General features: G+C 62.5%; 52 protein-coding genes and 1 tRNA gene (2 of these 53 running past the window's edge). 29 read left to right on the top strand and 24 right to left on the bottom strand.

What is annotated here, in order from left to right; all coding sequences use genetic code 11:
- Together ACYVGC_RS08085 and ACYVGC_RS08090 are read right to left on the bottom strand one after the other, a co-directional pair.
- Window positions 1-623, bottom strand: the beginning of a protein-coding gene (locus ACYVGC_RS08085; protein WP_460583302.1) for an MFS transporter. Its footprint begins 700 nt before the window's first position; only the first 623 of its 1,323 coding nucleotides appear in the window; the start codon lies at window positions 621-623; its stop codon lies off the left edge, out of view.
- Between the two features lie 201 nt (window positions 624-824).
- Window positions 825-3,608 (bottom strand): substrate-binding domain-containing protein, encoded by a 2,784-nt coding sequence (locus ACYVGC_RS08090; RefSeq protein WP_460583303.1) that lies wholly within the window; start codon window positions 3,606-3,608, stop codon window positions 825-827.
- 325 nt (window positions 3,609-3,933) lie between these two features.
- On the opposite strand from ACYVGC_RS08090, the gene ACYVGC_RS08095 reads away from it, so the two are divergent.
- Window positions 3,934-4,596 carry an alpha/beta fold hydrolase gene (locus ACYVGC_RS08095; protein ID WP_460583304.1) on the top strand — a complete coding sequence of 221 codons (663 nt, stop codon included), beginning with the start codon at window positions 3,934-3,936 and terminating at the stop codon, window positions 4,594-4,596.
- Window positions 4,597-4,662: 66 nt separating this feature from the next.
- Here the strand turns inward: ACYVGC_RS08095 and ACYVGC_RS08100 are convergent, their stop codons facing one another.
- Together ACYVGC_RS08100 and ACYVGC_RS08105 are read right to left on the bottom strand one after the other, a co-directional pair.
- A complete protein-coding gene (locus ACYVGC_RS08100; RefSeq protein ID WP_460583305.1) occupies window positions 4,663-5,040 on the bottom strand; it encodes a hypothetical protein in 378 nt (125 codons plus the stop codon).
- 57 nt (window positions 5,041-5,097) lie between these two features.
- Window positions 5,098-5,241 carry a hypothetical protein gene (locus ACYVGC_RS08105; RefSeq protein WP_460583306.1) on the bottom strand — a complete coding sequence of 48 codons (144 nt, stop codon included), beginning with the start codon at window positions 5,239-5,241 and terminating at the stop codon, window positions 5,098-5,100.
- Between the two features lie 409 nt (window positions 5,242-5,650).
- Here ACYVGC_RS08105 and hisG point away from each other — a divergent pair, with 409 nt between their 5' ends.
- From hisG to hisIE, 11 genes are all read left to right on the top strand, one after another.
- A complete protein-coding gene (gene hisG / locus ACYVGC_RS08110; RefSeq protein ID WP_460583307.1) occupies window positions 5,651-6,502 on the top strand; it encodes an ATP phosphoribosyltransferase in 852 nt (283 codons plus the stop codon).
- A gap of 136 nt (window positions 6,503-6,638) precedes the next feature.
- Entirely contained in the window at window positions 6,639-7,946 is a 1,308-nt protein-coding gene (hisD, locus tag ACYVGC_RS08115) for a histidinol dehydrogenase (protein ID WP_460583308.1), read from the top strand.
- Window positions 7,947-8,020: 74 nt separating this feature from the next.
- On the top strand, window positions 8,021-9,082 hold the full coding sequence (hisC, locus tag ACYVGC_RS08120; RefSeq protein WP_460583309.1) for a histidinol-phosphate transaminase: 1,062 nt from the start codon (window positions 8,021-8,023) through the stop codon (window positions 9,080-9,082).
- The gene (locus tag ACYVGC_RS08125; protein ID WP_460583310.1) at window positions 9,079-9,474 is read left to right on the top strand and encodes a hypothetical protein; all 396 of its coding nucleotides are present in this window, start codon (window positions 9,079-9,081) and stop codon (window positions 9,472-9,474) included. The genes hisC and ACYVGC_RS08125 overlap by 4 nt, the downstream gene beginning before the upstream one ends.
- Before the next feature lie 8 nt (window positions 9,475-9,482).
- The gene (hisB, locus tag ACYVGC_RS08130) at window positions 9,483-10,586 is read left to right on the top strand and encodes a bifunctional histidinol-phosphatase/imidazoleglycerol-phosphate dehydratase HisB (protein WP_460583311.1); all 1,104 of its coding nucleotides are present in this window, start codon (window positions 9,483-9,485) and stop codon (window positions 10,584-10,586) included.
- 59 nt (window positions 10,587-10,645) lie between these two features.
- Window positions 10,646-11,326 (top strand): imidazole glycerol phosphate synthase subunit HisH, encoded by a 681-nt coding sequence (gene hisH, locus ACYVGC_RS08135; RefSeq protein WP_460583312.1) that lies wholly within the window; start codon window positions 10,646-10,648, stop codon window positions 11,324-11,326.
- A 59-nt stretch (window positions 11,327-11,385) separates the two neighbouring features.
- Window positions 11,386-12,108 (top strand): 1-(5-phosphoribosyl)-5-[(5-phosphoribosylamino)methylideneamino]imidazole-4-carboxamide isomerase, encoded by a 723-nt coding sequence (locus ACYVGC_RS08140; protein WP_460583313.1) that lies wholly within the window; start codon window positions 11,386-11,388, stop codon window positions 12,106-12,108.
- A gap of 9 nt (window positions 12,109-12,117) precedes the next feature.
- The gene (locus tag ACYVGC_RS08145; RefSeq protein ID WP_460583314.1) at window positions 12,118-12,768 is read left to right on the top strand and encodes a hypothetical protein; all 651 of its coding nucleotides are present in this window, start codon (window positions 12,118-12,120) and stop codon (window positions 12,766-12,768) included.
- Window positions 12,769-12,786: 18 nt separating this feature from the next.
- Window positions 12,787-13,572 carry an imidazole glycerol phosphate synthase subunit HisF gene (gene hisF, locus ACYVGC_RS08150; RefSeq protein ID WP_460583315.1) on the top strand — a complete coding sequence of 262 codons (786 nt, stop codon included), beginning with the start codon at window positions 12,787-12,789 and terminating at the stop codon, window positions 13,570-13,572.
- A gap of 45 nt (window positions 13,573-13,617) precedes the next feature.
- The gene (locus ACYVGC_RS08155; RefSeq protein ID WP_460583316.1) at window positions 13,618-14,019 is read left to right on the top strand and encodes a VOC family protein; all 402 of its coding nucleotides are present in this window, start codon (window positions 13,618-13,620) and stop codon (window positions 14,017-14,019) included.
- 44 nt (window positions 14,020-14,063) lie between these two features.
- The gene (hisIE, locus tag ACYVGC_RS08160) at window positions 14,064-14,735 is read left to right on the top strand and encodes a bifunctional phosphoribosyl-AMP cyclohydrolase/phosphoribosyl-ATP diphosphatase (RefSeq protein ID WP_460583317.1); all 672 of its coding nucleotides are present in this window, start codon (window positions 14,064-14,066) and stop codon (window positions 14,733-14,735) included.
- A gap of 141 nt (window positions 14,736-14,876) precedes the next feature.
- On the opposite strand, the gene ACYVGC_RS08165 is transcribed toward hisIE, so the two are convergent.
- The 5 genes from ACYVGC_RS08165 to ACYVGC_RS08185 all read right to left on the bottom strand — a co-directional run bounded on the left by ACYVGC_RS08165 (window position 14,877) and on the right by ACYVGC_RS08185 (window position 22,423).
- Window positions 14,877-15,935, bottom strand: coding sequence for a hypothetical protein (locus ACYVGC_RS08165; protein WP_460583318.1), 1,059 nt, complete (start codon window positions 15,933-15,935; stop codon window positions 14,877-14,879).
- A gap of 893 nt (window positions 15,936-16,828) precedes the next feature.
- Window positions 16,829-18,031 carry a tetratricopeptide repeat protein gene (locus ACYVGC_RS08170; RefSeq protein ID WP_460583319.1) on the bottom strand — a complete coding sequence of 401 codons (1,203 nt, stop codon included), beginning with the start codon at window positions 18,029-18,031 and terminating at the stop codon, window positions 16,829-16,831.
- Window positions 18,032-18,211: 180 nt separating this feature from the next.
- Window positions 18,212-20,818, bottom strand: coding sequence for a DNA gyrase subunit A (gene gyrA, locus ACYVGC_RS08175; protein WP_460583320.1), 2,607 nt, complete (start codon window positions 20,816-20,818; stop codon window positions 18,212-18,214).
- A 271-nt stretch (window positions 20,819-21,089) separates the two neighbouring features.
- Window positions 21,090-21,359 (bottom strand): hypothetical protein, encoded by a 270-nt coding sequence (locus ACYVGC_RS08180; protein WP_460583321.1) that lies wholly within the window; start codon window positions 21,357-21,359, stop codon window positions 21,090-21,092.
- 404 nt (window positions 21,360-21,763) lie between these two features.
- The gene (locus ACYVGC_RS08185; RefSeq protein ID WP_460583322.1) at window positions 21,764-22,423 is read right to left on the bottom strand and encodes an HD domain-containing protein; all 660 of its coding nucleotides are present in this window, start codon (window positions 22,421-22,423) and stop codon (window positions 21,764-21,766) included.
- Between the two features lie 102 nt (window positions 22,424-22,525).
- Between ACYVGC_RS08185 and ACYVGC_RS08190 the strand changes: the two genes are divergently transcribed.
- Complete coding sequence (locus ACYVGC_RS08190) at window positions 22,526-23,521, top strand: NAD(P)H-dependent glycerol-3-phosphate dehydrogenase (protein WP_460583323.1); 996 nt, start codon at window positions 22,526-22,528, stop codon at window positions 23,519-23,521.
- 94 nt (window positions 23,522-23,615) lie between these two features.
- Here ACYVGC_RS08190 and ACYVGC_RS08195 read toward each other — a convergent pair whose 3' ends face one another.
- The gene (locus tag ACYVGC_RS08195; RefSeq protein ID WP_460583415.1) at window positions 23,616-23,759 is read right to left on the bottom strand and encodes a DUF3592 domain-containing protein; all 144 of its coding nucleotides are present in this window, start codon (window positions 23,757-23,759) and stop codon (window positions 23,616-23,618) included.
- A 520-nt stretch (window positions 23,760-24,279) separates the two neighbouring features.
- Entirely contained in the window at window positions 24,280-24,693 is a 414-nt protein-coding gene (locus ACYVGC_RS08200) for a DUF3592 domain-containing protein (protein WP_460583324.1), read from the bottom strand.
- A gap of 29 nt (window positions 24,694-24,722) precedes the next feature.
- Here ACYVGC_RS08200 and ACYVGC_RS08205 point away from each other — a divergent pair, with 29 nt between their 5' ends.
- Complete coding sequence (locus tag ACYVGC_RS08205) at window positions 24,723-25,151, top strand: EamA family transporter (protein ID WP_460583325.1); 429 nt, start codon at window positions 24,723-24,725, stop codon at window positions 25,149-25,151.
- Window positions 25,152-25,182: 31 nt separating this feature from the next.
- On the opposite strand, the gene ACYVGC_RS08210 is transcribed toward ACYVGC_RS08205, so the two are convergent.
- The 7 genes from ACYVGC_RS08210 to pdxH all read right to left on the bottom strand — a co-directional run bounded on the left by ACYVGC_RS08210 (window position 25,183) and on the right by pdxH (window position 34,022).
- On the bottom strand, window positions 25,183-26,988 hold the full coding sequence (locus ACYVGC_RS08210) for a hypothetical protein (protein WP_460583326.1): 1,806 nt from the start codon (window positions 26,986-26,988) through the stop codon (window positions 25,183-25,185).
- Between the two features lie 46 nt (window positions 26,989-27,034).
- Window positions 27,035-28,741 (bottom strand): hypothetical protein, encoded by a 1,707-nt coding sequence (locus ACYVGC_RS08215; protein WP_460583327.1) that lies wholly within the window; start codon window positions 28,739-28,741, stop codon window positions 27,035-27,037.
- Window positions 28,742-28,850: 109 nt separating this feature from the next.
- Window positions 28,851-29,429, bottom strand: a complete 579-nt coding sequence (locus ACYVGC_RS08220; RefSeq protein ID WP_460583328.1) for a Maf family protein — start codon at window positions 29,427-29,429, stop codon at window positions 28,851-28,853.
- Window positions 29,430-29,465: 36 nt separating this feature from the next.
- Window positions 29,466-31,271 (bottom strand): hypothetical protein, encoded by a 1,806-nt coding sequence (locus ACYVGC_RS08225; protein ID WP_460583329.1) that lies wholly within the window; start codon window positions 31,269-31,271, stop codon window positions 29,466-29,468.
- 38 nt (window positions 31,272-31,309) lie between these two features.
- Window positions 31,310-32,635 carry a DUF1015 domain-containing protein gene (locus ACYVGC_RS08230; protein ID WP_460583330.1) on the bottom strand — a complete coding sequence of 442 codons (1,326 nt, stop codon included), beginning with the start codon at window positions 32,633-32,635 and terminating at the stop codon, window positions 31,310-31,312.
- 44 nt (window positions 32,636-32,679) lie between these two features.
- Window positions 32,680-33,390 carry a hypothetical protein gene (locus ACYVGC_RS08235; protein ID WP_460583331.1) on the bottom strand — a complete coding sequence of 237 codons (711 nt, stop codon included), beginning with the start codon at window positions 33,388-33,390 and terminating at the stop codon, window positions 32,680-32,682.
- Complete coding sequence (gene pdxH / locus ACYVGC_RS08240) at window positions 33,363-34,022, bottom strand: pyridoxine/pyridoxamine 5'-phosphate oxidase (RefSeq protein WP_460583332.1); 660 nt, start codon at window positions 34,020-34,022, stop codon at window positions 33,363-33,365. Before pdxH ends, ACYVGC_RS08235 begins: the two co-directional genes overlap by 28 nt.
- Window positions 34,023-34,344: 322 nt before the next feature.
- On the opposite strand from pdxH, the gene ACYVGC_RS08245 reads away from it, so the two are divergent.
- From ACYVGC_RS08245 to ACYVGC_RS08285, 9 genes are all read left to right on the top strand, one after another.
- Window positions 34,345-34,893: a YqgE/AlgH family protein gene (locus ACYVGC_RS08245; RefSeq protein WP_460583333.1), complete on the top strand. Its 549-nt coding sequence runs from the start codon at window positions 34,345-34,347 to the stop codon at window positions 34,891-34,893.
- Between the two features lie 93 nt (window positions 34,894-34,986).
- The gene (locus ACYVGC_RS08250) at window positions 34,987-37,341 is read left to right on the top strand and encodes a DUF349 domain-containing protein (RefSeq protein ID WP_460583334.1); all 2,355 of its coding nucleotides are present in this window, start codon (window positions 34,987-34,989) and stop codon (window positions 37,339-37,341) included.
- Window positions 37,342-37,450: 109 nt separating this feature from the next.
- Window positions 37,451-37,523, top strand: a tRNA-Thr gene (locus ACYVGC_RS08255).
- 505 nt (window positions 37,524-38,028) lie between these two features.
- On the top strand, window positions 38,029-38,850 hold the full coding sequence (locus ACYVGC_RS08260) for a CdiA family toxin C-terminal domain-containing protein (protein WP_460583335.1): 822 nt from the start codon (window positions 38,029-38,031) through the stop codon (window positions 38,848-38,850).
- 2 nt (window positions 38,851-38,852) lie between these two features.
- The gene (locus tag ACYVGC_RS08265) at window positions 38,853-39,293 is read left to right on the top strand and encodes a hypothetical protein (protein WP_460583336.1); all 441 of its coding nucleotides are present in this window, start codon (window positions 38,853-38,855) and stop codon (window positions 39,291-39,293) included.
- Between the two features lie 218 nt (window positions 39,294-39,511).
- Window positions 39,512-39,946: a hypothetical protein gene (locus ACYVGC_RS08270; protein ID WP_460583337.1), complete on the top strand. Its 435-nt coding sequence runs from the start codon at window positions 39,512-39,514 to the stop codon at window positions 39,944-39,946.
- Window positions 39,924-40,304, top strand: coding sequence for a nucleic acid/nucleotide deaminase domain-containing protein (locus tag ACYVGC_RS08275; RefSeq protein ID WP_460583338.1), 381 nt, complete (start codon window positions 39,924-39,926; stop codon window positions 40,302-40,304). The genes ACYVGC_RS08270 and ACYVGC_RS08275 overlap by 23 nt, the downstream gene beginning before the upstream one ends.
- A gap of 757 nt (window positions 40,305-41,061) precedes the next feature.
- A complete protein-coding gene (locus ACYVGC_RS08280; RefSeq protein ID WP_460583339.1) occupies window positions 41,062-41,364 on the top strand; it encodes a hypothetical protein in 303 nt (100 codons plus the stop codon).
- A 100-nt stretch (window positions 41,365-41,464) separates the two neighbouring features.
- Window positions 41,465-41,944 (top strand): hypothetical protein, encoded by a 480-nt coding sequence (locus ACYVGC_RS08285; RefSeq protein WP_460583340.1) that lies wholly within the window; start codon window positions 41,465-41,467, stop codon window positions 41,942-41,944.
- A gap of 148 nt (window positions 41,945-42,092) precedes the next feature.
- Here ACYVGC_RS08285 and ACYVGC_RS08290 read toward each other — a convergent pair whose 3' ends face one another.
- The 6 genes from ACYVGC_RS08290 to alaS all read right to left on the bottom strand — a co-directional run bounded on the left by ACYVGC_RS08290 (window position 42,093) and on the right by alaS (window position 51,466).
- A complete protein-coding gene (locus ACYVGC_RS08290) occupies window positions 42,093-43,118 on the bottom strand; it encodes an EthD domain-containing protein (RefSeq protein ID WP_460583341.1) in 1,026 nt (341 codons plus the stop codon).
- A gap of 239 nt (window positions 43,119-43,357) precedes the next feature.
- Window positions 43,358-44,425: an SDR family oxidoreductase gene (locus tag ACYVGC_RS08295; protein WP_460583342.1), complete on the bottom strand. Its 1,068-nt coding sequence runs from the start codon at window positions 44,423-44,425 to the stop codon at window positions 43,358-43,360.
- 126 nt (window positions 44,426-44,551) lie between these two features.
- The gene (locus ACYVGC_RS08300) at window positions 44,552-45,445 is read right to left on the bottom strand and encodes an AraC family transcriptional regulator (RefSeq protein WP_460583343.1); all 894 of its coding nucleotides are present in this window, start codon (window positions 45,443-45,445) and stop codon (window positions 44,552-44,554) included.
- 229 nt (window positions 45,446-45,674) lie between these two features.
- Entirely contained in the window at window positions 45,675-47,831 is a 2,157-nt protein-coding gene (locus ACYVGC_RS08305; RefSeq protein ID WP_460583344.1) for an HAD family hydrolase, read from the bottom strand.
- Window positions 47,832-48,006: 175 nt separating this feature from the next.
- Window positions 48,007-48,768: an energy transducer TonB gene (locus ACYVGC_RS08310; RefSeq protein WP_460583345.1), complete on the bottom strand. Its 762-nt coding sequence runs from the start codon at window positions 48,766-48,768 to the stop codon at window positions 48,007-48,009.
- Window positions 48,769-48,784: 16 nt separating this feature from the next.
- The gene (alaS, locus tag ACYVGC_RS08315) at window positions 48,785-51,466 is read right to left on the bottom strand and encodes an alanine--tRNA ligase (protein ID WP_460583346.1); all 2,682 of its coding nucleotides are present in this window, start codon (window positions 51,464-51,466) and stop codon (window positions 48,785-48,787) included.
- A gap of 153 nt (window positions 51,467-51,619) precedes the next feature.
- Here alaS and ACYVGC_RS08320 point away from each other — a divergent pair, with 153 nt between their 5' ends.
- From ACYVGC_RS08320 to ACYVGC_RS08345, 6 genes are all read left to right on the top strand, one after another.
- Window positions 51,620-52,687: a glycoside hydrolase family 53 protein gene (locus tag ACYVGC_RS08320; protein ID WP_460583347.1), complete on the top strand. Its 1,068-nt coding sequence runs from the start codon at window positions 51,620-51,622 to the stop codon at window positions 52,685-52,687.
- A gap of 26 nt (window positions 52,688-52,713) precedes the next feature.
- Entirely contained in the window at window positions 52,714-53,070 is a 357-nt protein-coding gene (locus ACYVGC_RS08325) for a MerR family transcriptional regulator (protein ID WP_460583348.1), read from the top strand.
- A 139-nt stretch (window positions 53,071-53,209) separates the two neighbouring features.
- A complete protein-coding gene (gene dprA, locus ACYVGC_RS08330; protein WP_460583349.1) occupies window positions 53,210-54,334 on the top strand; it encodes a DNA-processing protein DprA in 1,125 nt (374 codons plus the stop codon).
- A 164-nt stretch (window positions 54,335-54,498) separates the two neighbouring features.
- Entirely contained in the window at window positions 54,499-55,281 is a 783-nt protein-coding gene (locus tag ACYVGC_RS08335; protein WP_460583350.1) for a hypothetical protein, read from the top strand.
- A complete protein-coding gene (locus ACYVGC_RS08340; RefSeq protein ID WP_460583351.1) occupies window positions 55,278-56,177 on the top strand; it encodes a hypothetical protein in 900 nt (299 codons plus the stop codon). Before ACYVGC_RS08335 ends, ACYVGC_RS08340 begins: the two co-directional genes overlap by 4 nt.
- Window positions 56,178-56,186: 9 nt before the next feature.
- A protein-coding gene (locus ACYVGC_RS08345) for an aminotransferase class IV (RefSeq protein WP_460583352.1) crosses the window boundary here: on the top strand, window positions 56,187-56,757 show its 5' portion. The gene runs 239 nt beyond the window's last position; only the first 571 of its 810 coding nucleotides appear in the window; the start codon lies at window positions 56,187-56,189; the stop codon falls past the right edge of the window.

Genomic DNA, 56,757 nt, shown 5'->3' on the forward strand with positions numbered 1-56,757 from the left:
CTGATGAGGGCCAGCACCTCGCGGCCGGCGGCCAGGCGGCCGTGCAGCAGCAGCCAGCGCGGGCTTTCGGGCACCCGAAACAAAAACAGCAGGAACGCCACCGCCGGCACGGCCTGCACGCCCAGCATCAGGCGCCACGAGTGGGAGCCCACGTTGGCCAGCAGGTAGTTGGAAAGGTAGGCGGCCAGAATGCCGAACACGATGTTGAACTGAAACAAGCCCACAAGCTTGCCCCGCGAATCGGGCGGCGAAATCTCGGAGATGTAGAGCGGGGCCGTAACCGACGACGCGCCCACGCCCAGCCCGCCCAGGAACCGAAACACCAGAAACGGCACCCAGGCTGGGGCCAGCGCCGCGCCCAGCGCCGACACCAGGTAGAGCACCGCAATCCAGCGCAGCGTCTGGCGCCGGCCGAGCTTGTCGCTCGGGATGCCGCCAAACATGGCCCCCAGCACCGTGCCGATGAGGGCAATGGAAATGGTGAACCCGTGCTCCACCGCACTCAGCTGCCAGAGCTGCTGAATGGCTTTCTCGGCCCCCGAAATCACGGCCGTGTCGAAGCCGAACAGGAAGCCCCCGAGCGCCGTAACGATAGACCAGAAGAGTACTTTGCGTTGAACCATGAGAAAGCGGGGCAGGAACGTTTCCTCAAAAGTCCACTTTTATCCCCGCAAAGGCCTGCTACTTTCTTTCAAATACTTGCAGGATTCTTACACAGCGCTAATTTTTTACTAACTTATTGCTAGTAAATAAGTTAGTAAAAAATTAGCGCTGGCTGACTGCAAGGATATCATCAGTTTTCCGACACTACTTGCAGGATTTCATCACGAATGATGGGGCGCGTGCAGGGCTTTGTACTCGGAGGGCGACACTTGGTACTTGCCTTTGAAGAGGGTGGCGAAGTAGGAGGGCGAGGAGAAGCCCGTTTGGTAGGCCACCTGGGCAATGGAGCTGCCTTCGTGCAGCAACAACTGCCGGGCCTTGGTGAGGCGCAGGCTCTGGATGTAGTCCGTAACGCCGGTGCCGAGCAGGGCCTTCACCTTGCGGTAGAGTTGCATCTGCGACACGCCCAGGCTGCGGGCAATGTCGTCCACGCTCAGGCCGGGCCGGTCGAGGTTGGCCTCGATGATGGCCGTGAGGTCGGCCAGGAATTTCTGGTCCACCCGCTGCGGGGCTACGGTGGCAGTGTCCACGCTCAGCTCGCGGCGGAAGTGCTCGCGCTGCTGCTCGCGGTTGCGCAGCAGCGTGCGCAGGCTTTCCAGCAAAAAGGTGGGGTTGAAGGGCTTGGTGAGGTAGAGGTCGGCGCCGGCCTGCACGCCAGCCAGGCGGTGCTCGGGCGCATCCTGGGCCGTGAGCAGCACCAGCGGAATGTGGGAGGTGCGCCAGTCGCGCTTGAGGGCGGCGGCCACCTCCAGGCCGCTGAGCCCGGGCAGGTTCACGTCGCACACAATCACGTCGGGGATGGTGTCGCCGGCCAGGCGCAGGCCGGTGGCCCCGTCGGCGGCCGTGCTCACCTGGAAGTGCGGCTGCAGCTTCTGCACCACAAAGTCGCGCACCTCGGCGCTGTCCTCAATCACGAGCACGGTGGCCGTGGCGCGGGCCGGCGGGGCGGGGGTAGGCAGCTCGGGGGGCTCGTCGTCGAGCACGGTAACCAGGGTGGGAGCGTAAGGTGGAGCCGCCGGGCTGGCCTCCAGAAAGGTGTCTGGCTTAGCTAGCGGCAGGCTTACCTCAAAGGTGCTGCCGTGGCCCGGCTGGCTCCGAAACGAGAGGGTGCCCTCGTGCAGCCGGGTGAGGCCCTCGGCCAGGGCTAGGCCCAGCCCCGAGCCGCCCGCCGAGGGCTGGCTACCCTGGTAAAACCAGCCCATGATGCGCGGCTGGTCGATTTCGGCAATGCCGCGGCCGTTGTCTTCCACGCTCACCCGCACCGAATTAGTAGCTGGCTCGCGCTGGATGCTCACCGTAATCTGCCCGCCCCGGTCGGTGTACTTAAAGGCATTGGAGAGCAGGTTGGAAAACACCTTGTCCAGAATATCGCCGTCAAACCAGAGGCTGATAACCGGCTCGGCGGGCAAAAACCGGAAGGCGATGCCCTGGCGGTGGGCCGTTTTCTCAAACGCATCCATGAGCTCGCGCACGAAGGCCACCAGGTTGCCCTCGGTGGCGCGCACGGCCATGCGGCCCACGTCGATTTTGCGAAAATCGAGCAGCTGATTAACTAATTGCAGCAGGCGCTGGGTGTTGCGGTGCACCAGCTTGAGGTCGTGGCGCTGGGCGGACGTGAGGTCGGAGGGCGTGGTGAGCAGGTCCTCCACCGGCCCCAGAATGAGGGTGAGGGGGGTGCGCAGCTCGTGCGAAAAGTTGGTAAAGAAGCGCAATTTGGCCTCCGACGAGCGCCGGGCGTCCTCGGCCAGCTGCTCGATGCGGTTGCGCTGGGTGCGGATTTCGGCGTTCTGACCCTCCAGCACCCGCCGAATGCGGCGGTTGAGGCGCGACGAGCGCCAGGCCAGCGCCCCCAGCGCCAGGGCCACCAGCAGGCTGCCCACCAGCCCGTACACCGTGGTTTTCTGGCTGGCGTAGCGGCGCATCTGCTCGCGCAGGCGCATCTGCTGCTGCCGAATGGCTTCGCGCTGGCTGGCCAGCTGCTCGGTTTGGGTAAGCATGGTGCCCACGTTGGTCGAGTCTATTATCATGGTGCCCAGTACGTTGTCCTTCTGGTAGGGCTCGTGGTGCAAGATGCGCAGGGCCGTGCGAATGGCCTCCTCGCCCCCGGTGGGGTAAAGCAGCGTGGCCTTGAGGGCACCATCCTGTACCAGCTGCAGGCCGTTGCCGGGCCCCGCCAGCCCATCAACCCCAATAATGCGTACGCGCTGGGTGAGGCCCATTTGCTGCACCACCTGGTGGGCGGCCTGCGCCATGGGGTCGTTTTGGGCAAAAATGAGGTCGGTGCCGGGGTGGGCGCGCAACACGGCGGGCAGCAGTTGCAACACACTGTCAGCGTGCCAGTTGCCTTGCAGCTGCGCCACCAGCTGCAGCCGCGGGTAGCCGGCCAGGGCCTGCGCAAAGCCCAGGGTGCGGTCGGTGGCCGGGGAGGAGCCCGCGCGGCCCAGTATCTCGATTACCTGGCCGCGGCGGTGCAGCAGTTGGGCGGCGTAGTGGGCGGCCGTGCGGCCCACTTCCTGGTTGTTGCCGCCCACGTAGGCGGTGTAGAGGTGCGAGGTGGTTTGCCGGTCAAGGATAACCACCGGAATGCCCTGGTTGTACGCCGCTTCGGTGAGGGCGGTGAGCGGGCCCGACTGGTTGGGTGAAATCAGCAGCAAGTCCACGCGCTGGTGAATCAGCTCCCGCACCTGCTGCTGCTGCAAGTCGCTGTCGTCGCGCGCGTCGAACACCTGAAACTGCACGTTGGGGTGGAAGCTGAGTTCCTTCTCAATCTCGGCCAGCATGGCCCGCCGCCAGGCATCGGAGGTGGTGCACTGCGAAAAGCCAATGCGGTACACCGGCTCCTGGGCAATGGGCTCGCAGCCCGCTGCCAGCAACAGCAGGCCGAGCAGCAGCAGGCCCCGTAGCGGCCGGCCGGGCCAGGCAGTACGAAAGGTAGAGGTAGTCAAGGGGTGGGAAAGTTAGGGCGAGGAGGGGCTGGTCGCCGGGGGCTGCCAGTAAGCTACGTCGCCCGGGGCAGCACCGCCGCCGCCCCGGGCCGGGGGGTAGCTGTAAAGTAACTACGCTTAACCTGAACCGGACGCCCGACCCGGTCGCCAGCGCCGAGGCGCGCGTAAATAGGCTGCGTGCCGACTAAATTACGCTTCGAGCTGGATTTCAGTTCCGCCCCGCCCCGGGTAAGCTGGTCTGGACGGCTGCGGGCCAATTGTCCCGTTCTTGCGCTCCCTTACTTCCCGCTCTTGCCAGCGAAGCCTTCCGTATACTATAGTAGTAATGAAACGTATCCTGCTGCTGCACGGCTACACCGAAGCCGGCGCCATCTTCGACACCCTGCGCCCGCTGCTGCCCCCGGCCGCCGAGGTTCTGGTGCCCGAGCTGGAAGCTGAATTGGCCCGGTGGCCGGCCGGCACCCCGCTCACCGTGGCTACGGTGGCCCGCGAGTTGGCCGCCCGCTACCGCATTGGCCCGCACGACGTGCTTATCGGCCACTCGATGGGCGGCTGGCTGGCGGCCCATATCAAGGAGCAAACCGGGGCCACGGCCATTCTGCTGAGCGGCTTCACCGACCAGGCCAAGATTGTGGCCGCCGTGCGCCGGCCCTGGGTACTGGCCCTGGCCGCCCGCTCGGGCCTATTGCAAACCCGCCTGGCCGGCTGGCACTCGCGCCGCCGCTACCAGTTCGACGAGTCGCGGGGGCTGCACGCGCAGCTGGTGGGCCGCACGCCGCAGCTGGGCCGCCGCTACCTGCACCAGCAACTGCAACTGCTGTTTGCGCCGGTGCCCCCGCTCACCACCGCCCCCGAGCTGCGCCTGCACGCCCGGCGCGACCACATCATTCGCCCGCCCGACGAGCCGTATGTGGAATTGCCCGGCGACCACTTTGCCCACTATTTCTACCCCCAGCTGGTAGTCGATGCCATTCGGCCTTTTTTATAAAATGTTAACTAGCAAGTGGTTGATTGTTAAACCAACTTAACCGTAAGCCAATCAGGTACGCCCCCATTACCATGGGCGGCACCAGCGCTGCCAGCACCCGGTGACCCCGGCTGGCGGTGTTGGTGGCCCGTCCCAGCAGGCATAACAACAGTGCGTAGGCTGGTAGCAAGAGCCCATAAATAATAGGGCAGTAAGCACGCCATCTCCCTCCAAATCGTGGGCCCCGCCCCCATAGAAGCGCAGGCCGGCATCGTGCAGGTAAATGAGCAGGGCCGTGCTGGCGGCGCTGGCTACTACGCGGGGCTGCCGCCAGTTGAGCAGTCCGGTGATGGCAATAAATAGTATCGGGGTGGGCAAAATATTGTCAGGAGCGGCGACATGATTGCGCAGTACGTTGGCCACGCACAGTACGAGGGAGAGGAAAAAAGCAAGTGGTAGGGGCATATAACAAGAGAAAAAGGACCGTGCAAAGCTCCCCTGACTTCCGGCCGCCGTTCTTTATCAATAAGATACACCCGGCGTGCCACCTACCCTGGTTGCAGCAGCCGGCCGGTGCTGGGTGGGCGGGGCTTCGCGCCGTACGGCCGCCCGCAACGCGGGGGGCAGAGGCGCAATGGTTTCGAGGGCCGTGAGGAAGTCGCGCATGGCCCCGAAGGTAGCCGCGCGCGCCCTTTTTGCGTATAAGGCTTTGGATTTCGGCCGTCCGGCCTACCTTTGCCCCACGATGACCCCCGTTTGCCGCCGCCCGTCTGCCCTTAGCCCCGCGCTTCCGGCCCCCTTTTCGGGGTTGGCCGCGGCCTGGCGGGCTACGTCGCCGGTGGGGGCCGCGCCGCAGCACCACCATCACCATCTCTAGGGGACCGGGCAACCGGGCTGGCCGCTACCCCGTAGTTACTCGCCAGCCGCTCGCGTCTCCGCCACCATCCCGCCTTCGGGCCGGAAAACACCTTTTCCTCGTTTGGGTTTTACCAGGGTACCGCCGGCTTATTTGCCCCCGGGGTGCCTTTTAGTTACGCCGGCTGCCCCGTTGCGGGCGGCCCGCTTTATTCTTCTCATGCTGCGCATTGCCATTCAAAAGTCCGGCCGCCTCTCGGAGGACTCCCTCAAGCTCATCCGCGAGTGCGGTATCAGCTTCGTCTCGTCTTCCTATAAGCTGAAGGTCGAGGCCAGCAACTTTCCGCTCGAAATCCTCTACCTGCGCGACGATGATATTCCCGGCTATGTGCAGGACGGCGTGGCCGACCTGGGCATTGTGGGCCAAAACGTGCTGGTGGAAGCCGGTTGCGCCGCCCTCGAAGTCGAAGCCCTGGGCTTCAGCAAGTGCCGCCTGAGCCTGGCCGTGCCCCGCGGGGCCGATTACAACTCGGTAGCCGACTTGCAGGGCAAGAGCATCGCCACCTCGTACCCCAAGCTGCTCGGCGACTACCTGGCTGGCGAAGGCGTGCGGGCCAACCTGCACACTATTTCGGGCTCCGTAGAAATTGCGCCCAGCATCGGGCTGGCCGAGGCCATCTGCGACATCGTGAGCAGCGGCTCGACCTTGCTCGGCAACGGCCTGCGCGAAGTCGAAACCATCTTCCGCTCGGAGGCCGTGCTCATCGCCGCCCCCAACCTGAGCTCCGAAAAGCAGGAGCTGCTCGACCAGCTGCGCTTTCGCATGCAGGCCGTGCGCCGCGCCCAGCGCTCCAAGTATATCGTGCTGAATGCCCCCGTGGCGGCGCTCGACGCGGTGAAGGCGCTGCTGCCCGGCATCAAGTCGCCCACCGTCACGCCCCTGGCCGAAGAAGGCTGGGTGTCGGTGCAGTCGGTAGTAGAGGAAGATAAGTTCTGGCACATTGCCGGCGCGCTGCAGGCCATCGGTGCCGAAGGCATCCTGGTGCTTCCCATTGAGAAGCGGGTAGGATAGATTTTTTTTGGAGCTGTTAGCTTATAGCTAGTAACTAATAGCTTTTTCTTGTTCAGGAGAAAGCTATTAGCAGTAGGTAGCCTTTGCCCAGAAAAAAGCTAACAGCTAGTAGCCACCAGCTAACAGCTAAAAAAACATGCAGATTTTCCACAACCCCGCCCGCACCCAGTGGGCCGCGCTGCAGCAGCGCCCGCTGGCGGGCAGCAACGCCGCCATCCTAACCCGTGCCGGCGAGATTTTCGACGACGTAGCCCGGCGCGGCGATGAGGCCCTGCGCGACTACGCCGCCCAGTTCGATGGCGTGCCCGCGCTAGCCGACCTGCGCGTGAGTGCCGAGGAGCTGGCCGCCGGAGCCGCCCAGGTGCCGGCCGAATTGCAAGCCGCTATCCGTCAGGCAATTAAGAATATCACTACGTTCCACGCCGCCCAGCAGCCGCCCGCCGTGGAGGCGGAGGTCGAAACTATGCCCGGCGTGCACTGCTGGCGCCGCAGCGTGGCCGTGCCGCGGGTGGGCCTCTACGTGCCGGGCGGCTCGGCCCCGCTGTTCTCTACCTTGTTAATGCTGGGCATCCCGGCCAAGCTGGCGGGCTGCCGCGAGATTGTGTTGTGCACGCCGCCCGGCCGGGGCGATGGCCGCATTGCGCCGGCTATCCTCTTTGCCGCCCAGGAGCTAGGGCTGACCACGATTATTAAAGCCGGCGGGGCGCAGGCTGTGGCCGCGCTCACCGTGGGCACCGCCTCGGTGCCGGCCGTGGACAAGATTTTCGGTCCCGGCAACCGCTACGTGACGGCCGCCAAGCAGCTGGCGGCCCAGCGCGGGGTAGCCATCGACATGCCCGCCGGCCCGAGCGAAGTGTTGGTCATTGCCGATGCCAGCGCCAACCCCGCCTTTGTGGCGGCCGACCTGCTTTCGCAAGCCGAGCACGGTCCCGATTCGCAGGTAGTTTTGCTCACCGATTCGGAAGCCCTGTTAAATGATGTAGTAACGGAGCTGGAGCGCCAATTGCCGCGGTTACCCCGCGCCGAAATTGCCCGCCAGGCCCTTACCGAAAGTCGCGGTCTGCTGCTGCCGGATATGGCTGCCATGCTAGCCTTCAGCAACGAGTATGCTCCCGAGCACCTCATCCTGGCCGTGGCCGTCCCCGAGGAGCTAGCCGCCGACATCTACAACGCGGGCTCCGTATTCATGGGCCATCTCACACCCGAGGCCGTGGGCGACTACGCTTCCGGCACCAACCACACGCTGCCGACGGGTGGCTACGCCCGCGCCTACAGCGGCGTGTCGCTCGACTCGTTCTATAAAAAAATCACCTTTCAGCAACTCGCCCCCGCCGGCCTGCTCGCGCTGGCCCCCGTGGTAGAGCCGATGGCTGCCGCCGAGGGCCTGCACGCCCATGCCTACGCCGTAGCCCTGCGCCGGGAGCATTTACAGGCCACAAAATAGTCTGCTTAGCCCCGCGTAGTCAGCCCGCGAAGCGGGCGTATCTGCGAAATCCGTTAAATCCGTTTGAATCTGCGATGAATTTAGAATCTCTTATTCGCCCCAACATCCGGGCCATGAAGCCGTACTCGTCGGCCCGCGACGAGTTTCAGGGCGAGGCCCAGGTGATGCTCGACGCCAACGAGAACAGCCTCGGTAGCACCGGCCCCGCGCAGTTCAACCGCTACCCCGACCCGCAGCAGCGCGCCGTGAAGGCTGAATTAGCCCAGCTGAAAGGGGTGGAGCCGAGCCAGATTTTCCTGGGCAACGGCTCCGACGAGGCCATCGACCTGCTGGTGCGTCTCACCTGCACGCCCGGCGGCGACGACAGTATTTTACTGCTGCCGCCCACCTACGGCATGTACGAGGTGGCTGCCAACCTCAACGATGTGCGCATCGAGCGCTGGCCGCTCACCGCCGATTTCCAGCTCTCGCCCGCAATTGTGGCCGGCGTGCTGGCCTCCCCGGCCAAGCTGGTGTTCCTGTGCTCGCCCAACAACCCCACCGGCAACCTGCTCCATGCCGAGGCCATTGAGGAAATTCTGCGCGGCTTCCCCGGTCTGGTCGTGGTGGATGAGGCCTACGCCGACTTCGCCGCCGCCCCGAGCTGGACGACCCGCCTGGCCGAGTTTCCGAATCTGGTGGTGCTCCAGACCTTTTCCAAGGCCTGGGGCCTGGCGGGATTGCGCCTGGGCATGGCCTTCGCCTCGCCGGCCATCATCGGCTACCTCAACAAAATCAAGCCGCCCTACAACATTTCCGAAGCCACCCAACAGCACGCGCTGGCGGCCCTGGCGGCGGCCCCGCACTTCGAGGAGCTGCGCCAGCAGCTGCTCACCGGCCGTGACTGGCTGGCCGGGCGCCTGCCCGCGCTGCCCCTCGTGGCCGAGGTGTTTCCCTCGGATGCCAACTTCCTGCTGGTGCGCTTTCACCCCGATGCCACCGCCGTGTACGACTACCTGCTGAGTCGTGGCATCGTGGTGCGCAACCGCACCACCCAGCCCGGCTGCGCCGGCACGCTGCGTCTCACGGTGGGCTCGCCGGAGGAAAATGAACGGCTGCTGGCGGCGCTGGGGGAGTTTGATAAGGCTAGCTTATGAGCTTTCGAAGCGAGCAGGTTGGCGATGGTATTGTGCAGAAGCTAGAAGTGAATTTTAATGCTAAGCAGACTACTATTTATCTGGAACGATGGTCAGGAGAAGAAGTAGAACAAATTACGGTTCTGTTCATAGGTGTTGAACTACAGGATTTCAAGGAGTTCGGTGACTTTAACTTACTCCATGATATTGAAGAGGCCGCCGACCCAGTAGAATTTTGGCGCTGGTACAGCGAGTGGTTGGAGCGCCGAAGAAATTATATCTCAACTGGTGTACTGGAAAACATTGCAGCCGATGCCTCACTCCGGTATTTCTCAATAGAAGCAGGATATGGTTTTGATGGCTTTGTCATTTGCAAAGACCTTTTGATTTCGACGCACTTGCAGCATTCTTGATTATCCCCATGAAAAAAGTTCTCTTTATCGACCGCGACGGCACCATCCTTATCGAGCCGCCGACCGACTACCAGATTGATGCCTGGCATAAATTCGACTTCGTGCCCGGTGCCATTACGGCCCTGGCCCAACTAGCCCGCGATGGGGAGTACGAGTTGGTGCTGGTGACCAATCAGGACGGCCTCGGCACCGCCAGCTACCCCGAGGAGACCTTCTGGCCCTACCAGCAAAAGATGCTGGATATCCTGAAAGGGGAGGGGGTCGAGTTCAGCGAGATTCTGATTGACCGCAGCTTTGCCCACGACCCGGCCCCGACGCGCAAGCCCGGCACCGCGCTACTCACCCGCTACCTCGACCCGGCTAACGGCTACGACCTGGCGCACTCTTACGTTATCGGCGACCGCCTGACCGATGTGCAGCTGGCCGAGAACCTGGGTTGCCGCGCCATCCTGCTCCACGCCGAGGCCGATGAGCGCGCCACGCTCAGCACCACCGACTGGGCGGCTGTGTACGAGCACCTGCGCCGCCCGCCGCGCCGGGCCCACATCATGCGCAATACCAACGAGACGCGCATCGAAGTTATTCTCAACCTCGATGGCACCGGCCACACCGACTGCAAAACCGGCCTGGGTTTCTACGACCACATGCTTGACCAATTGGGTAAGCATAGCGGCTGCGACCTCTACGTGCGCACCCACGGCGACCTGCACATCGACGAGCACCACACCGTGGAAGACACGGCCATTGCCATTGGCGCGGCCTACGACGAGGCCATCGGCGACAAGCGTGGCGTGAACCGCTACGGCTTTTTGCTGCCCATGGACGATGCGCTGGCCCAGGCTGCCATCGACTTTTCGGGCCGGCCCTGGCTGGTGTGGGCCGCTGACTTCCGGCGTGAGCGGGTGGGTGATGTACCCACGGAGTTGTTTTACCATTTCTTTAAAAGCTTCTCCGACGCGGCCCGTTGCAACCTCAACATTAAGTGCGAGGGCGACAACGAGCACCACAAAATCGAGGCGATTTTCAAGGCCGTGGCCAAGTCCATTAAAATGGCGCTGGTACGCGACCCGGCCGGGCAGCACGTGATTCCCAGTACGAAAGGGATTCTGTAAACTGTATTTATCATTTGGGTAAAATTGGATAAAGTACCCGCTTAACCAAATGTTTTAACATGAACATCGCCGTTATCGATTACCAGGGCGGCAACGTGCAGTCGGTGCTCTTCGCCCTGGAGCGCCTGGGTATGAATGCCACGCTGACCTCCGACCCCGACGTAATCCGGGGGGCCGACCGGGTGCTGTTTCCGGGGGAGGGCGAGGCCAGCTCGGCCATGCGGGCGCTGCGCGCCGCCGGCCTCGACAAGGTGCTGCCCACGCTCACGCAGCCGTTCCTGGGTATCTGCCTGGGCATGCAGCTGCTGGGCCGCCACAGCCAGGAAGGCCCGGCCGGCGGCACCGAGCTGCTCGGCATGCTGCCCTTCGACGTGGTGCGTTTCACGCCGCCCGACGCGGTGTGCAAGGTGCCCCACATGGGTTGGAACAACCTGCACGACCTGAACACACCGTTGTTTGCGGGGCTGCACGAGCCCATTGAGGCGAGCCCCCAGTCGGACTCGAACCAGCCGCTGGCTCCCTCGCTGCTGCTCACGGCCGCCGACTACGTGTACTTTGTACACAGCTACTACGCGCCGGTGGGCGACTACACCATTGCCCAGGCCAGCTACCCGGCGGGCGTGCCGTTTAGCGCCGGGGTGCGCTACCGCAACTTTTACGGCGTGCAGTTTCACGTGGAGAAGAGCGGCCCGGTGGGTGAGCAGATTCTCCGTAATTTCCTAACGGCTGACCTCAGTTAAGTAGTTTACTCAAATGTTATAAAATGGGTGTTCCGCATGGTATCACTCGTGTTGCTCAAATGAATATAATTCCCGCCATCGACCTTATCAACGGCGCGTGCGTGCGCCTGACGGGCGGCGACTTTGCCCGCCAGACCACCTACGCTGCCGACCCGCTGGCTCAGGCGCAGTACTTCGAGCAGCTCGGGGCCACGCATTTGCATTTGGTAGACCTCGACGGGGCCCGCGCCCGCGAGCCGCGCCAGCTGCCCATCCTGGAGCGCATTGCCCGCCATACGAAGCTGCACATTGATTTTGGCGGGGGCATCCAGACCACGGCTTCGGCCGAGGCGGCATTTGCGGCCGGCGCGGCGCAGCTCACGGCTGGCAGTATCGCGGCTCGCGAGCCGGCGCTGGTAGGGGAGTGGCTGGCCCGGTTTGGGGCCGGCCGCATCATCATTGGGGCCGATTTTAAGGGGGAGCATATCGCCGTGAGCGCCTGGACTGAGCAGTCGGACCAAACCCTGACGGGCTTTATCGGCACTTACCTGGCGGCGGGGGCCACCACCTTTATTTGCACCGACGTGAGCCGCGACGGCCAGCTCCAAGGCCCTGCTACCGATACCTACACGGCGCTGCGGCAGCAGTTCCCGGCGGCGCAGTTCGTGGCCAGCGGTGGGGTTACCACCGTGGCTGATGTGACCGCGATGCGGGGGCTGGGTATGGCCGGGGCCATTATTGGTAAGGCTATTTACGAGGGTACCATTACGGAGGCAGAGCTGCGGGCGGAACTTACGCATTAGGTACAGGCTATGGCTGCTTCCTTAGTTAATCCAGGTTTGTCAGAAATGGAGCAGGCTCAGATTTCCGCGGCATTCCCAATGGTGGCAAGCCTCGACTTGACAGCGGTAATGCGGGTTTTGCCGACTACTAGGCAAGTGCAGGAACGTTATGGAAATAGTTACCCGGTGGTCACTTTACTTTCGTCTGATGCAGAAGAAGTCCGATTAAGCGGGCTAACCGTGCGGCTACCTGGCCGGGTCTATTTTGCCGAGCCCTTGGCTACTGATGAGAGTACGCTACCAGTCCGGCAGCAGGTTGTACGGCACTGTATTTATTTGCGTCACCACGATGGGTATGTGCGTCAGCGCCGGTTGGAGCAGTTGCTGGCCGCTCCGTATGAGTTATTCACGGTCCCCTTCACGTTTAGCTTAATTGGCGAGTATGTAAAGGAAATCCTGGAAGTGCTGGATACGGCTCTTCTGTCCGAACTGCTAGCCAGCTACGTGGGCTTCATCCAGGAAAACCCTCGATATTGGCAACGAACGCAGGGGCGGGTGACCAGCTATTGGGATGTTTATTACCGGGGCTACTACCGGGGTGGTACGCCCTTCCGTCATTACGTTGGGGCCCGGTTGTTAAAAAAACTAAAACATGCGCTTCAGCAAGCTATGTTAAGCTGATTCTTACTTTACGCCATTATGCTTACCAAACGCCTCATTGCCTGCCTCGACGTGCAGAACGGCCGCACCGTAAAAGGCACCAATTTCGTGAACCTGCGCGACGCCGGCGACCCCGTGGCCCTGGCCGCGCGCTACGCCCAGGAGGGCATCGACGAGCTGGTGTTGCTTGACATTACGGCCACCGTGGAAAAGCGCCGCACGCTCATCGAGTTGGTGCGCAACGTGGCCCGCGAGGTTAATATTCCCTTCACCGTGGGTGGGGGCATCGGGGCGGTGGCCGATGTGGAAGCCCTGCTGCTGAGCGGGGCCGACAAAGTCAGCCTCAACTCCTCAGTGCTGCGCGAGCCCGGCTTGATTGACGAGCTAGCCCGGCGCTTTGGCTCGCAGGCCATCGTGGTGGCCGTGGATGCCCGGCAGACCAACGAAGCCGCCCAGGGTGCCGCCGACGAGGCCTGGGAGGTGTTCACCCATGGCGGCCGCCACCCAGTTGGCCGCGAGGCCGTGGCCTGGTGCCGTGAGGCGGCCGAGCGCGGCGCGGGCGAAATCCTGCTCACCAGTATGAGCCACGACGGTACCCGCGACGGCTACGCCCTGGGCTTCACGCGGGCCGTATCGGCCGCCGTGGGGGTGCCCGTTATTGCCTCGGGGGGGGCGGGGGCGGCCCCGCATTTTCGCGACGTGCTGCTGCCCGGCGGGGCCGATGCGGCGCTCGCGGCCAGCGTCTTTCACTTTGGCGACCTCTCGGTGGCGGGTCTCAAAAACTATCTATTGGCCGAGGGCGTGGCCATGCGTCCGGCGGGGTAGGGTAGGGTTGAATAGATACTATAAATACTTGTTAATAAGTTAGTTATGTTGCAGCAAATAGCGCACGTCACGGTGCTGGTCACGGACTACGACGAGGCCATTGCCTTTTACACGGAGAAGATGGGCTTTCGGCTGCTCGCCGATACGCCGTTGGGCGATGGCAAGCGTTGGGTGCTGGTGGCCCCCGGTGGGGCCGCCGGCCCGGCGCTGCTGCTGGCTCAGGCCGCTGGCCCCGCCCAGCAAAGCCAGGTGGGCAACCAGACGGGTGGTCGGGTGTTCCTGTTTCTGACTACGGACGATTTCTGGACTGATTACCAGCGGCTGTCGGCCAACGGAGTTGCGTTTCAGGAAACGCCCCGCGAGGAAGCCTACGCTACGGTGGTCGTCTTTGCCGACCTCTACGGCAACCTCTGGGACCTGCTGCAACCTAAGCTTTCCCTCGCATAACCTTCTTTTGTACGCACGTCGCGGTTCCGGCCGCACTATTTTATATGGACTTAGATTTTCAAAAGATGCCTGACCAGCTCATCCCCGCCATTGTGCAGGATGCAGCTACCGGGCAGGTTCTCATGCTGGGCTACTTCAACGCCGAGGCGTGGGCCCGTACCCAGGCTGAAGGGCGGGTCACATTCTTTTCCCGTTCCAAGCAGCGCCTCTGGACCAAGGGCGAAACCAGCGGCAATTACCTGCGCGTAGTAAGCCTGCACGCCGACTGCGACCAGGATACCGTATTGGTAATGGCCCAGCCCGAGGGTCCCACCTGTCACCGGGGCACCACTAGCTGCTTTGAGTTGCTGGGTGGGCCCGCGACGGCCTCCCCTAGTTTAGTACCTGCGCCGGCCGTGGGGTTGCTGGCTGAGCTCGACCAACTCATTGAGCGTCGCCGCCAGTATCCTGAGGAAGAGCCCGGTTCGTACACCGTGCGTTTGTTTGAGAAAGGCTTGGCCCGCATTGCTCAAAAGGTGGGGGAGGAGGCCGTGGAAACCGTTATCGATGCCATGGCAGGTAACCGTGCCGGGGTAGCCGGCGAAGCGGCCGACCTAGTGTACCACTTGCTGGTATTGCTGCGTGCCACTGGTTCCTCGTTGGAAGAGATGCTCCTTGTGCTGCGCCAGCGCCACCAGACAATTAGCGCCGGTCAGCGCCGGCCATTACCCGAATAATAAGGCGCACGAAGACCTACTAAAAATGGGCGCCCGAGGCTATCGTTTTACTAACGACCTCCGGCACCCACTTTTTTATCGCCACTTAACGTTTAACATAATTATTATATTAAATTACAAGTGCTTGATAGCCAGCGCATGTTACTTTCGCAATTGCCGTTCTATCTTATCCAGCAGCGCTCTTACTAAAGCTAAGTCTTCTACATCGGCTACTTCTAGCTGTGTCTGCATACCGGGGCCTGCCAAGTGGATGGTAAAGGATTTTAAGGCCGTCTCCGCCTCCTTACCGGTGGTAGGCAAAGGCCGGGTCGTTGGGGTAGGTGAGGCTATGGGCGACTTGGTAGGTCGCACCACTGCTTCGGGCACGTTGCTAGTTGCCGCTGGCAGGGGCGTGGATTGCTCGCTGGCTAGGCCGAAGAGGTGGGCAATGGCATCGGCAGTAGCAGTTGGGGCCGGGCGGCTCGGCGGTAGGGTGCTGGCGCGCCCGGTTGGTATAGCTACCGGAGTCCTGGGAGTGTTGGAAGTACTGTTGGCAGCTGGTCTGGGTAACTCCGCGGCGGGTGTCTCCGAAGTATCTGAGGTGCTTGTATCCGATTCTTCCGGCTCCTCGTCACCTTCATCCAACAGTTCTTCGGGTGGAACCGCAGGGGTCGGGCTTTGCCGAAAGATATTAGGTGCCAGGGTTGGGCTGGCCAGTTCACGTCGGGGGGGCTGCTGCGCGGCCAACTGGTCGATATCAGCCAGGATATTATCCTCATTGAGTAGTCCAACCATTCGTGCCCCGTCCGTGAAGGCTTTTGCTACGTTCTGGGCATTGATTTCCTCCACGTCGAATTCCCGCATGAGGAGTACATCCAGCATGGCTACGGGTAACTCGCGGGAGCGAAACTTGCGGCACAGCTGCGTAAACAGGGGTGGGCTAAGAAATGCTTCCCGGTGGAAGACTAATTCTTCCTGTTTGTCATAGGCGTGCTTAATGCGGCGGAAAAGGGTCGTGGTCGTTAGCATTTCCCGCTTGCTGGTCAGAAGTCCAAACTTCACGGCCGACCCTACTATGGCTTTAAAAGAGCCACTTACCTTGCGGTTTAGCTTGCGAGCGCTGGTTTCGAGCGCGCATTTGCCACCAGTATCGTCAACAACTTCGGCTACTTCCCAAGCACCGGTGTAGCTCGTGCGGGGGTAGTCAATCAGCTTTGGCATAAAACAGAGGAGGAAGAGGTCGGTTAGGGAATACAAGTATAAAGGATAAAACTTAAAAAGTCATTAAAAGTACAAAAAAGTTCATAAAATATTTTAAACTTGTACTTTTTTGTACTTTTAATGACTTAGCACTAGTGATTTTCATTTTATGCTGTGGCCATTGATTAAGTTATCCGTTTCTAGTCTTGGTTACGACACCTTGAACACCAGCCAAATGAAACATTAGGGGAGTCCTTCTGCTTATTTATTATGTACCAAGCAAGTAGCATCACAAACCCAAAGTGAAGTTGGTGTTTCTCGTAGGTATCATCTTATCTAAGGGAGCTTAGAAACAACTGCACACCTAGCCTTATCCTACAACTAGTAAACTGTCACTAGCGTTATAGAGCAACCAAACCGTTTCAGAATAAAACTTGCTTACAAGTTCAGTGGAGAACGCCCACAGCAAATTATGCTTTCCAATACGTAGCACTGACTCATTGAAACTAAGTAAGCCTAAACAGACGGCGGGCAAACCGGCTAAGCTATAAGCATCCAACCGAAACAACTACGGAGAAATTAGTGAAACTGAGCAGCACAGCATCAGCCACTTCAGCTAGCCCGACAGTAACAGCAACCAGCATCCCGTATCTCGTATCTCTTATTCAATTCGTAGAACTAGGCCAGCAAGCTTACTGCGTGAAGCGGCTAACGTAGGATAATATGACGCAGAGTCAAACTAGATTAAGTTGTCTTATAATTTATATTATGTTAAACTAAACTTCAGTGAATATGCTCGCCGGCAGTTCTTGCCCTTCCCAGCTACCCTCTTCATACAATTTGGATAAAAAAATATCCCGACCTGACGGCCGGGATATTTTAAGCTTTCAACCAGAAGTGTATGGTGTGGTACGCTACTTTTTCAACGCTTGCAGGCGGTCTTCCATGCGCTTAGAGTCCGCATTGCGGCCCAACCGGAAATATGCTTTTTGCAGGGCGCTAATGCTACCGGCATCGTTAGGCTGAATTTCCAGGGCTTTCTCAAAATAAGGCACCGAAGCTTCAAAATACTTTTTGCCTTCCGCCTCAATGGCTTTGCCTTTAGCCTGGTAGGTCTTCAAGTCCATTTTGCTGGCTTTGGTGTAGAGTGTGGCCGCCTGGTTGAAATTATAGATGCCCATATTGAATTGCGCATCAAAGCTTTTCGGGTCCAGCGCGATAGCCTTCTTGTAATCCTCCTGCGCCAGGTCCGTCTTTTTTTGCTGGTCGTAGAGCGAGCCACGCACCGAATACAGATTCGCGTTAGTAGGGTCAGCGGCAATAGCCTTACTGATTTTGTCCAGAGCGGCGGCATTATTACCTCCCGACATCGACATGTTGAGGTCCTCAATCAGGAAGGTCTTATTGTTCGGATACGCCGCCAGTCCCTGTTGCAACACTTTTTTAGCTTCCGCCTCATTCTTCTCCTCCTTTGCAATGGATAGCAAGCGGGTGTAAACGTTCACCGGTGCCGGCTTGCTCTTATACACGTCGAGGCCCAACAGTTGGTTGTAGGTGGCCTTAGCGCCCGCATAGTCCTGTTTCGCATCCTGCGTATAGGCGCTATACAGCAGCGCCGTAGAATCCTGGGGGCTGATTTGCGAAGCTAACTTAAAGCCATCCAGTGCTTTATCATATTCTTTGGCTTGGTAGCCTGCCACGCCCGCGTTAAACGCCAAGCCATACAGGTTTTGCAGGCGGGCGGGTACTTGCTTGCCGTATTCGCCGGTGGGGCCGTCCAGCGCCAGCGCCTTGTTATACGATTCGACGGCTTTTTGGAGGGGCTCGCCCGGCTTCATATCCTTGGCGTATTTACCAAACAGCGCCTGGGTGCTGGGGTCCACTAGCTGGTAGTAGATATCGCCGCGGGTAAACCAGGCCTTGGGCTTGTCCTTATCCTTGGTTTTATCGCTGGCAATCGCCTGGTCGATGCTCACAATGGCTTTATCGAGCTGGCCGGCTTTCTGGCTGAGAATGGCATTGGTGATGGCCGAGCTTTGCGCGAGCGCGGGCGTTGCCGCGCCAATGGCGACTGTCAGGGCGGCGGAAGCGGCCAGCGTCAGAAAGGTTTTTTTCATTGGGAAGAGAAAGAAAGGTATTATTAGAGGGCAAAACTACACTCGCCGGACAAACTACGCCGGGCACCGCTCGCAAACTTCTACGGGCCGCGGCCCACCTGGTTTGTCTTTAGCCGGCATCAGCCACTAAAAAAGGGGCGGCCCGCTACCGGCCCGCCCCTCTCCTAGTCCGGCACCGGATTACTCCTGGTCCTCGGCTTCTTCTGCTTCACTCACCTCTTCCTCGCCTTCGAGGTCGTTCGGCTCCGCGTTAGTTGCAGCGAGGTCAGCTAGCTCAACGGCCGGAGAGAGCCCGTCAACCGTGCCGGCCAGGGCTTCTAGCGCCAGCGGGTCCAGCTCCGCTTCGGCGGCCGCTACTTTAGCCACCGACGAAATCTCGTCATTGGCCGCCACCTTAAACAGGCGCACACCTTGCGTAGCCCGACCAATAGTGCGCAACTCACTCATACTCAACCGAATAGCGAGGCCCGAACGATTAATAATCATCAGGTCATCGGCATCACTCACGGCCTGGATACTCACCAGCTTACCGGTTTTATCGGTCAGGTTCATGGCGCGCACGCCTTTGCCGCCGCGATTGGTGATGCGGTACTCGTCGAGCGAGGAGCGCTTGCCATAGCCGTTTTCACTCACCACCAGCAGTTCCTGGCTGGCATCGGCGATGCAGACCATGCCCACTACGCGGTCACCGGTTTCGTCGCCCAGCGTGATACCGCGCACCCCGGCCGCCGTGCGGCCCATCGGGCGCACCTTGGTTTCGGGGAAGCGCACCGCCCGCCCCGAGCGCAGGGCCAGGATAACTTCGGCGTTACCGGTGAGCAGCTGCACGTCGAGCAAACGGTCACCTTCGTTGATGGTAATGGCGTTGATGCCCGCCGCCCGGGGGCGCGAGTAGGCCACCAACGGCGTCTTTTTTACCGTGCCCTGCGCGGTGCAGAACATCAGGAAGGTGTTTTCCAGGTAGTCGGGCGAGCGCAGGTTGCGCACGTTGAGCACCGAGCGCACGGCATCTTCCTTGGGCTTGTCGATGAGGTTCTGAAGCGGAGTGCCCTTGCTGGTTTTCGCCGATTCGGGCACTTCGTAGGCGCGCAGCCAGAACATGCGACCCTGCTCGGTGAAGATGAGCAGGTACTCGTGGGTGGTAGCTACGAACAGGTGCTCCGTGAAGTCGTCCTGCTTGGAGCCGGCGCCGCGGGCTCCTACTCCACCACGGCCTTGCGTGCGGTACTCGTCGAGGCTCGTGCGCTTGATGTAGCCCTCGCGGCTCACGGTAATCACCATCGCCTCATCGGCAATCATGTCTTCCATGGAGAAATCGCCGCCGGCGTGGTTGATGCTCGTGCGGCGGCCGTCGCCGTAGCGCTCGCGCATCTCGCTGAGCTCGGTTTTGATGAGCGCACGCTGCTCTTCGGGCGAGGCCAGAATAGCGTTCAGGCGGTCGACCAGGCGCATCAGCTCCTCATACTCGCCCACAATTTTGTCGCGCTCCAGGCCGGTGAGGCGCTGCAAGCGCATATCCAGGATGGCGCGGGCCTGCACCTCACTCAGGGCAAAGCGCTCGATGAGGCCGGCGCGGGCCAACTCGGGGTCGCGCGACTCGCGGATGAGCTTAATCACCTCGTCCAAGTGGTCGAGGGCGATGAGCAGGCCCTCCAAAATGTGCGCCCGCTTCTTGGCCTCAGCCAGCTCGTAGCGCGTGCGGCGCACAATCACTTCCTCGCGGTGCTCCACGAAGTACATGATGAGCTGCTGCAAGTTGAGCGTCATCGGGCGGCCCTTGACCAGGCACACGTTGTTGACGCCGAACGAGCTTTGCAGCTGCGTGTACTTAAACAAGTTATTGAGCACCACCGTGTTAAGGGCGTCACGCTTGAGCTCGTACACCACCCGCATACCGTCACGGTCGCTTTCGTCGCGCAGGGCGGCGATACCCTCGATTTTCTTGTCGTTGATGAGCGCGGCCGTCTTCTCAATCATCGAGGCCTTGTTCACCTGGTAGGGAATCTCGGTCACGATAATCTGCTCCTTGCCGTTGGGCAGCACCTCAAAGTGCGTTTTGGCCCGCATCACGATGCGGCCCCGACCGGTTTCGAAGGCCGTTTTCACGCCCTCGGAGCCGTAAATGATACCCCCCGTGGGGAAATCAGGCGCCGTGATGTACTCCATCAGCTCCGCGATGGTGATGTCGGGCTTGTCGAGGTAGGCGATAATGCCATTGACGACCTCCGTCATGTTGTGCGGGGCCATGTTGGTGGCCATGCCCACGGCAATGCCACTGGTGCCGTTCACGAGCAGATTCGGGAACTTGGCGGGCAGCACGCTGGGCTCTTCGAGCGAGTCGTCGAAGTTGGGCTGGAAGTCCACCGTGTCCTTATCCAGGTCGCCAAGCAGCTCATCGGACAAGCGCTTGAGGCGGGCCTCGGTGTAGCGCATGGCGGCCGGCGAGTCGCCGTCGATGCTGCCGAAGTTACCCTGGCCATCCACGAGTGGGTAGCGCAGGCTCCAGTCCTGGGCCATGCGCACCATGGTATCGTACACGCTGCTGTCGCCGTGCGGGTGGTACTTACCCAGCACCTCGCCCACGATACGGGCCGATTTCTTGTAGCTTTTGGTGTACGAAACGCCCAGCTCGCTCATGCCGTAGAGCACGCGCCGGTGCACGGGCTTGAGGCCGTCGCGCACGTCGGGCAGGGCCCGCGAGATGATAACCGACATCGAGTAATCGATGTAGGCCCCGCGCATCTCGTCTTCGATGTTAATCGGGATTATTTTTTCGCCTTCGGCCATTCTGGATATAGCTGTTAGCCGACAGCTGTTAGCTGTTAGCTCTGTTCGAGAAAGGGCAAGGGCTGAGGCCGGCACTTTCCAACGGAAAGCCGACACCCCAGGCCACTGCTTGTTACCCGCGCAAGATACGGCAAAAAACGCGCTTTTCCTAGCCTCTACGCCACTTTGCGGGACCTCCCCTCCTCCCCCCGACGCGACCGGCTGCGGCTATTGTACCCCCGTCAAAAAGCGAAATCCCGAATTTCAGCCCCTCCGGCTCTGCTTATTTAAGTTATTTGAGCGATTTGCTGTGGTCGTCAGGGCTACGCTTAGCAGGCTCGCCACGGCGAATCTTGATTTTCTCACCCACCGCCGGGTACTGCATCTTCCAGATGGGCCGGGCGCGGTACTTTACGGCGTTGTGGTAGTGCGCTTTACGAATGTGGCACGAGTCGATGGGGCACGTGCGGCAGCCCGCCAGCGTGAGCCCGGCCAGCAGCACCGTGAGCAAATAATAGTAGCGGCGGCCTCGGCCGGCAGGAGAATTCGCACCTTTTTTCATCGCCCTAAAGGTACAGGGTGGTCCCCACTACCCCCGTACCTTTGCCCGACCTCGCGTTAGGTTCGTCCCCCAGCCCAACGGCTACTCTGCTGTAAACAGAGAAGCCCGGCTGCTGTAACAGACCGGGCTTCGAGAAGTGTGGGGGTTCTAACGTAACCCTTTACTTCTAGCAGATGAAAAAGGACAGCGTGAAGTCGGAGTTTGAAGTAAAATTCAGGCTCCGGATGCCACCCGAGCTAGCCAAATGGCTCGTGTGGTTTCTAATGGGAGGCACGGCTTTATCGGCCGCTGCCGCGCATTGGATTAGGTAAAGGCGGGGGTTGGGCCAGTTGGCTCGACCCCCGCTTTTGGTACAACAAATATAACGCGGGTTTACGCAAAACGTTGCGCAACAGTCGGCGGCACTAGCTCGCCACGTCGGCGCTATCCCACTCGCGCAGAAACTGGACCACGAACTCCTCCATGAAGCGGTGGCGCTCGGCGGCCAGGCGGCGCCCCCCGGGGGTGTGCATCCGGTCCTTGAGGTGCAAGAGCTTCTCGTAGAAGTGATTAATGGTGGGCGCGGTACTCTGCTTGTACTGCTCAAAGTCGGCGTGCGAGACGGGCGGCGTGGCGGGGTCGTGCATCGGGCGACCCGCGTGGCCCCCGTAGGCAAAGGCCCGCGCCACCCCAATGGCCCCGATGGCGTCGAGCCGGTCGGCATCCTGCACCACGGCCGCCTCGGGGCTGCTCACGGGCGTTTCCACACCCAGGCCTTTGAAGCTCACCTCGCGGATAACTTGCTCCACGCGGGCCACGGTGGTCTCGGGCACCTGCTGACTAAGCAGCCAAGCGCGGGCGGCGCGGGGGCCGGCCTCGTAGTCGCCGCCGTGAAACTTCCAGTCGGCGATGTCGTGCAGCAGGGCCGCTAGCTCGGTCACTTCCTGGTTGAGGCCGGGCTGCTCGGCGGCCAGCGCCCGTGCCACCTGCCACACCCGCCGGATGTGCGGCCAGTCGTGGCCCGAGCCTTCGGCCTGGAATTTTTCTTCGATAAAAGCGGCGGTAGCGGCAATAACTGGGGTCATGGCAAAAGGGAAATTTCTGCAAATATGGACCCTGCGGCTCTAGCTTGCGGCCTGAATTCCCCCCTGACTTGCTGACGGGTCGCCCCTCCCCGACCCTATTTTATGGAAAAAATCGCCATGCTGGGCGGCGGCTCCTGGGCCACGGCCCTCACCAAAATCCTCTCCGAAAACGGCGCCCGCGTCGATTGGTGGCTGCGCTCGAAAGACGACGTGCAGCACTTGCTGCGCACCGGCCACAACCCGCGCTACCTCTCCTCGGTACTCTTTGACCGCAACCTGGTATTCCCCACCACCGACCTCAGCGATGCCGTGGCCGAGGCCGACTGGCTAGTGCTGGCCGTGCCGGCCGCCTTTGTGCAGCCCGTGCTTGATAAGCTGGGCCGCGACGCGCTGCGCCACAAAAAGGGCGTTATCTCGGCCATCAAGGGCATGATTCCGGGCAAGAACATCCTGGTGACCGACTACGTGCAGGAGCGCTTCCGGCTGCCCGCCGCCCAGCTCGGCGTGATTGCCGGGCCCTGCCACGCCGAGGAAGTGGCGCTGGAAAAGCAGAGCTACCTCACCATCGGCTCGCCCGACGTGAGCGGGCTGGGCAGCGCCTTTTGCCAGCTGCTGCGCAACCGCTACGTGAGCGCCCACCCGGCGGCCGACCTCGACGGCATCGAGTACTGCGCCGTGATGAAAAACATCATTGCCCTGACCGGCGGCATTGCCCACGGCCTGGGCTACGGCGACAACTTCCTGGCCGTGCTGGTGAGCAACGCGGTGCAGGAAATCCGCCGCTTTTTGCAGGCCATCTCGCCCCAGCCGCGCGACCTCTCGGCCTCGGCCTACCTGGGTGATTTGCTGGTGACGGCCTACTCGCAGTTTTCGCGCAACCGCACCTTCGGCAACATGGTGGGCCGCGGCTACTCCGTGAAGTCGGCCCAGCTGGAGATGAACATGGTGGCCGAGGGCTACTACGCCGTGAAGAGTATTCATGAGCTCAACCGCCAGCTCAAGGTGAACATGCCCATTACCACGGCTGCGTATAATGTTTTGTATGAGCGCATTGCGCCGGCCGTGGAACTGGAGATTTTGAAGGAGAAGCTGCGGTAACCGACCTTTCTAACGGTATTCCACACAGAAGCAATACGGAAATACTGATGACAACTAGCCAACTGATACACGTTATCACAAGCGGCGCCTCTTGCTAGATATAGGTACCTATAAAACAGTCTGATGGATTACTCGGGTTATACAGAACAGCTACGCTAGTGCCTTTAGGAAACTGCTGTGACGAGTGCGTCGTCGTCGTTTCTGTTTGTTGCTGCTGCCCCAGTAAAGCGATGGCCAGTTATCACACCCAGTGTTCGCAACCCAACACGACGCAATCGGACAAGTTTTTTTCGCTGCTTACGGACCCAGACCGTTCCGTAGACTGCAAAGCCCCACATTACCACATTAGCAGAATAAAAACCCATTCCGAAAGCTTAGCCATGCAGCTAAATAACTACTGAAACCAACTACCGCCCCAACCCGTTATATTTGCAGCAGTTACGAAAATAAGGGGCCGGCCTTACCTCAACTACCGGAGGATGTAGGTGAGCACCAGCGCGGCCAAAGCCTTAGCTAGCCCACCCGCAAACCCCACCAATGCCGCCGTACCGATGGCATCGAGTAGTTTCTTCGCGTTGTCCCGTTTCATTGGTGATGAAGTGAAGGGTTCCAACAAACCCCCGCTTCTGAAACCCCGACTGTTGACGCAGCCGGGGTTTCTCTTTTTCAAGAGCTACCGTAGGCCGGGGGACATACCCAACGCGCGTGCCGCAAAGGTAGCGGCTACCCAGGGCCGGGGCCGCTGCATACGCACCTGCCTAAGGTAAATGCGTGAGTAGTACCCACGTAAAAAACAAGCCGAAGCAGACCCAGAAAGCCAGAAAGCCATAATTTGCACGCTGCCCCAGCCCCTTATCAACTAGAAACAGGTGGGGCTTACGCGCATCGTACACAACGGTAACCTCATCGCCAATAAAGCAGTTGGGCAATGTGCTTACGCCGTACGCTTGCCCGGTTATCACCTCTTCCTGACCAATCGTAAAGCGCAGCGTGGAGATAATGGCTCCTTTGGTACCATAACGGCTGGACGCGGTACGCTGGCTGATGATGCGGGCCCGCGCGCGCACACCCTGGCGGCGCAGCTTAGCCGTTACCCGAATGCTTTCCAGGGCCGCTGCAACGGGAAGAACGACGAAGAGTAGCTCTAAAAATGCGTAAACGAGCCAAATCATTCTGCTAACTAACTACTGTTCCAACACGCATGTCCAACTGGCTTCCCCTGGCCCTGCTCACGGCGCTGTGCCTGGCGGGCTACAATTTCTTTATTAAGCTGGCCGCCGCGCACCTGCCACCCGCCGTGGGCGCGGTGGTGTTGCAGCTGGTGGCGGCCGGGCTGGGCGCGGCGTGGCTGCTGCGCCTAAAGCTGCTGGGGCAGCCGCTGGCCGTGTCGGGCAAGGGCTTGGGGCTGGCCGCCTTAGCGGGCCTGAGCGTGGGACTGGCCGAGATTCTGACCTTCGTGGTGTTTAAGCGCGGGGTGCCGGCTTCGGTGGGCACGCCCGTAATTGTGGGCGGCTCCGTGCTGCTGGCCGCCGTGCTGGGACTGGTGGTGCTGCGCGAAAGCATGTCGCTGGCGCAGGCCGGCGGGCTCGGGTTGATTGTGGTGGGTATTGCGCTACTGGCTAAAGGCTAGCCATAACCTATTTTCAATCAAGCACTTATACTTAGTATTGAACCAAGGGCTGCATGGGTGACACCGGGATGATGCGCAGCAGCTCGTTGCGGTAGCGTGCCGGGGCCGCCGGCACGCTACCGGCCGGCAAGGCTTCGACCTCCTGGCGCGGGCCGGGCCGGGCGGCGGGCACGTCGTAGACGACGCGCAGCGGCAGCGGGCGCTGGCCGGCGCTCAGGGCGTAGTGCTGCCAGAACAAGGCGTAGGCCCGCGGCTCGACCCACACGCGGCGCAGCGGCTGGGTGCGCAGCCAGGCGTAGGCCTGACGCAGGGCCACCTGCTGCTGGATTTGGGCCCTGATAACGGCCTGCTCCCGGTGCAGGCGGTAACCTCCGTAGGCCCCCAGCACGAGCACCAAAGCCGCTAGCTGCCGCCCCCGCATACTAGTAGTGACTGCCCACAAGGCCGGTTTTACAGCCACTACCCTTAGCCAGCGGGCCCAGGCCACCTGGGCTACCAAGGCAGCCACTAGGAAAAAGGCGAGCAGCACCAGTAGCAGCGTGCGGGCCGGCGGCAGCACGTGCTGCGCCACCGACAGCGGCAGCCACAGCCCCAGCTGCACATAAAGCACCCAGCCCAGCCGGCGCGAGGGGGCCGGCAACTGGCCCCGGCCCAGCGCCACCGGGGCCAGCAGCAGCAGGAGCACGTAGGCCGCTGCGCTCAGTCCGCGCTGCCCCAGTAGCTCGGTAGCCGTGCCCACCAAAAAAGGCCCCACCGCCACCCGAAACTCGGGCCACGCCTGCCGGGCCACGTAGGGGTTGGCCAGCAGCGCCGGCCAGCCCGACACCGCCCCAATGGGCGCGTACAGCACCCCCGCTACCAGGACCAGGCCCAGCGTAGCCACGGCCAGGTGCGCCAGCCGCACCGCGCGCCCCCGGCCCCGGCCGAAGCCCACCAGCAAAGCCAGGCCCAGCCCCAGCAGCGCGTAGAGGTGCGTAGGCACGGCGTAGAGCCCCAGCGCCCCGCTTAGCCCAAACACCACCCAGGCCAGCTGCCGCACGGGGCGCCGCGCGCCCGGCCGCAGCAGCTCCAGGATGGCCAACACGCCAGCCAGCGCCGCCACCAGCGTCCAGGCGTAGCCGCGCCCCGCCACGGCGTAGTACGCGGCCAGCGGCGAAAGCCAGTACAGCCCCAGCCCCAGCGTGGCCACCCCAAACCGCAGGTGGCGCAACGCCAGCGCGAACACCACGGGCAGCGTGAGCAAACTCAACAGCGTGGGCAGCAGCCGCAGCGCCAGCGTCGGCGGGGCGGCCGGGGCCAGGGTGTGCACCAGGCCCACCAGCAGGTTGGGCAGCACGTGGTTGTTGGGAAAGGGATAGTAGCTGGCCGTAACGGCCGCGCCCGGCAGCACCCAGTAGTCGTAAGAGGCTATTTCATCTAGGCTAAGTGGGTAATAGATAGCATAATACCCCCGAACTACCGCCGCCGTGACCAGCAGCCCCAGCGCCCCCCAGCGCTGCGCCGGGCGCAAGCGCTGCCAGGGCCGGGCCAGCGCCCGCACCAGCTGCCAGCCCCCCCCCGCGTAGTGGGGAGCTTTTGGATGGGAGCCCACTGGGCGCGGCCACCCCGCCCATAGCGCAGCGGCCGCCAGCGCTACGCCGGCCAGCCCCCAGCGCAGCACCTGGTAGCGGGCCGGCGTAAGCGGCAGCACGACCCAGCTGCCAATGCCGAAAATGCCAAACCCACTGCGCCCCCCGTGGGCCAGCAGGTCGGCGTAGCTGGTCAGGCCAAAGAGCAGGGCCAGGCCCGCCGCCCCCGCCCCTAGCAGCCACAGCTGAAACCGCACAAGAAATTGCATACGTAGCTTCTAAGCAAATTTTTAGGGCACAGTGGCCCGCTTCAACTCAGGGTGCCACAAAAATATCCAGCAGCCCGTCGTGATGGGCGGGCGGCCCCGCCACGGCGGGGTCGTAGGGCCCCGGCTGGGCCCCGGGCTTGCGCACCAGGTAGCGGTAGTGCACCCCTGGCCGGGGGTGGTCGTCTACCTGCCAGGGCTGCTGCCACAGCTGGCTGTGCACGTAGAAGCGCAGCACAAACCGGTGCAAGGCGTCGGGAACCAGCACCGGGCCGGGAGACTGGTGGCTCAGCCACTGCCCGCCCGCCCGGTACGTCACCCACTGGGCCTGCTGCAAGCGGTTGAAGCGCTCGACAAAAAATAACTCGACCCCGGCAAAGGCCAGACTACCCACCACCAGTAGCCGCTGCCCCCAGCGGCGCGGCAGCACCACAACCGGTTGCCACAGGCCCCAATCAACTACTATAGCAGCTAGTATACTCAGTAGCTGCGCTTTATAATGCAACGTACGCTCGGGCGGCTGCACCCGCTGCACCAGCACCAGCAGATAGGGCGCCAGCACAAACCAGACGCCCGGCAGCCCCAGGCCCCGCACCAGCCGGGCCGTAGCGGCGGGCACCCGCCCCGTGGCCGCCCGCTGCCACAGCAGCGCAAAGCCCAGCAGCACAACTAGCAGCGGCCCGGCCCCCAGCCACCGGTGGCCACTCAGCCAGCCTTCCGTGAACCAGAAGTAGCGCGGCAAGGCCCGCCAGAACTCACCCACCGGCAAAGACACTACGTACCCGTTGTGAAACAGCAGCCCCGGCCCCGAAAGCAGCAGCAGCGGGGCATACAGCAGCCCGGCCCCCACCAGCGTGAGGACGCCCAGCCCCACGGCCCGCCCCAGCGCCCCCCACGCCCGGCGCCGCAGCAGCCCCAGGCCCAGCCACCCATACGCCGATACCAAAAAGTACGCATGCGTGGGCACCCCGTACAAGCCCAGCACCCCGCTGCCTACCAGCGCCACCCACGCTAGTTGCCGCCGCCGAGCAGCCGCCGCCCCCAGAATTTCGTGCACGGCAAAAAAGCCGATGGCCCCCAACGCCCCCAGCAGGGCGTAGCCGCGCCCCGTTACGCTGTGGTAAAAGGCCAGCTGCGTAACGCTGAACCAGCCCACGGCCAGCAGCGCCACCCGAAAATTGCTGCGCCGCAACAGCAGTAAAAACCAGCCCCCCGTGGCCCCCGTACTCACCAGCAGCACCGGCAGGCGCATGCTCCACCAAAACCCGGGGTACACTTGGTAAAACAGCCACGAGAGCGTATTACTCAGCACGTGGTTGTTGGGCAGCGGGTAGGTGGCGCTCACCGTAAGCAGGGAAGCCCGCACAAATACTTCGTAGGAAACGGCATCGTCGCCGGGCGCGGTAACGAGGCTGTAGTAAGCCCGCAGCGCCGTGAGGGCCAGCAGCAGGCCGCCGGCCAGCCGCCGCTGCCCCGGCCGCAGCCCGCGCCAGCCCGCGCCCAGGCCCCGCCCAATCGCCCGCACCTCCTGCGCCCATCGGGCCCACTCCAGCCGGCCCGCCGGCCGCCACGATACGCCCAGCGCCCCCAGGCCGCTGGCCGCCGCCAGCCCCAGCAGTGCCCACCGCAGGCTCGCAAACCCGGCCGCCGTATAGGCCCGCGGTTCCCATTGGTAAAACTGACGCAGCCCCGCCGCCTCGGCCCAGCTAGCCGAGTAGAGCACCAGCGCCGCGTAGCCCGCGCAAGCAGCGAGCACTACCAGGACCAGCAGCCCCCCGCCAGGGCCCGGAACCCGGCGGGGGACGCTTTTTTCAAAATAAGTCATTATTCAGCAACCTGTTAACTACCCGGCTAGCAGGCTTTGCTTACACTTGCCCCAGCCCCAGCGCGTGCAGAGCGGCCCACACGCGGTGGGTGGGCAGGCCCATCACGTTGAAATAGGAGCCTTCGAGGCGCTCGATGCCCACCAAACCCAGCCAGTCCTGCGCGCCGTAGGCCCCGGCCTTGTCCAGGGGCTGGTAGCGGTCCACGTAAAACGTTATCTCGGCGGCGCTCAGGGCGCGGAAGTGCACGGTCGTTTCGTCGGCGAACACCACCGGCGGGCGGCCGTCGCCGGGCAGCAGGCACACGCCGGTATATACCTGGTGGGCACGACCTTGCAAGCGGGTGAGCATGGCGCGGGCCGCCGCCGCATCGGCGGGCTTGTTGAGCACGTCGTCGCCGAGGCACACAATGGTATCGGCCGTGAGCAGCAGCTCATCCGGGGCCAGGTCGGCGCGGTAGGCCGCGGCCTTGTGGCGGGCCAGGTACTCGGCCACCGCAGCCCGGCGCAGCGTGGGCGGGTAACTTTCGTCCACGTCGCGCAGCCGGATTTCGTAGGCCAGGCCCAGGTCGGTGAGCAACTGGCGGCGGCGGGGCGAGCCGGAGGCAAGAATCAAGTTCATAACACTTTTATTTACAACTACTTAATTTTATTATCTTCAATAGTCCTTGCGCGCCGTGGGCGGCCCAGCCACCGGCGGGGCGCTGTAGCGGGCCAGCCGCAGCGTGCCCACCGAAAATACCAACGGGCCAGTGCCGGGAAGCACAGGCGCGCCGGCCCGGCTCAGCACGTAGCCGTAGCGCACGCCGGGCAGGGCCACCCGGTCCACGGCCCAGGGCTGGCGAGGGTCGTTGACGTGGGCTTGCAGGGTTTGCCAGTTCCAGATGCCGTCATCCAGCACCAGCACGGGCCGGACCTGCGGGTGCTGGGCCAGCCAGGTGGCCATGGCCCCGTCGGGGGCCAGGCGCCGCTGGGCCTGGCGGTTGTCGCGCAGCTGGGCCGTTACCTGGTACAGAACAAATACCGCGGCCACCAGGCCCGCCAACCAGCGCCGCGCCGGGCGCTGCCACCGCCAGCCGGCCAGCACCAGGGCCAGCAGCAGGTAGCTAAACCACGACTTATAGAGCCACGTGCGCTCGGGCGGCAGCACCCGCTGCACCAGCAGCAGCGCATAGGGCCAGCCCACAAACCAGAGCGCCGGCCAGCCCACCTCGCGCACTTGCCGGGCCCGGCCGGGGGCCAGCCGGCCCGCCCGCTGCTGCCCCAGCAGGTAGCCAAACAGCCCCAGAACCAGCAGCGTGCCGGCCGCACCCAGCCCGCGCTGGCCCAGCAGGTAGCCCTCCGTAAGCCAGGCGTGGGTGGGCAGCTGCCGCCAGAAGTCGGGGGCCGCCAGGGGCTGCACGTAGGGGTTGGCCAGCAGCATTTCGGGGCCCGATACCAGCAGCAGGGGCGTGTAGAGCAGCCCGGCCCCGGCCCCAATGAGGGCACCCGCGGCGACGGCCTGCGCCAGTAGTTTCCCCCGCCGCTGCCACAGCGCCTGCCCCGCCAGCCACGTCAGGGCCGAGCCCAGCGCGTAGGCAAACGTGGGCACGGCGTACAAACCCAGCACCCCCGTGGCTACCACGCTCACCCAGGCCAGCCGCCGGGGCGCTACGCCGGGGCGCAGCAGCGCCAGCAGCGCGCAAAACAGCCCCACCGTCAGCCCAATCGTCAGCCAATAGGCGCGGCCGGCGGCCGCCTGGTACAAACCCAGCTGCACCCAACTGCTGGCCCCGGCCGCCAGCAGTGCGGGCCAGTAGCCCAGCCGCCGCCGCATGGCTGTAAAAAACCCCAGCGTAGCCAGCGTGCTGAGCAGCAGCACGGGCAGGCGCATCGTCCACCAAAAACTGGGGTGCACTTGGTAAAACAACAAAGCTATCGTATTGGATAGCAAATGGTTGTTGGGAATGGGATAGTAGGCACTCACCGCCAGCAGCCCGTGCCGCACAAAAAAGCCGTACGAAGCCGCGTCGTCGTTCCAGGGCGTGGTCAAGCTCAGGTAGAGGCGCACGGCCGTGAGGGCGGCCAGCAACGCGCCGAGCACCCCGCGCCGGGTGCGCGACAAGCTCCGCCACTGCCCGCCCAGCCGGCCCACCAGCCGCCGCCCCTGGGCCACGGTGGCCCGCAGCTCGTGCCGGCCGGCCGCCGTGGCCGGGCCCAGGGCCAGCCACGCGGCCGCCAGCCCGGCCGCCAGGCCCGCCAGCAGCCGCTGCGCCCACTGCCAGTCGGCGGGGCTAAAGGCGCAAATGTGCCACACGTCATCAAACGGGTAGAGGCCGTCCAGGGCCCGGGCCTCGGCCCAGCTGGCCGTGCCCAGCACCAGCGCGGCGTAGCCCGCGCAGAGGGCCAGGCTGCCCAGCGCCAGCAGCAGCCAGTAGCGCGCCGCCGACGCGGGGGGGTGGACTGCGATGACCTTATCTGACACAAATATTTGATGCACAATATTTTATGAAAACAAGCGACTTATTCCTCAAACACGGCCCCGAACACGGTGGGCGCTTCGGCCAGGCTCGAAAAGAGCAGGCCGGCCAGGGTTTTGGGGTAGAAGAAGGTGGACTTGGCCGGCATCACGGCCCCCGAGTGGCACACGGCCTCCACCTGGGCCATGGTGACCTCGTTGGTGAGGAAGGCGGCGCGGGCCTCGCCCCGGTCCACTTGCTGGAGGCACTCGGCCAGGCCGCGCACGTAGGCCACGCCGGCCCAGCGGCGCTGGGCATCGGGCCCCACAATGCCGAGCACTTTTTCGAGCACGAAAAAGTGCAGCACCGTCAGGTCGAGGTCCTTCACCTCGGGCGTGGTGGGCCAGTCGAGCCGGGCGTGCACCTCGGGGCGCAGGCGCAGCTTGTAGGCCCCACTGGGCAACACCAGGCCAAAAGCCCAACGCTTGCCGGCCATCAGCTCGGGCAGGTCCTGCGGCTCAGCCTGCGGCACTACCGTGAAGTAGGCGGCCAGCCGGGTGAGCAGCGCGGCATCGGTGAGGCCCGCGGGCAATTCGCGCAGCACCCGGTGGGTGGGCAGGATGCGCACGTCGTCGCTGGCGGCGTTGGTGAGGTACATCAGGTGGAAGTTCCAGGGCTCGTGGCCGGTGCTGCCGGCCGGGCCGGCGGCCAGCTGCCGAGCCTGGCGGTAGGCCAGCGAGCCTTCGTAGCGGTGGTGGCCGTCGGCCAGGATAACCTGCCGGCTGGCCAGCACCGCCTGAAACCGCCGGATAACCCCGGCATCCTGAATCACGGCCAGCACGTCGCGCGCGCCCTGGTAATCTTCCTCCGTTTGGCAGAGCGGGTCCCGGATGGCCTCGTCCATCAGGGCTTCCAGCTCAAAGGCCTCGTCGCGGTACAGGCCGTGGGTGGCGCTGGTTTGAAACTGGAGCTCGGCCAGCAGTTCGGCCCGGTCGTTGACGGCGGCGGGCAGCGTGTTTTCGTGGCGCAGCACCACGTTCTCGGCCCAGTCGGTGGCCCGGATGTGGCACATAAAGCCCTTGCGGCAACGCTCGCGCCCCTCGCCCGGCAGCCGGAAATACTGGTAGTACACGTAAATGCCGGGCAGGCCGTCCTGCCGCAGCACGCCCGCGGCCTGCCACTGCGCCAGGCGGCGGGCGGCCGCCACAGTGGGCAGCAGTTCACCTTCAGCGCGGGGCACCGATAAGTGAATGGAATTGAGGGGATTGCGGTACAGCGCCTCACGCTGGCGCACGCTCACCACGTCGAAAAGCGGCGACACCACCTCGTCAATATCGGCACTCAGGGCTGGGTTGTAGCGCCAGCCGCGCACGGGTTGAATTTCAGCCAAGCGGTAGAATGGTAAGTAAGTAAGTGAGTATAGGAGCTAGCAGGTTAGTCGTGTCTGTCATCTTGCCAAATTAAGAGCTTGGCTAACTCCGCAATTCCTAACCCGGCGGCGATGTTCAGTCGCGCTAGCAGTTGCGCAAAGTGTGCTAACTCTAGTTGCACATTAGCAACGGCAGTCTGTAAAGCGGCCCGGCTTAAGCGCACCGTGACCGTAGGCGGTGGTGGCTCAAACGGCTCGTCATCGACTTGGGTAGCGAAGTCAAGCACTAGCGTATCCTGCTCAATCACTACGCCGGGTGCCGGGTGCCCCTCATAGGCTGAGTGCTGACCCAACGCCAGCCTTTCCCAGTAAATGATGTCACTCAGGCCGCCGCAGCATTGAGGGAAAAACTTATCTTCCCCATCAACCCGCAACACATAGCCACCAAACAAATTACTGGCTTGCTCCCGGTCGTATTCACCCGCGCGCCACCCAGCCGTGTGGTCTACGACTAATTTGAGCAAATTGGCTTCGGTAATAGCTGACAAGCGGCAAAAGGCGGACCCTGGCCCATAGGTGGCTAAGGCATCCGGAAAACCAGCTTGGTGCCAACTCGCGGCCCGGTAGGCCGCCCAAAGCACCGTATTTTCCCAGTAGGGGTACTTGTCCGGCACTTGAACCTGTTGGTTATTATACCCAATCTCAACAACTGGAATCAGCTCTATTACCATCGCCACGACGCTAAAACTTACGGGGCTAAGCGACTGATTTTCCATTCGTTGTTCCCGGCGGCGCGCTCGTACACCAGGCGGTCGTGCAGGCGGCTGGGGCGGCCCTGCCAAAACTCCACGCGGGTGGGGCGCAGCACATAGCCGCCCCAGTGCGGCGGCCGGGGCAAAGGGGTTTGGTCGGCAAAGCGGGCTTCTATTTCGTGCTCGCGGGCTTCCAGCTCCTGGCGGCTGCCGATGACGGCGCTCTGGGGCGAGGCCCAGGCCCCTACCTGGCTGCTGCGCGGCCGGCTCTGGAAGTACTCAGTAGAGACATTTTCGGACGCTTTTTCTACCACGCCTTCCACCCGCACCTGGCGCTCGAGGCCGGGCCAGAAGAAGTTGAGCGCCGCCCGGGGCTGGGCGGCCAGCTCGTGGCCCTTCTGCGAGTCATAGTTGGTGTAGAACAGGAAGCCCGCGTCGGCGGGCAGGCCCTTGAGCAGCACCACGCGCTGGCTGGGCTGGCCGGTGGCCGCGTCTACGGTAGCCAGGGTGAGGGCGGCGGGCTCGGGCAGCTGGGCCGCCACGGCCTCCTCCAGCCACTGCCGAAACTGGCGCACGGCATCGGGCAGCACGTCCGTTTCCAGCAGCGTGCGCTGGGTGTAGCTCTGGCGCAGGTCGGCAAGTTCGGTATCAGTCATTTTAATAAGTTATGAGTTATGAGCTGTGCGTACTGCGGCAGCACAAGCAACAGGATGCTGCGCTGCCCAGCCACGAAGTATTCGGTATAGCAGACGTACTCGCCCAACGGGTAGCTGTGCCCGTGCGGCAGCATTCCCTCATTGAGCGGCGGGCGCACAAACGTGACCAGCGAGCAGGGCCTTCGGAAGTAGAAAGAGTCATGCAGGAACGAAAAGCGAATACGCCGGGGCCAACCGCCACCGCCGCCAGGTAGGCAAAGGTAGGGGGCACTATCCGGCCCGCCCGTGCGTATTTAGGTCTATCTTACTTGCTCCTTTCGTTATGAAGCCCGGTACCCTGCTCATCTCGCAGCCCTTTTTGGGCGACCCGCACTTCACCCGCAGCGTGGTGCTGCTGTGCCGCCACCGCCCCGCCGAGGGCGCGTTTGGCCTGGTGCTCACCCGGCGCATGGCCACCGGGCTCGGCGACGTGCTCCCCCTGCCCCCCGGCCCCGCCGCCGCCCTGCCCCTCTACGAAGGCGGCCCGGTGCAGCTCGATACGCTGCATTTTGTGCACCGCTACGCCAGCCTGCCCAAGGCCGTTAACCTGGGCGATGACGTGTACTGGGGCGGCGACTTCGACTCACTTATCTCCTTGGTAAATACGGGGGTTATCCTACCCGATGACGTGCGTTGCTTTATCGGCTATTCGGGCTGGTCGGCGGGGCAGCTGGAGGAGGAAATTGCGGGCGGCTCCTGGTTTCGGGAGCCCGCTAGTGCCGGGAAAGTATTTACTTTGAGGGCTGATGCGTTCTGGCAAGGCATCCTGCGCGAAAAAGGCGGCCGCTACCGCGCCCTGTCCAACTACCCGCTCGACCCGCGCCTGAACTAACACTGCCTAACTTTGCCCCTTGCCCGCCGCGCCGGCGGTTCACCAACTTTCCTTTCCCGGCCCCGGCCGGCCGCCGGCTTTTCGCTTTGCTTTATGCTGCCCGAAGAAAACCCCACCCCCGCCCAAGACACGCCCGCTGACCGCATGAGCGTCCTCGAAGCCCGCCTGGCCGAAATCCGCGCCCAGCAGGGCGATGCGCCCACCGCCGCCCCGGCCGAAGCCACGCCCGCCGCCCCCGCCCTCAGCGACACCCCGGCCGAGGCCGCCGTGCCCCCCGGAGGCGGGGCCACCCAAACCGAAGTCGACCCGCTCCGCTCGGAGCCCGGCCTGGCCGAAGCCCTGGGCCACCCCGCCCCCGGCAGTGCCGCCGACGCTTCGCCCGAAGCCGCCGCGGCCGCCGAAACGGCCCAGCATGTGCCCGCCGAAGTAGCCGCCGAGCACCTATCGGCCCCCGCAGCCCGCGCCGTGGCCCACTACGGCGAGGCCATGGCCCCGGCCGACGCCAGCGCGCCCGCGCTCGCCCCACCGGCTGATGCCGACGAGGCCGCCCCCGTGCACGCCCTGACCAGCGCGGAAGACATCGAGAACATGCCAGAGGGCGTGGCTACCCTGCCCACCTCGGCCGCCGACACCGCCGCCGAAGCCCACCAGGCCGAACTAGAGCACCAGCACGAAGCCGCTGGCGATGCCCAAGGCGACGAGGCCGACGATTATGTGCCCGAAACCCCGGCCCCCGACTTCGCCACGCTCGACCTCGAAAGCCAGGCCGCCCACCTCATCGACCTATTGCGCCGGCCCGACGCGCGCCGCAACCGCCAGCAGATTTTCGAGCTCAGCCGCCAGTACGAGGCCAACGTGGCCGCCGCCCGCGCCGCCTCGCGCCAGAAGCTGGCCGAAGACGCCAACGCGCCCCAGGAGTTCAGCTTCCAGCCCCCAGCCAGCCAGGCCGAGCTGAATAAAGCCCTCCAGGAGTTCCGCGAAGGCCGCGCCCGCGATGCCAAAACCGAGGACCAGAATCGCGGTCAGAACCTAGCCCGCAAGCAGGAGCTGCTCACCCAGCTGCGCCAGCTGGTGGAGAATGCCGAAACCAAAGACAGCTCGCAGAAGCTCAAGCAGTTGCAAGCCGACTGGAAGAGCACCGGCCCCGTACCCCAGGCCGATAGCCAGGAAACCTGGAACAGCTACCACGGCCTGCTCGACCGCTACTACGCCAACCAGGGTCGTTTCTACGAGCTGAAGGAGCTGGACCGCCGCCGCAACCAGGAGGCCAAGGAGGCCCTCGTGGCCCGCGCCGAAGCCCTGCAAGGCGCCCCCGGCATCAACAAGGCCCTCGACGAGCTCAAGAAGCTGCACGACGACTGGAAACACATCGGCCCCGTGCCCGGTGAGCAGCGCGAGCCCCTGTGGCAGCGCTTCCTGGCCGCCTCCGAGGCCGTGCACCTGCGCCGCAAGGAGTTTGTGGACGTGCGCTCGGCCCAGGAAAAGGACAACCTCACCGCCAAGCAAACCCTGCTGGCGCGCGTGCTGCCCTTCGCCGAGTTCACCACCGAGCGCGTAAATGAGTGGCGCTCGCGCACCGACGAGCTCCAGGAAATCAAGAAGGAGTGGGAAGCCACCGGCCCCGTGCCTCGCGCCCAGGCCGATGCCCTCAACAAGCAGTACTGGAACGCCTACAAGGCGTTCTTCAACCGCAAAAACGACTTCTTCAAGAGTCTCGACTCGGAGAAGAACACCAACCTGCAAGCCAAGTACGCCCTCATCGAGCAGGCCGAGGCGGCCCAGCAGCTGCCCGACTTCGACGAGGCCCGCACCATCATCATCCGGGTGCAGAAGGAGTGGAAGGACGTGGGCCGCGTGCCCGAAAAGCAGGCCGACAAAATCTGGAAGCGCTTCCGCGCCGCCTGCGACGGCGTGTTTGAGCGCCCCAAGCAGGAAACCCGCCACCGCGAGGAGCGCCAGTCGGCCGCCAGCGCCGAGCAGGTGACCCGCCTCGACACCGTGGGCCAGCAAGTGGCCGCCCTCTCGCCCACCACGCCCGGCACGCTCGAAGGCTTCCGCGCCCTGGCTGCCGACTGGCAGACCCTGGACGGCGAAGGCGGCGGCACCTCCGACCGCGGTGAGGAGCAGTTTATGACCCTCGCCGGCAAGTACCTCGACCAGACCGGCGGCATCACGCCCACCGACCGCGAGGACTTGCTCTTCCAATTGGAAGTGGCCCGCCTCAAGGCCCGCCCGCAGGCCCAGCAGGCCTTCACCCGCAAGGAAACCGGCCTGCGCCGCGAAATCCAGGAGCTGGAAAACGACGTGGCCACCCTGCAAACCAACCTCGACTTCTTCGCCCGCTCCAAAAACGCCGACCAACTGCGCCAGGAGTACCAGGGCCGCATGGAGGAAGCCCGCGTGCGCATCGAAAAACTCAAGAAGCAGCTCAAGCAGCTGCGCAGCTAACCGCTTGATTACGTTGTAAAAAGGGTCGTGCCAACTGGCACGACCCTTTTTTATTGCCCGGCCGGGTTGCCCGGCCACGTTTTTAAGCTTACTTTTGCCCCACGATTAAGCCTCCATAGCTCAGTTGGTAGAGCTTCTGACTTGTAATCAGAGGGTCGTTGGTTCGAGTCCGACTGGGGGCTCCCTTAATCCGTACCGGAACGCCCGGAAAACCGCTTCTCACGTCGTGAAGGCAGTTTTCCGGGTTTTTTGCGTCTGGGGGAATTAGTATTCCTGAGGTAGTAGTGCCGGGCGGTGAGGAGGCGCAAGCGCCGCATGATAGCGTGGTCTGACCCTACGCTGATGGGCCCAAGCCAGCAAGCGCAGGGGGTGGGGCTGGCCGGCTTAGCAGGCGAAACGCTGAGGTTTGACGGGCGGCGCGGGCCGGGCTAGTAGAACGCGCTCGTGGGCCGGGGCCAATATTGCCGCGGCGGCCTGATGGACCGCTACCTGGGTGAGTCGTTTAGCTATACCCACAGAGGGGAAACGCGTACCGACATGTTCGCAGCTGGCATGAAGAGGTAACTGCTGATACCCTCCAAAAAGCCGGCCACCACCCTGGGAGCAGGCTTTTTTGTTCTTTTGGGATGCTGCTGGAACGGGGTAAGCGGCGGGCTATCAGCCAAAAAATACTCAACTACTTAGTTTGTGCTGCCCGCTTTTGAGGAGATAGCCGTTGCGGGGCTCAAAGTTTTGGGCGAGGCTGCCCTGGTCGCTGCGTCCGCTGCGGCGTTACCCATTGCCATGACGCTGGGCTTAGTTTTGCTCAGCCATACGCCGGCCGGGGGGCCGGGTATCGACCAGCACCTGCCCCCACCCCTCAGCCCCGATGCGCTCCGGCTTATTGAGTTGGAAGAGGCCCGCAAACACCAGGCATTAACGGATGACGAGGTAGCTGAACTCATTGCGTTGCTGGCTAAAGTGCGCGGAGTACACGTAACGGGCCCGCACGAGTTGGAGTACCGTTACTCGCAGGACATTGCCTTCAACCACTGGTGGGACCAACACGCCCCAACTGACCTGCGGCAACTGGATTTACAGAGTACACTCGACCATATAGAATACCGCGATTACTCTGTGCCGCGGGGTAACGGTATTGGGGGAGCACATAACGCACACGAGTGGGATAAGCATAAAGCTGACTATACAGAAGTGAGTCGTACGCCCCATCCTTCCGTACCAGGCGTAACACATATTAAGTATCAGATTCCAGCTCTTGGCAAAGACCTCAAACCCACCAAGACTTTAAAAAAAGATATCTGCGAGAAAACCATTTATGACCCCGCTATTTGGCCACGTCCAAAGCTAGAGCGGGCTTTAAAAGAGGGATTGCTGAATTCCTATCATAAAGAAAAAAACACGTTGATTAGGGAGTGGACAGGTGTTACGCAAGAGGGCTATTATATACGTGGATTTTACGACTCAAAGACCAAAAAAATTACTACTTTCTTCTTTCAAATGTCTAAGTAGCAATGGAAAAAATACATTGGAGTATCGAAGCACTAAAGCCCGGTGAGACGGGGGTTCTCGATTTGTGTATAAGCGATACACAAGACCCGGATGCCCCTTGGCAATTCTACTTTACTGGCATACCCGTCAGTAAGTACCCGGCTGTTATTGAGGCAGCATCTCAGGAGATTAGTCTCAATGGAGAATACACAGGAGTCAATTTCGCATCTGGACAAGATGAGTTAGAAAAACAGGAGGCCCCCCTACCCCATACTGCTGTGGAAGTTTACCACCAGTATTTGGGTGGCACAGTTATGTTGCGAATTGATTTTTATACACTATTACAGGCTTTTGCTGAACGTTTGCTAACGCGGCCTGGGCAGCCCGCCGCCTGGTACGAAGCCATGCGAGCAGCTTTAGCTAAGCTACAAGCCAAGATGACAGCCGACGCGAACAGCGCGTAGACTGGCTAAATAGGCTACCAGGAGGAGTTTACGAGCGGCGAGCTGCGCACCGGGGCCTACGTGTGCCACGTGCGCATCAGCGCGCCCCAACTCACGCTGCAGGCCGGCGGGGCGGGCAGCTACGTGCCCCCCGCAGCTGGCGAGCACGCGGGCCAGCAGCAGGCGTTTGGGGGGTCGTAGGGCTGCTGGCCACCACGGCCACGGCGGCCGAAAAGGTCGTGGTACCCGTTATCAAGGAGTTTGTGGTACCCGCTTTTGAAGAGATAGCCGCCACGGGGCTCAAAGTTTTGGGGGAGGCCGCGTTGGCCACTGCGTCCGTGATTGCCTTGCCCGTGGTCCTGACGGCGGGTTTGGTTCTGGGCAGCAGCACGCCGGCCGGGGGACCGGGTATTCCTCAGCCGCACCTCTTGCCTGTCAGCCGGGATGAGCTACGCTTACGGGAGTTGACTGCTAAACATGAAGCTGGCACGCTCGATGCGGAGGAGGAGGCGGAGTTGGTGGCCCTGCTAGCCAAGGTCAAGGGTATTCATATACAAAAGCTGGTTAACCTGAAGACTGTCAGCGCTGATTTTGTAGGCAAAGTGCCGATGGAAGAAAGCGACTTAGGACGTGAGGCCTTGAAATACCGCATTGAAAAACTTTTGGCACGATAAAAACCTCTTTGTTTTTGAATACTATGATAATGAAGGAAACTTACGACAGCATGTGCAGAGCACCCTTCCCACAACGAAAAAACACGCTGAACGCTTGGCTATAGAGAAGTTAGTTGATGATAAAATACCATTTGGAAACGCAAAACGTATCTACTCTGAGTTAGAGCCGTGTGAATTAACTGGTGGAGGTGAACAAGGCGAAGGGTGTAAAGCAATGATAAATAGCTATTTCCCTTCTGCCACGGTTACATACAGCTACGATTATGCTGGCACATTTGCGGACACCAAGCCTGACCACACAGCTTCTTTGAAAAAACGTGCCGCTTACTTTACTAAATATCAAAAATTGAAGCCATGATAACCTCACTGGAAGCCGCTTTGCAACCTGAGCCGCCATTAGTAGTAATGCAGCCTAATCGGGCTGTTGACAGTAAATTATCTGCCAAAACGTTAGCGCACCTGCATACGATAGGGCTACCTACTAGTGAAGAATTGGGGTTCTCCTTTACTGGTCAAATGCTACTATTGCCTAACGGGGTAGTACGCTTGGCAGAAACAACCCGAACACTTTTTGTGGGGCAGAAATCAGCGGCACGAGAAGTATCCAAGCGAAAGAAATATTCGGTCCCTTTTACGATAATACAGGCTCTAGGAAGAACCGGCCATCTTATGCTAATGCGTTGGCAGATAAGATACGGGCAATAGACCCCGCCGTGTTCGAGAAAGGCTATTATTGGCCCGCTTTTATCGAAGAAATCGAAAACGGTTTGTAGCAAATAAAATGCTAAGCCGCAGCCCGGATTCTGGGCAGCAGCACGCCGGCCGGGGGGCCGGGTATTGCGCAGCCGCACGGGCTGCCGATAGACCCGGACCGTGCCCGCTTGGCCTATCCTGTTTAACTCCCGGCAACCATGATGATAGAAGTAGATTACATCGAACTAGGGTTTGCTAAAGCGGTGCCTGAGCCCGAACTGTTGGCTGAAATGGGTCACCTCCTAGGAGTAGACCCTACTGCTATGTGGGACTGGCGATGGCCAGGGGAGCCTGCTGAAGACTGGTTGGTAAACGTCACGTACGTGGTGGATGATGTTCCCGACTAGCCATTGTATATATCTTTGAATTTTAACAAGACCCGTGAGGTATCGCTCGGTTTCGAAATAGAACTTGGTGTTGCGCTGGCGCAGCGTTTCGGTTGCGCGATGCTAATCGGCGACCCCAGCGACCCCCACGGCTCACCGGATAGGCCTTTGGAGATTCAGCCGAGCGGTCAGGTCAGGTCTTGCGAGCGAGAGGAAGATGAAGAAGGCCAGCGCACGCACCCTTCGGTAAAAGGGCTTTCCGGCTCCTATCAAGAGGCGATTGCGCAACTGGAAGCCTTGGTGCAACGAGTGGGCAGGCTGCCATGGATGGGCGGCTGACAGAAAAGTCAGGGAGTAGCCCGGAAGCTAAAGGATGATTTCTGGGGGCAGCAAGTGAAAACGCTGTAGTAGTTAGGAACATGTTTAATTCCCGGCAGCCATGATACAGACACTCTATTTTCTGGAAATAAGCTTTTCTAAAATAATCCCTGAATTGGAATTGCTGGATGAGATGAGTCGCGTGATGCTAGTAGACCGGGCCACGATGTGGAATTGGAGTTGGCCAGAAGAATCTCCTGACTTTGTGTATACCAACGTCAGTTATCGTGCGGATAACGAGTCCGATTATCCGCTGTTTGTATCTCTCGACTTTAATCAGCAGCCCCCGGAGACGCCCGTCGGCTTCGAAGTAGAGATTGGGTATGCCCTGGCGCATCATTTTGACTGCTCGGCGCTAATAAACGACTTTAGTTATTCAGATGAGCGTTTATTGAAAATTCAGCCCACAGGCCAGGTAGTGGCATGCGAGCGCGAGGATGACGAGCAGGGCCGGCCGAGCTACCCCCGCGTACCCGGGCCGTCAGGCACTTACCAGCAGGTCATCCAGCAACTACTGGTAGCAGCACAGCGGGAGGGCTAGCCAGGCGGTCAGTTAATTGTATTCACTAGTCAAGCGCAAAATGGCCGGCTTATATCATAATTAGTTGCCTACCAAACATTTATGATATAAGCCCGTCATTTTGCGTGGCTGTAAGCCTCGAAACTTAGCTCAGCGCTAGCCCGGGTGCTTAGCGGTGGGTAGCCAGCTCGGGCAGCAGGCGGTTAATGACGTTGTAGTTGAGGCCGGTCCAGAACTCCGAGCGGACCAGGTCGATGAAAGTAGCTTCGTCGGCCTCAATGGCGCGGTAGTCGTCGGTGGCGAGGTAGTCCTCCACGTCGTTGACGCTGGCGAAGGAAAGCACCGAAACGGCGTCAATCGAGGCGCCCTCGGGGTCGGGCTGCTGGGTGGAGCCGATGTTGTGCAGTTGGGCGTAACGGCGCACGTAGAGGTGCGTGGCGGGCTGGGCCACCACCAGCGCGGCGTGATGCTCCAGCAGGCGCTGCTGAAACTCCTCGCGGCTCAGCTCGGGCCGGCGGTAGTGAATTTTAACCAAGCTCAGCGGGTCGCGGTGCTGGGCACTGGGCAGCAGGATGTACTCACGGGCAATTTCGCGGGTAACCAAGCGAAACGCCGTTTGCTCGTCGGCAATGATGCGCTGGTCGTACTGCGGCTGCTTGAGCACGCGGTCGATATCGGCCTCCGCCGCGTAGGCGATGTAGGCGAAGCCATCGAAGCGCGGGCGCTGGTAGGGCGGCACTTGGGCGTAGGGGTCGCTCACCAGCTTTTTATCGGCCGTAATCATGGCCGCGTAGGGCGGGCGAAAATATGACGATGGCCCGCCGGCAAAGCGGTGTACCTGGTCGTAGCGCAGCACGGGCTCGTTGTCGGTGCCCGGCTCTTCGTAGGCAAACTTGGGACCGTGCACCTTGCGCCAGTACTCGTCCCAGCGCTCGTAGGCGAGGTTGGGGTCGGCTTCGAGGGCGATTTCGGCGGGCTCGGCGGCGGGGTTTTCGATGCCTTCGCCGTGCCGGCCCTTGGTCGAGCCGGGGTCCATGGTGCGCTCGGCGCGGGGCGTGTTGTCGGCGCGCGTCAGAAACGTGGGTGTGACGATAAGGGGCTCGGTGGTAGTGTGGTAGCTGGTGCGGAAGGGTGGCCGGTGGCGGTGGTCGGTCACGGAGTTTTCGGCAGCGGAGCTAGGCAGGGCAGCGGACATGGGAAAAGGAAAAAGAGGTTGGAGAAAAGGTGGCGGGGAAGGCCGTTGGGACTCGGGGAAGTCGTCTAAGGCTTACTACAATACCAGAACGTCATGCTCATCTGGCGTCCGCTTGTCGAAGCATCTCTATTGCGCCAATTGATTATCCTAGCGGTGCGGTAGAGATGCTTCGACAAGCGGACGCCAGATGAGCATGACGTTCCTTTTATTAGCTTAATAAAGCAATGATTACCCATCACTTACGGGATAAGCCGGTCGGTGCGCAGCTGGGCAAACAGGTCGAAAAACGAGTCTTCGGTGGGCTGATACGCGAGGAAGCCTAGCTTACGGCTCTTGCTCATGTCGGTATTCACTTCCAGCGGGCGGCCCAGGTCCAGGTCGGTGTGCCAGGGCGAGGCCAACTGGCTGAGCTCGGGCACGGCGAGGTGGTGGCGGGTGGCCAGCTCCTGCCACCGCGGGGCGTCGCCGGCCATGGCTGCTTCGAGCGGGTGCACGGTGCCATCAAAGCCCGCGGCCTCGATGCCGAACCAGGCGGCCAGGCGCGGCCACAGCCAGCTCCAGCGGAAAAAGTCGCCATTGACAATGTTAAACGCCTCGTTGTGAGCGGCTTCGGTGGTGGCAGCCCAGGCCAACTGCTTGGCAATGATGCGGGCATCGGTCACGTCGGAAAGGCCGTTCCACTGGGCTTCGGAGCCCGGCCACTGGAAGGGGCGGCCGGTTTCTTTGCAGAGGCTGGCGTACACGGCCAGGGTGGTGCCCATGTTCATGAGGTTGCCCACGGCTTGGCCGATGATGGTGTGCGGGCGGTGGATGCTCCAGGTGAAGCCGTCGCGGGCGGCCGCGGCGTACACCTCGTCTTCCTGGGCGTAGTAAAAGTTGTCGATATCGAGGCGCGGCTGCTCCTCGCGGAAGGGCGTGGGCAGCGGCAGGCCGCCCTTGGCGTACGACTCGAACGGCCCGAGGTAGTGCTTGAGGCCCGTGACGAGCGCCACGTGCTGCACCGACTGCTTGGGCGAGAGGGCGTCTAACACATTGCGCACCAAAGCGCTATTGACCCGGATATTCTCGATTTCGGTGTCGTTACGCATCCAGCTGGTGATGAATACGTGCGTGGGGGCCACGTCGGCCAGGGCGGTGGCCAGGCTGGCGGGGTCGAGCAGGTTGGCGGCCACGGGGCGCAGGCCGGGCACGTCGTTTTTGGGGTTGCGCGAGAGGCCGTAGGTAATCCAGCCGGTGGCCAGCAGCTTATTGGCCAGGTTGCTGCCGATGATGCCGCTCGCCCCTACTATTAACGCAATTTTATCCATGATATTCGTAATCAATTAATTTACAATAAGTTATCTAGGAAGCAAAGGCGCTAGGCAGCCCTGCTTCCCGACTGCCTCACAAAATTATGGGGCCCGTCTATCCCGCCCTTTGCACCGATTGCCGAACTATTTGTACCCCGTGAACCTAGCCCGGTAGGCCGAAGGCGCCTGCCCAACCGCCTGCTTGAACCAGCGCGAAAAATGCGCCACGTCGTAGAAGCCCAGCCGGTAGCCCAGCTCGCCAATGGGCAGGGCAGTACCCGTGAGCAGCACCTTGGCTTCGGTGGCTACCTTTTGCTTGAGCAGGTCGGTGGCGCTTTGGCCGGTGGCCTGGCGGCAAAGGTCGCTCAGGTGCTTGGCCGTGAGGTGCAGGGCCTCGGCATAGGGCTCCAGGGTGAGCGCGGGCGCGGCGGCGGCCAGCCGGGTTTCGATGAGCTGCAAAAACTGCTGCACCTGGGGCAGCGCCGGGCCAGCGGCCGCGGGCGGCGCCCACTGCTGCACGTCGGCCAGCAGCAGGCGCAGGTAGAGGCGCGCCTTGTCGAGGCGGTGCTGCTGGGCCCAGAGCTGCTCGGCGCTTTGGTGCAGGGCGGCGTACTCGGCCGGGGTGCAGGCGTGGTACACGTAGGGCGCGGCGGGGGCCAGCGCGACGTGCAGCTGGTAGCCCGGCAGCAGGCCGGCGTTGTAAAAATCAGTTGAGAAGAAGCAGTACAGCCCCGTTTGGGGACCCGCGTGCAGGTGCCAGCTCAGGGCCGTGCCGGGCTGCACCAGCAGCAGCGAGTGCGGGGCCACCGCCACCACCTCATCGTTGAGAAAAAACGTGCCCCCGCCCGCCCCCACCAGCGAGAGCTTGTAGAAGTGGCGGCGGTGCTGCTCCATGTGCTGGCGGCAGGTGGCAAACCGGTCTTCGCGCCGGTAGGCCACCAGCTGCGCCAGGGCCTCGGCGGCGGGCGGCGGCGGGCCGGGCTCAGCGGCCTGCGGATACGCCGCGAACGCGAAGGTCGGAATCAGGGGGTTTTCCATCTGGCTTTTAACTACGGGGCGGGCCGATGGTTGCGCGGCCGGCCCCGGCCTTCGGCCGCTGCCCTAAAAATCAGCTGGGCCCACCCCACGCAACTACCTAGTGGCGGCGGCGCGGGGTGGGCCCAGTTTTGCTTGTGGAGCTTAGCTTATTTGATGACCTGTAAAAACCAGACTATCAATTATTTATTAATACTAACGCTTAATAAGAAAAAGCACCGCTAGGCATTTACTACTCCTTCGTAAAATCCATGCGTTGAATGCGCACGGCGTTGAGGATAGCCAGCAGCGCCACGCCCACGTCGGCAAATACGGCCTCCCACATGGTGGCCAGGCCGCCGGCGCCGAGGGTCAGCACCACGGCTTTGACGGCGAAGGCCAGCCAGATATTTTGCCACACCACGCGGTGGGTGGCGCGGGCAATGCGGCGGGCGGTGGCGATTTTGCTGGGGTGGTCGGTTTGAATGACCACGTCGGCCGTTTCGATGGTAGCGTCGGAGCCCAGGCCGCCCATGGCGATGCCTACGTCGGCCAGGGCCACCACGGGCGCGTCGTTCACACCGTCGCCCACGAAGGCCAGCTTGCGGCCCTCGTTCAAGAACTGCTGCACGAACCGGGCTTTGTCTTCGGGCAGCAAGTCGCCGTGGGCCTCGCTGATACCCAGTTCTTTGGCTACGCGCTGCACAATGCTGTCTTTGTCGCCCGAGAGCATGACCAGCCGGGTAATGCCGTCGGCCCGCAGCTCGCGCACGGCCTGGGCGGCGTCGGCCTTGGGGGCGTCGGCCACGGTGAGGTAGCCGGCGTACTGCCCGTCGATGGCGGCTACCACAATGCTATCGGCCACCTCGTCTACCTCGGCGGGGTAGCTGATGGCGAACTCCTTGAGCAGCTTGGCGTTACCGGCCAGCACCTGGCGGCCGTCTACGCTCCCGTACAGGCCGTGGCCGGCAATTTCCTCCACGTTTTCGACGGGCACGCCCGCGGCGGCGGCACCCACGTGGGTCACTACGGCCCGGGCAATGGGGTGGGTCGATTTGGTTTCGAGCGCGCCCACCAGCCGCAATAGCTGCGCGGCCTCGGTGCCGGGCGCGGGCTGCACCTGCTGCACGGCAAACACGCCCTGGGTGAGGGTACCGGTTTTGTCCAGCACCACGGTATCAATCTCGCGCAGCACATCGAGAAAGTTGGAGCCCTTAAACAGGATACCAGCCTTGGAAGCGGCCCCAATGCCGCCGAAGTAGCCCAGCGGAATGCTGATGACCAGCGCGCACGGACACGAAATGACCAGGAACACCAGCGCTCGGTAGAGCCAGTCGCGAAACACGTAGTCGCTCACTATGAAGTAGGGCGCCACCACCAGTAGCGCGGCCAGCCCCACCACAATGGGCGTGTACACCTGCGCAAACTTAGTAATAAACTGCTGCGTTTTGGCCTTGCGGCCCACCGCGTTTTGCACCATGGCCAGGATTTTGGCCAGCTTGGTGTCCTGGAAAGCGGCCGTGACGGTGACTTGCACCAGGCTTTCGAGGTTAATCATGCCAGCCAGCACGGCGTCGCCGGGCTGCTTGGTTTGCGGGGCCGACTCGCCGGTGAGGGCGGCCGTGTTGAAGCTGGCCGCCTTGGTGTTGAGCGTGCCGTCGAGGGCTACTTTTTCGCCGGGGCGCACCTCCATCACGTCGCCCACGCGCACGGTTTTGGGGTCGATGACCAGCGGCTGGCCATCGCGCAGCACGGTTACTTCGGTGGCCTGAATTTCAAGCAGCGCCTTGATGCTGCGCTTGGCCCGGTTCACGGCCGCGTCCTGAAACAGCTCGCCCACGGTGTAAAACAGCATCACGGCCACGCCCTCCGGGTATTCGCCGATGGCGAACGCGCCAATGGTGGCAATGCTCATCAGCAAAAACTCGTTGAACATGTTGCCGCTCGGAATGCTGAGCACGGCCGCTTTCACCACGTTCCAGCCTACCAGCAAGAAGGCCACCCCGTACCACAGCGGGCGCACCCAGCCCGCAAAAAAGCCCGCGTGAAAGTAGTCCAGCGCCAGCCCCGCCAGCAGCAAGGCCAGGCTAAGGCCGGGCAGCAGGTAAGGGTTGGCCCCGGCCGGGCCGTGGCTGTGGCCGTCGTCGTCGTGCGAGTGGCCGGCGTGGCTGTGGCCCGCGTGTTTAGGACTGGCGTGGTCGTGCCCGGTGTGGTCGTGGCCCGCGTGGTCATGGTCGTGGTCCGCGTGGTCCAGGTCCGCGTGGTCGTGGCCGGGCACGTCGTGGCCCTGGCGCTCGGTAGCGGCGGCGGGCGTGAGCTGCTGGCGGTTGAGGGCGCCCACGTTTTCGAGCTGCACCTGCTTGGCGGTGTTCAGCTCTTCGTCGGTGTTGGCGGAAGTCGGGTCGGGCATCGGGGCGAGGAGAAAGACGGAAGGAAAGCACAGCGGGGACCACCGAAGCTACCGCCTATGAACAACAGTTGGCGGCCAAATTACTCAGTTTAGGCCCGCCGGGCGTCTTTTACGCAACCTGGCCTACCGGGGCCAGCCCCGCCCCCATCACCACGCTGGAGCCATGCGCGCCAGCCTACTTAATAGCGCAGGTAATGGGCACGTTAAAGCTGACCGCTACGGCCCGACGATTTTGAAAACCCGGCCGCCAGCGCTGCCGGCCAATGCTGGCCACGGCCTGCCGCCCAGCCTCGTCCAGGCTGGCCGACACGCTTTCCACCACCTTAATATCGGTAACGAGGCCCGTGGCCGACACCACAAAGCCCATTACCAGCCGACCGGCTTCCTGGTTGCGCAGGGCACGGGCCGGGTACACAAAGGCCCGCTGAATATCGCTCATTACCTGCTTCATATCGCCGTCGGGGTACTCCGGCATCTGTTCGGAATAGCGGTAATGACCAGCCGGCGCGGGCGCGGGCGCGTAGGCGTAGCGCTCGGTGAGGCGGCCCGCGGTGGCCTGTTTGCTTAGTTCCAGCTCGCCGTTGGCAAAGTAGCGGCGGTAGCCAAGGTGGTCGCCGCAGCGCACAATTTCCTTGCTTACCTGGCCCCAGGGCAGGTACCAGGTGCGGCGGTGCAGGGCCTGGCCCTGGGCATCGTGGCCGGTTTCGAGCAGTTCCTCCAGCCAGGCGGGACCATCAAGCAGGTTGTAGAGCCGCCGCTCGGTGAGGCCGGCTTGCTGGTGCACCTCCACGCGGTAGGCGGCCCCGGCCGCCGTGGGGCACGGCGACTGGTCGGCCGCCAGGTAGGTGCCGGCCGACTCCGCGGGCGCCAACGCACTAGGGGCCGGCACTTGCGCGCCGGCCCCCAGTACTTGCTTAAGCCACGTTGCTAAGCCCATTTAACAAATTGTTGTTTTACAATGACTTAGCTACTAGCGCTTCGGCCTTGGCAATGGCGGTGCCCAGGCCGGCCGCGTTTTTGCCGCCGGCGGTGGCGAAGAATGGCTGCCCGCCGCCGCCGCCCTGAATTTCCTTGGCCAGCTCGCGCACCAGGGTGGTGGCGTTGAGCTTGCCGGCCTTGGCGAGGTCGTCGTCGAGCATCACGGCCAGCTGGGGCTTGCCGTCAATTTCGGTACCCAGCACCAGCACGAGGCCGGGCACGGCCTGGCGCAGGTCGTAGGCCAGCTTCTTGAGGTCGTCGGCGCTGGTGGCCTGCACCTGGGCGGCCAAGAACTTGACGCCGCTCAGGTCTTTTACCTGGCCCACCAGCTGGGTTTTCTGCTGGTTGAGGCTCTGCTGGGCAAACTGCTCGATTTGCTTGCGCAGGGCGGTAATTTCCTCCGTTTGCTTTTCCAGCGAAGTCAGCAGGTGCTGCGGATTGCCGAGGGCCTCGCGCACTTCACCCAACAAATCAAGCTGCTGGTCCACAAAGGCTTCGGCTGCGCCGGCCGTTACGGCTTCGATGCGGCGCACACCCGCGCCCACGGCGGTTTCGGTCGTGATTTTGAAGTAGCCGATGCTGCCCGTGTTGGCCACGTGCAGGCCGCCGCACAGCTCCACCGAGTACTCCTTATCGAAGGTAATGACGCGCACAAACTCGCCGTACTTCTCGCCAAACAACGCCATGGCCCCCAGCGTTTTAGCCTCGGCAATGGGCACGTTGCGGCGCTCAACCAGCGGAATCTGCTGGCGGATGCGCTCATTCACGAGCTGCTCAATCTCGCGCAATTGCGCGTCGGTCACCTTGGTAAAGTGTGAGAAGTCGAAGCGCAGCAGCTTCTCGTTCACCAGCGAACCCTTTTGCTGCACGTGGCTGCCCAGCACCTGGCGCAGGGCGGCTTGCAGCAAGTGCGTGGCCGTGTGGTTGTTGCGAATGAGCGTGCGCCGCGCCACGTCGGGCCGGGCAATGAACTCGGCCGTCAGGTCCTGCGGCAGCTCCAGGGTGGTGTGAATGATGAGGTCGTTTTCCTTGCGCGTGTCGATTACGCGCACCTTGTCGAAATCGCTTTCCAGGTAGCCGGTATCGCCAATCTGGCCGCCGCTTTCGGCGTAGAAGGGCGTTTCACTCAGCACCAGCTGGTACTCGGCCTTGCCCTTTTTCTCGATTTTGCGGTAGCGCAGCAGGCGGGCGGTGGCCTCGTCGTGGTCGTAGCCCACAAACACGTTGGGCGCGTCGGTGTCGGTCACGGTCACCCAGTCCGACTGCTCGGTTTCCTGGTCGCCGCGGCTGCGGCCTTTCTGCGCTGCCAGCTCTTTCTTAAAGCCGGCCTCGTCCACCGTCAGGCCCTTTTCGCGGGCAATAAGGGCGGTGAGGTCGAAGGGAAAGCCGAAGGTATCGCTCAGCTCAAACGCCGTTTTGCCGTTGATAACGTTACCGTTCTGGCGGGCGCTTTCTTCGAGGGCGTCGAGGCGGCGCAGGCCGGTTTCCAGCGTTTTGAGGAAGCTGATTTCCTCCTCCTCAATCACGCGCGTCACGAACGCTTGCTGGGCTTTCAGCTCGGGGAAGATGCCGGCCATCTGGTCGGCCAGCACCGGCACGAGCTTGTAAAGGAAGGGCTGCTTCTGATTCAGCGACGAGAAAGCGTAGCGCACGGCGCGGCGCAGGATGCGCCGAATCACGTAGCCGGCCTTCACGTTGCTGGGCAGCTGGCCATCGGCAATGGTGAAGGCAATGGCCCGGATGTGGTCGGCAATGACGCGGATGGCGATGTCGGTTTTCTCCTCCTCCGTGGCCGGCAGGTCGGTTACCGTGGCCGGCGACGTGCCGTGGTAGGCCACGCCCACCTCCTGGGCAATAAACTGGATAAGCGGCTGAAACACATCGGTATCGTAGTTCGATTTCACGCCCGACACGGCCATCATCAGGCGCTCGAAACCCATGCCGGTATCCACGCTCTGGGCGGGCAGCTTGATGAGCGACTTGTCGGTCAGGCGCTGGAATTCCATAAACACGTTGTTCCACACCTCCACCACCTGCGGGTGGTCGGCGTTCACCAGCTCGCGGCCCGATTTAGCGGCGCGCTCCTCCTCGGAGCGCAGGTCGATGTGGATTTCGGTGCACGGGCCGCACGGACCCGTGTCGCCCATCTCCCAGAAGTTGTCCTTCTTGTTGCCGGGCAGGATGCGGTCGTCGGTAGTGTACTGCCGCCACAGGTCCTGCGTCTCGGTGTCGGGGCCGGTGTTATCGCCGGCATCACCTTCAAAATACGTTACATACAGCCGGTCTTTCTCCAGCTTATACACCTCCGTGAGCAGCTCCCAGGCCCAGTTGATGGCGTCCTTTTTGAAGTAATCGCCGAACGACCAGTTGCCCAGCATCTCAAACATGGTGTGGTGGTAGGTGTCATAGCCTACCTCCTCCAGGTCGTTGTGCTTGCCGCTCACGCGCAGGCACTTCTGGGTGTCGGCAATGCGCTTGTGGGGCGCGGGCCGGTTGCCCAGAAAGTAGTCCTTAAACGGCGCCATGCCGCTGTTAATAAAGAGCAGCGTGGGGTCGTCCTTCACCACGAGCGGGGCCGAAGGCACGATGTGGTGGCCCTTGGAGGCGAAAAAATCGAGAAACTGCTGGCGAACGTGCGAGGCGGTGGGAAGCGACATAACTTTAAAAAAAACGGCCCACATTTGCGGGGCCGGCGGCCGCACAAAGGTAGCTTTCCAAAACAGTAGCGCGAAACGGGTAGTTCGGCCCACCGCCCCGCCTTGTACCTTGCGCAACTGCCAGCTACTTTCGGCTCCTTTTTTTCGATTTCTGTGCTATCATTTGGTTTTTGGGCCGCCGCGGGGCGGCGGGTGCTCCCGGCCCTGCTCGGGCTGCTGCTGGCACACGGCGCTAGTGCGCAAAGTGTTGCGAATAAGCCCGTTAAAGCATCAGCTGCCCGGCCACGCCTGGGCAAAGTCCTCGGGGCCGACATCTCCTTTTTGCCCCAGTTGGAGGCCCGGGGCATGAAGTTTTCGGATAAAGGCGTGGAGAAAGACGCCATCCAAATTCTGAAAGACCACCATATCAACTACATCCGGCTGCGGATTTTTAACAACCCGGCCGCCGACAGCGGCTACTCGCCCCAAAAGGGTTTTTGCGACCTGCCCCACACCCTGGCCATGGCCCAGCGCGTGCACGCCGCCGGCCTGAAATTGCTACTCGACTTCCACTACTCCGACACCTGGGCCGACCCCCAAAAGCAGTTTAAGCCCCAGGCCTGGCGGGCCCTCAGCGGCCCCGCCCTCACCCAGGCCGTGCACGACTACACCAAAGAAGTGCTGCTGGCCCTGCAAGCCCAGGGCACCCCGCCCGATATGGTGCAGGTGGGCAACGAAATCAACCACGGCATGATGTGGCCCGACGCCAACGTGCAGCTCCCCGATAGCCTTGCCCGCTACGAAACCCTGGCGAAACTGGCCCAGGCCGGCTCCAGCGCCGTGCGCGAGGTAAATCCCCGCACGCTGGTGATGCTGCACATCGCCCTCGGCGGCCAGGCCCTGCTCTCCAACGCCTGGCTCGACCGCATGCTAGCGCAGCACGTTGATTTTGACGTAATTGGCGAGTCGTATTATCCTAAATGGCACGGCACCATCCCCGACCTGCAAGCTAACCTCACGCAGCTGGCCAAGCGCTACAAGCAGGACGTGGTGGTGGTCGAATACTCGGAGCGCAAGCGCGAGGTCAACGACGCGGTATTTACCCTGCCGGGCGGCAAAGGCAAGGGCAGCTTCATCTGGGAGCCGCTCAACACCTGGGAAGCCGTGTTTGACAAGCAGGGCCGCGCCAACGAGCTGCTGCCGCTCTACGACGAAATCAGCCATAAATACAACGTACAGTAAATTAGACCTTTAGCCTAGCTGCCGCCATGCCCTACAAAGAGCGCGACATTACCAAGCAATACTTCACCATCGGCGAGGTGGCCGAGCAGTTCGGCGTGGCCACCTCGCTCATCCGCTTCTGGGAAACGGAGTTTGACGAGCTCAACCCGCGCAAAAGCAAGAAGGGCAACCGCCTCTTCACCCAGGCCGACGTGGACATCTTTCGCACTATCTATCACCTGGTGAAGGAGCGCGGCTACACCATTGCCGGCGCCCGCGAAATGCTCAAGCAGAAGGGCGGCCAGCTCAAAGACAAGATTGACGTGATTCAATCCCTGGAGAAAGTGCGCGGCTTTTTGCTGAACCTCAAAAAGGAAATCGACGGCGCCCAAAAGGCCGAGTAGCGCGAAGCTCCGCTTCGCGCACGAGCGTAGCGAGTAGCGGCGCGCGCGCGCCGCTTGGCAGTCGTAACTTAAAAACCACCAATCCCCAGCACGAAGCAGCATTCGCTGCGCTCGTCCACGAAGCAGAGCTTCGCGCTACATGACCGACGACCTCTACTACGAGCTGGCCCTGACGCTGCTACCCGGCATTGGCCCGCAACTCACGCGACAATTGATGAGCTACGGCTCGTCGGCCAAAAACGTGTTTACGCTGCCGCCCGGCAAGCTGCGGCGCATCCCCGGCGTGGGCGACGCCACGGTTAAAATCCTGACCGGGGCCGCGCGCGGCCAAGCGCTAACCCAGGCCGAAACCAGCCTGCGTAAGGCCGAAAAGGAGGGCGTTGAAATTCTGTTTTACACCAATAAGCGGTTTCCAACCCGCCTTAAGCTCATCCCCGATGCGCCGGCGCTGCTCTACTACCAGGGACCCGCCGACCTGAACGCGCCCAAGGTGCTGGCGTTGGTGGGCACGCGCCAAGCCACCGAATACGGCCGCGAGCAAACCGAGCGCATCCTCAAGGGCGTACTGCCGCATAATCCGCTAATCATCAGTGGCCTGGCCTACGGCATCGACATCATGGCCCACCGCGCGGCCTTGCAGGAAGGCTTGCTCACGGTGGGCGTGATGGCTACCGGCCTCGACGTTATTTACCCCGCCGCCCACCGCAAAACGGCCGAGAAAATGCGCGAAACGGGCGGCCTGCTCACCGAGTTTGCCTTCGGCACGCAGCCTGACCGCTACAACTTTCCGCAGCGCAACCGCATCATCGCGGGCCTGTCCGACGGCACCGTGGTGGTAGAAGCGGCCGCCAAGGGCGGCGCGCTCATCACCGCCGAGCTGGCCCTGAGCTACGACCGCGACGTGCTGGCCGTACCCGGCCCGCTGGGCGCGCCGTCCTCCGAAGGCTGCAACGCGCTGATTAAGAGCAATAAAGCTGCCCTCTACCAGGAGCCCCGCGACCTGGAGCAGCTCCTCAACTGGGACGCCGCCCTGCACCAAACCGGTAAGTTTCAGCCGCCCCCCTCCTACTCGGCCGCCGATTTCTCGGCCGACGAGTTTGCCCTCCTCACGGTGCTAGCCGCTGCCGCCGGCCGCGAGGAGCAGATGGACAACCTCGCCTGGAAAGCCCAGCAGCCCATTCACGCCGTAGCCTCGCTGCTGCTGGGGCTCGAGTTTCGGGGCGTGGTGCGGGCGCTGCCGGGCAAGAAATTCGCATTGATTTAAGTTAGCCACCGCGGCCAGCTACCTTGCACCGATGATGACTCAAACCAGCCGCTGGCTCCTGTTGCTCGGGCTAACCGGCGGCCTGGTAGCGGGCGGCACCTACGCTTACCAACGCGGGCAGGCCAGCCAGGCAGCCAGGCTGGCTGGCTCAAATCGGTGCCGTGGTGGCCCAGGTAGCTGCTAATAATCAGCAGTGTGCCGCGGCCAATGCGCGCACCGGGCGCAGCATTGCGCACTTCGTTTGCCAGAATTATCGCCAGCCCGCCGACGTGGCGCTGCTCGCCCAAACGCGGCAGATTCAGGCCCGTACCCAGGCGCTCATTGATACCCTGCACCTACTGCGCCCGCAGCTACAAAGCCCCGCCGCCCTGGCTGCACTAGCTAACCCGCTGGCTGAACAGCTTGAACGTTATACGGCTTTTATTCAGCACTATACCCCAGAATACGTTCCCGGCCCTCACCCCTTAACGGCTATGGCAGCCGAAAAGGGACCGAGGCAAGCTGCACTAGGTAAGCTGCCCCTATCCGCCGCACTGGCTACCCTCACCCGGCTGGAAGCCCAGTTGCGGCGCTACGAGGCGCGGGCGCTGCAAGGGCAGGCGGAAAAGATAGGGGGCAAGGATGGTAGCTTTGATACAATCGGCCTGCAAGCAGTGCCCGCAGCCGAAACTGTGGCTCCCGGTACTGAGTATCAGGCCTACCTGTTTTTGGCGCAGTTTAGCCATCGCGACCTCTGCAACATGGAGATGACGGCCAACGGCGTAACGCTGACGCAGCCAAGCAGCCCGGGAATGTTGGTGCGATTTGCCGTGCCCGCCCGGCAACCCGGCCAGCCCGATACGGTACGCGCGCAGTGGCACGGCACTATCCAGGGGCCGTTGTTTCCATCGGATACCACCTTGCAGCTTACGGTGCCTTACCTCATTGTGCAACACTCCGGCCCATGAGCAGCTTCGCCAAATTAGTGTGGCTGCTGCTGCTAGCTGGGCTAAGCACTGGCGTATATCTTACTTACAGTCAGCACAATACGCAAGCCCAGTTAGGCACAGTACTGCAACAGCTTGATGCAACGCTAACTACCCAAAACGACGAGGCCGCCACTACCGCCCACAACAGCCTAAAAGGTATCGAGAATGTAGTAGCCAAAAATCGCAATCAACCCGCCGAGCTGGCAGTGCTGCACCGCGCCCAAGCGCTGGCAAGCGGCACCCAGGAGCTGTGCGGTATGCTGCGCCGCTACCGGGCGCAATTGCGCCCGGCGGCCAGCCGCCCCGCCCCTCCTACCGTGTTCGCCTACCCCGAACCAACGGCGGCCGTAGCCCAGCTGCTTGGCAGCGGCACCCCAGCGCAGCGGGCGCTGCGCCAGCACCTGGCCGCCTACGCCGATACCCTGCGGCAGCTAGGGCCGGCTATGCCCACCCGGCTCACGGCCCCCGCGTTCGACCAGCTGCCCGTGGCCGAAGCGTTGGCGGCACTCTCGCTGCTCGAAGCGCGGGTGCGGGCCAGTGAATTTCGCGCGCTCCGGCACTTGGCCCGGCCGCTGGGGGCACCCCTGATTCCCACCCGTTTTGTGGCCGCTGCCACGGCTGTATGCGCCACCGTGGCACCGGGCAGCACCTACCAGGCGCGGTTGCTGGTGGTAAAGAGCCTGTTGCCCAGCTCTATGCGCATGTATTGCAACGGCCAGCCCGTGCCAGTGGGGCCCGACGGCGCGGGCTTCGTGCGCTTTCGCGCGCCGCGCCAGGCCGGTCCGGCAAGCTGGGTCGGCAGGGTGCGCATCAACCACAACGGCCGCGACACCACCTTTGTAGTACGGGTGCCGTATCGGGTGGCCTCCCGCTAGCCCCTGCCGATGCTACTTTTCAACGGAGAATTACTTGACCCGGCAACCTTCTGCCTGCCCCTGCCCAACCGCGGCCTGGCCTTTGGCGACGGCTTTTTTGAAACCCTGATTTTCCTCCATGGCCGCCTGCGCTACGCCGCCGGCCACCTGGCCCGCATGCAGCAGGCCGCCGCCGCACTCTATCTCAGCTTGCCAGCAGCGCTGGCCACCACCGAGGCACTGGAAGCTACCCTGGCCCGCCTTGCGGCCGCCAACCAGCTGCCCACCGCCCGCCTGCGCCTGCAACTGTGGCGCGCCGGGGGCGGCCGCTACACCCCGCCCACCGCCGCCACCGAATGGCTGGCCACCGCCGAGCCCTTCGTGGCCGATGACTCGCCGCTGCAACGAGTTGATTTTTCGCTCGATACGCAGTCGATACTTTCGCCGCTCAGCTTTTGCAAGGGGCCGCAGGCGTGGCTCTACGTGCGCGCCGCCCACGAGCGCCAGCAGCGCGGGCTCGACGAAATTATTCTCTGCGACGCGGCCGGACACGTGGCGGAGGCCGGCGCGGCGGCCATTTTTTGGGTGAAAAGCGACGTGC

This window comes from Hymenobacter arcticus (genome assembly GCF_054779975.1).

Excerpts from the sequence above, each read along its gene's own strand:
- ACYVGC_RS08095 (WP_460583304.1), top strand. The coding sequence starts at position 3,934 with ATGAAACGTATCCTGCTGCTGCACGGCTACACCGAAGCCGGCGCCATC.
- ACYVGC_RS08100 (WP_460583305.1), bottom strand. The coding sequence starts at position 5,040 with ATGCCCCTACCACTTGCTTTTTTCCTCTCCCTCGTACTGTGCGTGGCC.
- ACYVGC_RS08105 (WP_460583306.1), bottom strand. The coding sequence starts at position 5,241 with ATGCGCGACTTCCTCACGGCCCTCGAAACCATTGCGCCTCTGCCCCCC.
- hisG (WP_460583307.1), top strand. The coding sequence starts at position 5,651 with ATGCTGCGCATTGCCATTCAAAAGTCCGGCCGCCTCTCGGAGGACTCC.
- hisD (WP_460583308.1), top strand. The coding sequence starts at position 6,639 with ATGCAGATTTTCCACAACCCCGCCCGCACCCAGTGGGCCGCGCTGCAG.
- hisC (WP_460583309.1), top strand. The coding sequence starts at position 8,021 with ATGAATTTAGAATCTCTTATTCGCCCCAACATCCGGGCCATGAAGCCG.
- ACYVGC_RS08125 (WP_460583310.1), top strand. The coding sequence starts at position 9,079 with ATGAGCTTTCGAAGCGAGCAGGTTGGCGATGGTATTGTGCAGAAGCTA.
- hisB (WP_460583311.1), top strand. The coding sequence starts at position 9,483 with ATGAAAAAAGTTCTCTTTATCGACCGCGACGGCACCATCCTTATCGAG.
- hisH (WP_460583312.1), top strand. The coding sequence starts at position 10,646 with ATGAACATCGCCGTTATCGATTACCAGGGCGGCAACGTGCAGTCGGTG.
- ACYVGC_RS08140 (WP_460583313.1), top strand. The coding sequence starts at position 11,386 with ATGAATATAATTCCCGCCATCGACCTTATCAACGGCGCGTGCGTGCGC.
- ACYVGC_RS08145 (WP_460583314.1), top strand. The coding sequence starts at position 12,118 with ATGGCTGCTTCCTTAGTTAATCCAGGTTTGTCAGAAATGGAGCAGGCT.
- hisF (WP_460583315.1), top strand. The coding sequence starts at position 12,787 with ATGCTTACCAAACGCCTCATTGCCTGCCTCGACGTGCAGAACGGCCGC.
- ACYVGC_RS08155 (WP_460583316.1), top strand. The coding sequence starts at position 13,618 with ATGTTGCAGCAAATAGCGCACGTCACGGTGCTGGTCACGGACTACGAC.
- hisIE (WP_460583317.1), top strand. The coding sequence starts at position 14,064 with ATGGACTTAGATTTTCAAAAGATGCCTGACCAGCTCATCCCCGCCATT.
- ACYVGC_RS08165 (WP_460583318.1), bottom strand. The coding sequence starts at position 15,935 with ATGCCAAAGCTGATTGACTACCCCCGCACGAGCTACACCGGTGCTTGG.
- ACYVGC_RS08170 (WP_460583319.1), bottom strand. The coding sequence starts at position 18,031 with ATGAAAAAAACCTTTCTGACGCTGGCCGCTTCCGCCGCCCTGACAGTC.
- gyrA (WP_460583320.1), bottom strand. The coding sequence starts at position 20,818 with ATGGCCGAAGGCGAAAAAATAATCCCGATTAACATCGAAGACGAGATG.
- ACYVGC_RS08180 (WP_460583321.1), bottom strand. The coding sequence starts at position 21,359 with ATGAAAAAAGGTGCGAATTCTCCTGCCGGCCGAGGCCGCCGCTACTAT.
- ACYVGC_RS08185 (WP_460583322.1), bottom strand. The coding sequence starts at position 22,423 with ATGACCCCAGTTATTGCCGCTACCGCCGCTTTTATCGAAGAAAAATTC.
- ACYVGC_RS08190 (WP_460583323.1), top strand. The coding sequence starts at position 22,526 with ATGGAAAAAATCGCCATGCTGGGCGGCGGCTCCTGGGCCACGGCCCTC.
- ACYVGC_RS08200 (WP_460583324.1), bottom strand. The coding sequence starts at position 24,693 with ATGATTTGGCTCGTTTACGCATTTTTAGAGCTACTCTTCGTCGTTCTT.
- ACYVGC_RS08205 (WP_460583325.1), top strand. The coding sequence starts at position 24,723 with ATGTCCAACTGGCTTCCCCTGGCCCTGCTCACGGCGCTGTGCCTGGCG.
- ACYVGC_RS08210 (WP_460583326.1), bottom strand. The coding sequence starts at position 26,988 with ATGCAATTTCTTGTGCGGTTTCAGCTGTGGCTGCTAGGGGCGGGGGCG.
- ACYVGC_RS08220 (WP_460583328.1), bottom strand. The coding sequence starts at position 29,429 with ATGAACTTGATTCTTGCCTCCGGCTCGCCCCGCCGCCGCCAGTTGCTC.
- ACYVGC_RS08235 (WP_460583331.1), bottom strand. The coding sequence starts at position 33,390 with ATGGAAAATCAGTCGCTTAGCCCCGTAAGTTTTAGCGTCGTGGCGATG.
- pdxH (WP_460583332.1), bottom strand. The coding sequence starts at position 34,022 with ATGACTGATACCGAACTTGCCGACCTGCGCCAGAGCTACACCCAGCGC.
- ACYVGC_RS08245 (WP_460583333.1), top strand. The coding sequence starts at position 34,345 with ATGAAGCCCGGTACCCTGCTCATCTCGCAGCCCTTTTTGGGCGACCCG.
- ACYVGC_RS08250 (WP_460583334.1), top strand. The coding sequence starts at position 34,987 with ATGCTGCCCGAAGAAAACCCCACCCCCGCCCAAGACACGCCCGCTGAC.
- ACYVGC_RS08265 (WP_460583336.1), top strand. The coding sequence starts at position 38,853 with ATGGAAAAAATACATTGGAGTATCGAAGCACTAAAGCCCGGTGAGACG.
- ACYVGC_RS08285 (WP_460583340.1), top strand. The coding sequence starts at position 41,465 with ATGATACAGACACTCTATTTTCTGGAAATAAGCTTTTCTAAAATAATC.
- ACYVGC_RS08290 (WP_460583341.1), bottom strand. The coding sequence starts at position 43,118 with ATGTCCGCTGCCCTGCCTAGCTCCGCTGCCGAAAACTCCGTGACCGAC.
- ACYVGC_RS08295 (WP_460583342.1), bottom strand. The coding sequence starts at position 44,425 with ATGGATAAAATTGCGTTAATAGTAGGGGCGAGCGGCATCATCGGCAGC.
- ACYVGC_RS08300 (WP_460583343.1), bottom strand. The coding sequence starts at position 45,445 with ATGGAAAACCCCCTGATTCCGACCTTCGCGTTCGCGGCGTATCCGCAG.
- ACYVGC_RS08305 (WP_460583344.1), bottom strand. The coding sequence starts at position 47,831 with ATGCCCGACCCGACTTCCGCCAACACCGACGAAGAGCTGAACACCGCC.
- ACYVGC_RS08310 (WP_460583345.1), bottom strand. The coding sequence starts at position 48,768 with ATGGGCTTAGCAACGTGGCTTAAGCAAGTACTGGGGGCCGGCGCGCAA.
- alaS (WP_460583346.1), bottom strand. The coding sequence starts at position 51,466 with ATGTCGCTTCCCACCGCCTCGCACGTTCGCCAGCAGTTTCTCGATTTT.
- ACYVGC_RS08325 (WP_460583348.1), top strand. The coding sequence starts at position 52,714 with ATGCCCTACAAAGAGCGCGACATTACCAAGCAATACTTCACCATCGGC.
- dprA (WP_460583349.1), top strand. The coding sequence starts at position 53,210 with ATGACCGACGACCTCTACTACGAGCTGGCCCTGACGCTGCTACCCGGC.
- ACYVGC_RS08340 (WP_460583351.1), top strand. The coding sequence starts at position 55,278 with ATGAGCAGCTTCGCCAAATTAGTGTGGCTGCTGCTGCTAGCTGGGCTA.